The organism is Paenibacillus alginolyticus DSM 5050 = NBRC 15375, assembly GCF_000422905.1.
Lineage (GTDB): Bacteria > Bacillota > Bacilli > Paenibacillales > NBRC-103111 > Paenibacillus_E > Paenibacillus_E alginolyticus.
In genome coordinates, this window is record NZ_AUGY01000045.1 from 1 (window position 1) to 57,671 (window position 57,671).

General features: G+C 45.1%; 52 protein-coding genes, 2 pseudogenes and 1 riboswitch (1 of these 55 running past the window's edge). Of the genes and pseudogenes, 1 reads left to right on the top strand and 53 read right to left on the bottom strand.

Annotated elements, in window-relative coordinates:
* Positions 1 to 256 precede the first annotated feature (256 nt).
* From G519_RS0120095 to G519_RS0120285, 37 genes and pseudogenes are all read right to left on the bottom strand, one after another.
* A complete protein-coding gene (locus G519_RS0120095) occupies positions 257 to 1,477 on the bottom strand; it encodes an MFS transporter (RefSeq protein WP_029196234.1) in 1,221 nt (406 codons plus the stop codon).
* A gap of 68 nt (positions 1,478 to 1,545) precedes the next feature.
* The gene (locus G519_RS0120100; protein WP_029196235.1) at positions 1,546 to 2,121 is read right to left on the bottom strand and encodes a TetR/AcrR family transcriptional regulator; all 576 of its coding nucleotides are present in this window, start codon (positions 2,119 to 2,121) and stop codon (positions 1,546 to 1,548) included.
* 539 nt (positions 2,122 to 2,660) lie between these two features.
* Entirely contained in the window at positions 2,661 to 3,389 is a 729-nt protein-coding gene (locus G519_RS0120110) for an NAD(P)-dependent oxidoreductase (RefSeq protein ID WP_029196237.1), read from the bottom strand.
* Positions 3,390 to 3,527: 138 nt separating this feature from the next.
* Positions 3,528 to 3,992 carry a winged helix-turn-helix transcriptional regulator gene (locus tag G519_RS43750; RefSeq protein ID WP_127527935.1) on the bottom strand — a complete coding sequence of 155 codons (465 nt, stop codon included), beginning with the start codon at positions 3,990 to 3,992 and terminating at the stop codon, positions 3,528 to 3,530.
* 169 nt (positions 3,993 to 4,161) lie between these two features.
* Positions 4,162 to 4,341: a hypothetical protein gene (locus G519_RS0120120; protein WP_029196238.1), complete on the bottom strand. Its 180-nt coding sequence runs from the start codon at positions 4,339 to 4,341 to the stop codon at positions 4,162 to 4,164.
* 251 nt (positions 4,342 to 4,592) lie between these two features.
* A complete protein-coding gene (locus tag G519_RS0120125) occupies positions 4,593 to 4,874 on the bottom strand; it encodes a hypothetical protein (protein ID WP_244280159.1) in 282 nt (93 codons plus the stop codon).
* A 221-nt stretch (positions 4,875 to 5,095) separates the two neighbouring features.
* Complete coding sequence (locus G519_RS0120130; RefSeq protein ID WP_029196240.1) at positions 5,096 to 5,410, bottom strand: DMT family transporter; 315 nt, start codon at positions 5,408 to 5,410, stop codon at positions 5,096 to 5,098.
* Positions 5,410 to 5,751: a DMT family transporter gene (locus G519_RS0120135; RefSeq protein WP_029196241.1), complete on the bottom strand. Its 342-nt coding sequence runs from the start codon at positions 5,749 to 5,751 to the stop codon at positions 5,410 to 5,412. Before G519_RS0120135 ends, G519_RS0120130 begins: the two co-directional genes overlap by 1 nt.
* A 21-nt stretch (positions 5,752 to 5,772) precedes the next feature.
* Positions 5,773 to 6,351, bottom strand: coding sequence for a TetR/AcrR family transcriptional regulator (locus G519_RS0120140; RefSeq protein WP_029196242.1), 579 nt, complete (start codon positions 6,349 to 6,351; stop codon positions 5,773 to 5,775).
* A 158-nt stretch (positions 6,352 to 6,509) separates the two neighbouring features.
* A complete protein-coding gene (locus tag G519_RS43755; protein ID WP_051253531.1) occupies positions 6,510 to 7,760 on the bottom strand; it encodes a S1C family serine protease in 1,251 nt (416 codons plus the stop codon).
* 226 nt (positions 7,761 to 7,986) lie between these two features.
* Positions 7,987 to 9,363 (bottom strand): DJ-1/PfpI family protein, encoded by a 1,377-nt coding sequence (locus tag G519_RS0120150; protein WP_029196243.1) that lies wholly within the window; start codon positions 9,361 to 9,363, stop codon positions 7,987 to 7,989.
* A 260-nt stretch (positions 9,364 to 9,623) separates the two neighbouring features.
* Positions 9,624 to 10,271 carry a response regulator transcription factor gene (locus tag G519_RS0120155; protein ID WP_029196244.1) on the bottom strand — a complete coding sequence of 216 codons (648 nt, stop codon included), beginning with the start codon at positions 10,269 to 10,271 and terminating at the stop codon, positions 9,624 to 9,626.
* Between the two features lie 5 nt (positions 10,272 to 10,276).
* The gene (locus G519_RS52235; protein ID WP_244280160.1) at positions 10,277 to 11,035 is read right to left on the bottom strand and encodes a sensor histidine kinase; all 759 of its coding nucleotides are present in this window, start codon (positions 11,033 to 11,035) and stop codon (positions 10,277 to 10,279) included.
* Positions 10,998 to 12,671 carry a PAS domain S-box protein gene (locus G519_RS43760; protein WP_244280161.1) on the bottom strand — a complete coding sequence of 558 codons (1,674 nt, stop codon included), beginning with the start codon at positions 12,669 to 12,671 and terminating at the stop codon, positions 10,998 to 11,000. The genes G519_RS52235 and G519_RS43760 overlap by 38 nt, the downstream gene beginning before the upstream one ends.
* 601 nt (positions 12,672 to 13,272) lie before the next feature.
* Positions 13,273 to 13,761, bottom strand: coding sequence for an SRPBCC family protein (locus G519_RS0120165; protein ID WP_029196245.1), 489 nt, complete (start codon positions 13,759 to 13,761; stop codon positions 13,273 to 13,275).
* 253 nt (positions 13,762 to 14,014) lie between these two features.
* Positions 14,015 to 14,947 (bottom strand): D-2-hydroxyacid dehydrogenase, encoded by a 933-nt coding sequence (locus tag G519_RS0120170; protein WP_029196246.1) that lies wholly within the window; start codon positions 14,945 to 14,947, stop codon positions 14,015 to 14,017.
* A gap of 166 nt (positions 14,948 to 15,113) precedes the next feature.
* Positions 15,114 to 15,539: pseudogene (locus G519_RS43765) on the bottom strand (HAD-IIB family hydrolase); the annotation flags it as partial.
* A gap of 740 nt (positions 15,540 to 16,279) precedes the next feature.
* On the bottom strand, positions 16,280 to 18,055 hold the full coding sequence (locus tag G519_RS0120190; protein ID WP_029196249.1) for a hypothetical protein: 1,776 nt from the start codon (positions 18,053 to 18,055) through the stop codon (positions 16,280 to 16,282).
* Between the two features lie 340 nt (positions 18,056 to 18,395).
* A complete protein-coding gene (locus G519_RS47685) occupies positions 18,396 to 19,220 on the bottom strand; it encodes a polysaccharide deacetylase family protein (protein ID WP_029196250.1) in 825 nt (274 codons plus the stop codon).
* Between the two features lie 84 nt (positions 19,221 to 19,304).
* Positions 19,305 to 20,981, bottom strand: coding sequence for an S-layer homology domain-containing protein (locus G519_RS0120200; RefSeq protein ID WP_029196251.1), 1,677 nt, complete (start codon positions 20,979 to 20,981; stop codon positions 19,305 to 19,307).
* 805 nt (positions 20,982 to 21,786) lie between these two features.
* Positions 21,787 to 22,896, bottom strand: coding sequence for an acyltransferase domain-containing protein (locus G519_RS0120210; protein ID WP_029196252.1), 1,110 nt, complete (start codon positions 22,894 to 22,896; stop codon positions 21,787 to 21,789).
* 105 nt (positions 22,897 to 23,001) lie between these two features.
* Positions 23,002 to 23,124: a DUF2569 family protein gene (locus tag G519_RS53590; protein WP_084160245.1), complete on the bottom strand. Its 123-nt coding sequence runs from the start codon at positions 23,122 to 23,124 to the stop codon at positions 23,002 to 23,004.
* Positions 23,103 to 23,426, bottom strand: a complete 324-nt coding sequence (locus G519_RS0120215; protein ID WP_029196253.1) for a hypothetical protein — start codon at positions 23,424 to 23,426, stop codon at positions 23,103 to 23,105. The genes G519_RS53590 and G519_RS0120215 overlap by 22 nt, the downstream gene beginning before the upstream one ends.
* A 301-nt stretch (positions 23,427 to 23,727) precedes the next feature.
* Positions 23,728 to 23,856 (bottom strand): hypothetical protein, encoded by a 129-nt coding sequence (locus G519_RS53045; protein WP_268633509.1) that lies wholly within the window; start codon positions 23,854 to 23,856, stop codon positions 23,728 to 23,730.
* Positions 23,853 to 24,953 (bottom strand): GerAB/ArcD/ProY family transporter, encoded by a 1,101-nt coding sequence (locus G519_RS0120225; protein WP_029196254.1) that lies wholly within the window; start codon positions 24,951 to 24,953, stop codon positions 23,853 to 23,855. Before G519_RS0120225 ends, G519_RS53045 begins: the two co-directional genes overlap by 4 nt.
* On the bottom strand, positions 24,950 to 26,155 hold the full coding sequence (locus G519_RS0120230; protein WP_029196255.1) for a Ger(x)C family spore germination protein: 1,206 nt from the start codon (positions 26,153 to 26,155) through the stop codon (positions 24,950 to 24,952). Before G519_RS0120230 ends, G519_RS0120225 begins: the two co-directional genes overlap by 4 nt.
* 62 nt (positions 26,156 to 26,217) lie before the next feature.
* Positions 26,218 to 27,678, bottom strand: coding sequence for a spore germination protein (locus G519_RS43780; RefSeq protein WP_051253533.1), 1,461 nt, complete (start codon positions 27,676 to 27,678; stop codon positions 26,218 to 26,220).
* 250 nt (positions 27,679 to 27,928) lie between these two features.
* Positions 27,929 to 28,102 (bottom strand): NAD-dependent epimerase/dehydratase family protein, encoded by a 174-nt coding sequence (locus G519_RS50330; protein WP_174806658.1) that lies wholly within the window; start codon positions 28,100 to 28,102, stop codon positions 27,929 to 27,931.
* Positions 28,093 to 28,658, bottom strand: a pseudogene (locus G519_RS49105) (aldo/keto reductase); the annotation flags it as partial. The gene G519_RS50330 and the pseudogene G519_RS49105, both read right to left, overlap by 10 nt.
* Positions 28,659 to 28,960: 302 nt before the next feature.
* On the bottom strand, positions 28,961 to 29,665 hold the full coding sequence (locus G519_RS43790; protein WP_244280164.1) for a nicotianamine synthase family protein: 705 nt from the start codon (positions 29,663 to 29,665) through the stop codon (positions 28,961 to 28,963).
* A gap of 361 nt (positions 29,666 to 30,026) precedes the next feature.
* Positions 30,027 to 30,227, bottom strand: a complete 201-nt coding sequence (locus G519_RS0120260; RefSeq protein WP_029196258.1) for a hypothetical protein — start codon at positions 30,225 to 30,227, stop codon at positions 30,027 to 30,029.
* Between the two features lie 439 nt (positions 30,228 to 30,666).
* Positions 30,667 to 31,665, bottom strand: coding sequence for a 4-hydroxythreonine-4-phosphate dehydrogenase PdxA (pdxA, locus tag G519_RS0120265; RefSeq protein WP_036633492.1), 999 nt, complete (start codon positions 31,663 to 31,665; stop codon positions 30,667 to 30,669).
* Positions 31,665 to 32,969 carry a four-carbon acid sugar kinase family protein gene (locus tag G519_RS0120270; protein WP_029196260.1) on the bottom strand — a complete coding sequence of 435 codons (1,305 nt, stop codon included), beginning with the start codon at positions 32,967 to 32,969 and terminating at the stop codon, positions 31,665 to 31,667. Before G519_RS0120270 ends, pdxA begins: the two co-directional genes overlap by 1 nt.
* A gap of 33 nt (positions 32,970 to 33,002) precedes the next feature.
* Positions 33,003 to 33,962 (bottom strand): 2-keto-3-deoxygluconate permease, encoded by a 960-nt coding sequence (locus tag G519_RS0120275; RefSeq protein WP_029196261.1) that lies wholly within the window; start codon positions 33,960 to 33,962, stop codon positions 33,003 to 33,005.
* Positions 33,963 to 34,089: 127 nt separating this feature from the next.
* Positions 34,090 to 35,934: a sigma-54-dependent Fis family transcriptional regulator gene (locus tag G519_RS0120280; RefSeq protein ID WP_029196262.1), complete on the bottom strand. Its 1,845-nt coding sequence runs from the start codon at positions 35,932 to 35,934 to the stop codon at positions 34,090 to 34,092.
* A gap of 84 nt (positions 35,935 to 36,018) precedes the next feature.
* A complete protein-coding gene (locus G519_RS53595; RefSeq protein WP_369073724.1) occupies positions 36,019 to 36,186 on the bottom strand; it encodes a hypothetical protein in 168 nt (55 codons plus the stop codon).
* A gap of 32 nt (positions 36,187 to 36,218) precedes the next feature.
* The gene (locus G519_RS0120285) at positions 36,219 to 36,416 is read right to left on the bottom strand and encodes a hypothetical protein (RefSeq protein ID WP_029196263.1); all 198 of its coding nucleotides are present in this window, start codon (positions 36,414 to 36,416) and stop codon (positions 36,219 to 36,221) included.
* Between the two features lie 649 nt (positions 36,417 to 37,065).
* On the opposite strand from G519_RS0120285, the gene G519_RS51325 reads away from it, so the two are divergent.
* Positions 37,066 to 37,272, top strand: a complete 207-nt coding sequence (locus G519_RS51325) for a hypothetical protein (protein ID WP_164826755.1) — start codon at positions 37,066 to 37,068, stop codon at positions 37,270 to 37,272.
* Between the two features lie 203 nt (positions 37,273 to 37,475).
* Here G519_RS51325 and G519_RS0120295 read toward each other — a convergent pair whose 3' ends face one another.
* The 16 genes from G519_RS0120295 to G519_RS0120370 all read right to left on the bottom strand — a co-directional run.
* A complete protein-coding gene (locus G519_RS0120295) occupies positions 37,476 to 38,078 on the bottom strand; it encodes a class I SAM-dependent methyltransferase (RefSeq protein ID WP_029196264.1) in 603 nt (200 codons plus the stop codon).
* 127 nt (positions 38,079 to 38,205) lie between these two features.
* On the bottom strand, positions 38,206 to 38,601 hold the full coding sequence (locus G519_RS0120300; protein ID WP_029196265.1) for a hypothetical protein: 396 nt from the start codon (positions 38,599 to 38,601) through the stop codon (positions 38,206 to 38,208).
* Between the two features lie 86 nt (positions 38,602 to 38,687).
* Positions 38,688 to 38,824, bottom strand: a riboswitch (cyclic di-AMP (ydaO/yuaA leader).
* Between the two features lie 417 nt (positions 38,825 to 39,241).
* A complete protein-coding gene (locus tag G519_RS0120305) occupies positions 39,242 to 40,231 on the bottom strand; it encodes a Gfo/Idh/MocA family protein (RefSeq protein WP_029196266.1) in 990 nt (329 codons plus the stop codon).
* Between the two features lie 49 nt (positions 40,232 to 40,280).
* Entirely contained in the window at positions 40,281 to 41,051 is a 771-nt protein-coding gene (locus tag G519_RS0120310; protein WP_029196267.1) for an SDR family NAD(P)-dependent oxidoreductase, read from the bottom strand.
* 19 nt (positions 41,052 to 41,070) lie between these two features.
* The gene (locus G519_RS43795; RefSeq protein WP_051253535.1) at positions 41,071 to 41,916 is read right to left on the bottom strand and encodes a sugar phosphate isomerase/epimerase family protein; all 846 of its coding nucleotides are present in this window, start codon (positions 41,914 to 41,916) and stop codon (positions 41,071 to 41,073) included.
* A gap of 33 nt (positions 41,917 to 41,949) precedes the next feature.
* Complete coding sequence (locus tag G519_RS0120320; RefSeq protein WP_029196268.1) at positions 41,950 to 43,002, bottom strand: oxidoreductase; 1,053 nt, start codon at positions 43,000 to 43,002, stop codon at positions 41,950 to 41,952.
* 135 nt (positions 43,003 to 43,137) lie between these two features.
* A complete protein-coding gene (locus G519_RS0120325) occupies positions 43,138 to 43,992 on the bottom strand; it encodes a carbohydrate ABC transporter permease (protein ID WP_161632940.1) in 855 nt (284 codons plus the stop codon).
* Positions 43,993 to 44,130: 138 nt separating this feature from the next.
* Entirely contained in the window at positions 44,131 to 44,994 is an 864-nt protein-coding gene (locus G519_RS0120330) for a carbohydrate ABC transporter permease (protein WP_029196270.1), read from the bottom strand.
* A gap of 2 nt (positions 44,995 to 44,996) precedes the next feature.
* Complete coding sequence (locus G519_RS0120335; RefSeq protein WP_029196271.1) at positions 44,997 to 47,222, bottom strand: DUF5696 domain-containing protein; 2,226 nt, start codon at positions 47,220 to 47,222, stop codon at positions 44,997 to 44,999.
* A gap of 19 nt (positions 47,223 to 47,241) precedes the next feature.
* Positions 47,242 to 47,871, bottom strand: coding sequence for a Yip1 family protein (locus tag G519_RS0120340; protein ID WP_161632941.1), 630 nt, complete (start codon positions 47,869 to 47,871; stop codon positions 47,242 to 47,244).
* A 14-nt stretch (positions 47,872 to 47,885) separates the two neighbouring features.
* Entirely contained in the window at positions 47,886 to 49,313 is a 1,428-nt protein-coding gene (locus G519_RS50350; protein ID WP_029196273.1) for a tetratricopeptide repeat protein, read from the bottom strand.
* Between the two features lie 11 nt (positions 49,314 to 49,324).
* Positions 49,325 to 50,209 (bottom strand): carbohydrate ABC transporter permease, encoded by an 885-nt coding sequence (locus tag G519_RS0120350; protein ID WP_244280162.1) that lies wholly within the window; start codon positions 50,207 to 50,209, stop codon positions 49,325 to 49,327.
* Positions 50,206 to 51,162, bottom strand: coding sequence for a carbohydrate ABC transporter permease (locus G519_RS43800; protein WP_036633495.1), 957 nt, complete (start codon positions 51,160 to 51,162; stop codon positions 50,206 to 50,208). The genes G519_RS0120350 and G519_RS43800 overlap by 4 nt, the downstream gene beginning before the upstream one ends.
* 27 nt (positions 51,163 to 51,189) lie before the next feature.
* On the bottom strand, positions 51,190 to 54,165 hold the full coding sequence (locus G519_RS43805; protein ID WP_051253536.1) for an extracellular solute-binding protein: 2,976 nt from the start codon (positions 54,163 to 54,165) through the stop codon (positions 51,190 to 51,192).
* A gap of 137 nt (positions 54,166 to 54,302) precedes the next feature.
* On the bottom strand, positions 54,303 to 55,085 hold the full coding sequence (locus G519_RS0120365) for an SDR family NAD(P)-dependent oxidoreductase (protein WP_029196275.1): 783 nt from the start codon (positions 55,083 to 55,085) through the stop codon (positions 54,303 to 54,305).
* 157 nt (positions 55,086 to 55,242) lie between these two features.
* Positions 55,243 to 57,671 carry the 3' portion of an alpha-mannosidase gene (locus G519_RS0120370; protein WP_029196276.1) on the bottom strand. Its footprint extends 58 nt past the window's final position, so the window shows 2,429 of its 2,487 coding nt (coding positions 59-2,487); its start codon lies beyond the right edge, outside the window; it ends in the stop codon at positions 55,243 to 55,245.

A 57,671-nucleotide genomic window follows, 5' to 3' on the forward strand; every position in this document is an offset into this window, starting at 1 on the left:
CATCATGAAGATCGCCTATCATCTCTTAACTCGCAACGAAGATTACCGAGATTTAGGTGCTGATTATTTTGAAAAACGTCAGCAAGATTTCATCGTTAAACAATCCGTTCGTAGGCTAGAGAATCTTGGCTTTACAGTAACAATCGCTGCTCCCAACGCCTCATAATACCTCACTCATATTAAAACATGAGACGCAGCCTTTTGAAAAAAACGTCATAGCTGCGCCTAATTTCGTATTGCCATTTTTAGCTCTCAGCTATGTGAGATTTTCAGGGTAGTTCAATTGCTTTTTCTCTGTCGCATAATAAATCATCGCAATAGTCGGTAAAGCTATTCCAATCAACAATGCTGCTTTCCAGCCGCCGCTGGCGTATGCCCATCCTCCTGTCGCTGAGCCTATAGCACCGCCAGCAAAAAAAATTGCCATGTATAAACCATTAAGCCGGCTTCGAAACTCTGCTCCCAGTGAGAAAATAGCACGCTGCCCAAGGACCAAATTTGCCGAAACTCCCATGTCTAAAAGAATGGCCGCAACTACCAGAGATACCAATGCGAATGTCGAACCGGTTTGGATCATTAGAGGAAGAAATACAGAAACGATAACTAAAGCCAGGGCTAACCCTGTGGCAGGACGAATCATGCCTCTATCCGCAAGACGGCCTGCCACAGGCGCAGCTGCCGCTCCGGTTACCCCAACCAATGCAAACAGTGCAACTCCTTTTTGGGAAAAATGAAAAGTCGGACTGGTCAATAACAAAGGAACAGTTGTCCAGAACAAACTAAAAGTACCGAACACACAGGCATGATAGATCGCTCTACGCCGCAAGATTGGGGTCGTTCTGAGTAGATGCAACATGGAACGCAGAAGTTTTGGATATTGTACGGTTGTCAACGGCTGCCTTGCAGGCAGCGCCTTTGCTAATACAAGAGCCAGCACAAAGATCGTTATACCGGATAGGACAAATACGGCGCGCCACCCCATAAACTCTGCCACAATACTTAATATGGGGCGTGCAAGCATGATACCCAGTAACAAACCGCTCATGACATTACCCACATTGCGGCCACGTGTGGCATCTGGCGAAAGATGAGCTGCGTACGGTACTAGTACCTGTGCTGCGACTGATCCTAGCCCGATAAACAGTGAAGCTGTAAGAAACAGGGGAGCGCTTTTGACAAATGCAGCAATCGTCAAAACTATTGCAGTGAAGAGCAATGATGCAACAACAAGTTTTCGGTTTTCAAGTATATCTCCCAAGGGTACGATAAATAACAAGCCGATTCCGTAACCAATTTGAGTCAGTGTGACGATCAGGCCAGCTGCCCCAGAAGATAATCCAAGCGCTGAACTAATTGGTCCCACTAAAGGCTGCGCATAATAGAGATTAGCGGCGATTATTCCGCAAGCGGCAGCTAAAATAAGTATGATCCACGCCGAAATAGGTTTTTCAATCCTTTGATTTTCGATTGAACTCATAGTAAGCGCTCCTTTACATATCGAGAAATTTCCGGAACGTTCGTTCCGGTAATACTAAAAAAATATATTTATAGCATCTCAATTACTGTGTTCATCATGTTATAAATAATTATTTTGTCGCTTGTCACCTTGGATACTACATTAATACTATGATTAAGGTTAAGCAATAGGTGTGCTAGAACCTTTATATCTTTCTTGGGGGCGATTTCTCCCGTCTGCTGTCCCTTACTTAAAAGTTCAAAAAAAGACTGTTCCAGTTCCTCAAAACCGTCCCGTATCAATTTATGAATTTGTTCATCAGGCGAATCCAAACCAATGGTTGCATCAGTAATCAGGCATCCTTTTGGCAAATCTTCATCAAATGCGGAAGTAATATGCTGATCAAAATACTGCCGGATTCCAACTTTCGCAGACGGCGCATTTATCAAGAGATTTCGTTTATTTTGCCTGATTTTTTTGTAATGGTGTATTGCCTCAACATAAAGCGTCTGTTTGTCCACAAATGTTTCGTACAAACTTGATCTGCTTAATCCCATAGCTTCCAACAACTCCGGTATGCTTGTCGCTTCGTAACCTTTTTCCCAAAAAACTAACATTGCCTTATGAAGTACGTGCTCCTTGTCAAACTCTTTAGAACGCCCCATGTTAATCCCTCCTTCTCAGTAGGAACAGTATAATATTTCAAGAACGAATAGTCCAGTATTTTTATTGTGCTCTCAAGCCAGTTCAATTAAACTCCCTCAGCGTAATGCTTTTCCTTAAGAAGTTAAGACTCCTTTGACAATTTTTTTCGCAACATCCTCTGCAGACTTTAAAGAACCTGTTTCTTTAACTTCACTAAAGAAAGGTGATATTGGCAGCATTACGCTTAATAAGTTGTTTACAGATTTCGAAGCATAATCCCACGTGTCGTACCTGTTACAATAAATGCTTTCATAATACATCAATTTCATCTAGCTATCCTAAGGATTCCTAAGCAATTAAAGTATTCAATGGTCCACGGCATCCTTTATGCACAGAACTCTGCCTATATACGGAACAAAAGGCTGCCACGCGGCAGCCCTTTCGTTATAGATTCTTCCCTTCCTGGACTACTACCCGCGGGACCGATTACCGCGATAGAAGCCAATATATGAAAACCGAGGAGCCATCCAAACAAACTAATCATCTCCCTTCTTGCTCCTTAGCTCACCGGAATATCACTTTGATAGGCGAGACCGACCCTTTTTCTCTTAAAAGGCCCTCCGAGCTCGATATGGTCCAGCATGCATTTCACGACATCATCATAAGCAACATCCAGCTCTTGAAGCCGGCTGAACAAGTAACCGGCTATATCGGCCTCGGAAAATTCCTTGATCGTCTTCGGAATTGATATGGGCAAGGTTTCCGTTGTCACATGCAGATGAACCGACGCCGGAGGCTCTATCGAATCAATCATAGTTCCCGGACACATAATTGACCAATCGAGCTCAGACTGTAGGAGTCGTTCAAAATTCCGGTTGTGATTTTTATACGCGGGCGGGAAGCCGGGCAGATTGTTGCCAATGAGGTCAGTATATGGAATATCCAGCAGACCGGCACCTCCCATTACCCATACCCTCCCGGAAAAACTAGGGTGAATTTCACATTGGCTTATAATGTTATCAACGAGACGAACGAACTCATCTCCTTGACCTGCATGACCGGCAGCAATAATAGCGGCCTCTTGATGCGAGAGCGCCTCGCCGACGCTTACTGGGTTTATAATATCGTCCACGAACACTTTCACATGTTTTGCTGAACGCTCTCCTTGCTGTTCATAAAACTTCTCGGAGTTTCGCACGAATGCTGTCATTTCATGTCCCATTTTACCCCCTTGCTCCAGCGCTCTTCTTCCCGTATTTCCTGTTGCTCCGAAAACAATAATTTTCATCATTTTTTCCTCCTTTTATAAATGACTCCCGATAGTTCATCTCTGGATTGACTCAAGCTTAGCATCATTTAAAAATCTTGATAAGAACCCACTTTAATGTAGGGTCCTTACTTAAAAGTAAGCATTAAGCAGAAAGGGTTATCCAAGTTGGTCCACGGCAAAAATCGTAAAGGAATATTGACTGTAAATAGCAAAAGCTGCCAGGCAAATCCCGTGGCAGCTTTTGTTATGAGTCCTTGAATTAGTGTGCAAATGAATTGAACAAGCTTTAAGAAGCAGATTCTTCATATTTCCGCTTATTATGGTGTTTTCTCCCCAAGCACACATGACTTCTGCTACAGGAATCAATGTTTTGCCATATTCACTAAGGGAATATTCTACTTTTGGAGGGACGGTGGGGTAGACCGTTCTATCGATTATGCCCTCTCGTTCCAAGTCCCGTAGATGTTGTGAAAGCATTTTTTGAGATACATCAGGTATAAGCTTTTCCAGATCGTTGAATCGCTTATTGGATTGTATCAAATGCCATAAAATCATTGGTTTCCATTTGCCGCCTAGAACATGAATGATTGTCTCCACTGGACATTCAAGCTGATGAATCATTGATAAATCATCCCCTTACCTTTAAGTAAGTTCATTACCTTAAAGTATACACTTAACAAAATTTTACAGGTTAGTTGCAATCCGGTCAACAAAAAAAACCAATTTCTTAGATGGTGCCAGGGATTGGAACTGTAAGTAGCAAGAAATAGAAATATATTCCGCCATTGGATTAGTATTTATTGTTATGATAAATATTAGTTAGTGTCGCACCAACAACTAACGTTGAAATAACTAAAATACAAAAGAATATTGCACTTCCAGAGAATCCAATGGATTGAATCTTTTCATACAAGAAAATTAATTCGATAAGTAAAAGAGCAATCCAAATACCGGCATGCCTTCTCAACATATTAATCCTCCTCCGTGTCTTCTTATTGCAGTTGTCTGTTGCAATATTATATTGCGCTCTAGTTAACGTTAGCGGACTCAATTAACATTACCATAATAAGGAAGGTGTTGTCTTGATTTTGGCGTTGAAATACCTCTATTTATCAAGCATTACTGCCCTTTAATTAAACACCCTACTTAACCGAACAAAAAAACAAAGACCCGCATTATGCGGGTTTTTAGCGGAATATTCTATTGTTATGCTACTGTGCGCTATTCCTCTTCATTTTTTTTCCGTTCCCAATAACTTCCCTCACCAAAGTAATCCTGACAAACGTTATCAAGGGTCTGCAACGTATCAATAAATCCTTTTAAATCACACGTATGAAAAGTATCTTTAAGTTCACGATTTTCTTCAGTAACTGAATATACGTGAATTTCTGTACAACCATCCCATCTAACATTAACATCAAGACACTTATCATCGGTTTCTAATTCTAGAGCTACAGTTCCACCATCTTCATCTCTTTTATGTTCTGTTTTTATAATCCACAATATAAAACACCCCTTTTGGTATATGATTACCAAAAGGGGAACCTTTTAAAAGCAATTATATACTGCGGCGGCGTTTGTCCGATTACATTTACTCAACTCTTAATTCCCAATCATTGTCAACAGTGTTTCACTATAGTTCTCCCGGTTCTCTTTTAGTCTGTTACTTGGATTACCACAACATTCACAAGCAACGATTATTTCGGCTCTTGTCAGAGTTGTGGTTAAGAAATTAATTTCAAACCAACCGCAGCGCTTAACACCATCGCGATGAACACAATCCGCTTCCAATCACTGGATTCACCATAGAAGAGCATCCCGACAACTGCGCCGCCAACCGTACCGATCCCTGTCCAGACCGCATATGACGTTCCCATCGGCAGACTTTTCATCGCTTGGCTCAGAAGTGCGAAACTCATGACTATGCCTACGATGAAAATACTAAAGGAGCGGATGGTTTTCGCTTTATTTATTTGGTTCATGCCCACGACGCCTACGACCTCGAACATCCCGGCAAACATGAGAAAAATCCAACCCATTAGACTGCAGCTCCTTTCTTATCTTGCTCTTTTGTCACAAATTTGAGTCCAAATACGCCGGATAAAAGCAGCAAAATAAGGAATACTTTAAGAAACCTGAACGGCTCTCCGAACACCAACATTTCCACCAATACGGTGCCGGCTGTCCCCATTCCGGTGAAGACAGCATACACAGTCCCCACTGGAAGCTTGGTAGATGCGCTAATAACTAGATGAAAAGAGATATACATTGCAATGATTGTGCCTATCCACATCATCGTCGTATCCGCATGTTTTAAACCCGTAACCCATATCACTTCAAAAAAAGCGCCGATAAATATATAAATCCAATAACGATTCATGTGTATGATCCTCCTGCTGTTTTACGATTTGATGCCACGCCAGTATACGAACCAGGAAGCTTCAATCCTTTTAAGCGACTTTTCAGCTCCACCAAATAACAACTCTACAAACATGCCATCCAGTACAGCCAGAAAAGCAACTGCCGCCATCTCACTGCTGACATCTGCATGAATGCTACCTGCTGCTATCGCTTGATCGAACAAAGGGATTAACATCGTTTCAAGTTTATCTAAATAGTTATAGCCTTTTTTGACAATCTCATCGTAGAGATGGGAAGGCGGGAAAAAGGCAACCCGCAAGAAAAATTTGGTGTTATCATCCTGTTCGTAGCAATCTTTATATTGGATAAGAAAGCCATAAAGAAGCTGATCAATCGAAAGATGCTTATGGCGATCGAGATACTCGACAACAAAATTCAATTCCTTCGCTAGCACATCGTCAAACAGATCAAGAAAAAGTTCATCTTTCCCCTTGAAATGTGTATAAATGGATTGTTTTTTGATTCCTACCTCCGTAGCAATATCTGCAAGTGACGCACCTTCATATCCGTTTTTGGCAAACTGTGTGAGGGCTACTTCTTTGATTCGAGTTCCAGTCATTTGTCTCTCCCATCCTTCCGAACGTTCGTCAGGATGATTTTAACACGTTCTCCGTCTTGGGGCAACCTATGAAAAAGATTGCCAACCACCTAGCCAGAATGGCAGGATAGTAGGCAATCTTATATGGTTTAGATGCAATATTGGTTCTCAATTTAATATTAACTTTGATAGCCGGTCTCTGCGTTTCTATTCCCAACTTTAACAATAACATCCTTCGTTTGACCATCTCGAGAGATTGTTATTTTCAGTTCGTCTCCCACGGCCGCGGCTTGCACAGCTTTTGTAATGTCATCAGTGCTTGAGATTGCTGTGCCATTCACATCCAAAATAACGTCGTACTGACGAATGCCTGCTTGAAAAGCTGGCGTACCTTGCTGCACCTGAGTAACTACGGCACCTTTTGTGCTATTGATTTTTAAGTCACCTAGCATATTATCCGAAATATTTTGTAAAGCTACACCGATGTATGGTGCTGGTTCTTTTGGAATCGTTTCGTTATTCTTCAGTTTATCTACAACAGAACTAATCGTGCTCGCGGGAATTGCAAAGCCCATTCCTTGCGCTTCAGCGTTTACAGCTGTATTGATACCGATAACTTCACCATTCATATTCAAAAGCGGACCGCCGGAGTTTCCTGGATTAATCGCTGTATCCGTTTGTAGCAAATGTTTGTAATTTCGAGTACCCTGCTCATCATCGATGCTGATCGTGCGCTCTTTGGCGCTTAAAACACCCGTAGTTACGGAGTAATCGAAGTCATACGGGTTACCGATCGCAACAAGCCAATCCCCTACCTGCGTATTGTCGGAGTTACCAATATTCAGAGCAGGAAAAGCTTTATCTCCTTCAATTTTGAGCACAGCCAAGTCTAGATCATAGCTACTTCCAAGTAGTTTAGCCGTAAAAGGTGTGTCGTAGCCCTGTACATAGACATCGATTTCATCTGCGCCATTAATTACATGCTCATTCGTTAAAATATAACCACTCGAGTCGAAAACGAAGCCAGATCCAATTCCATTTTCAATGGTATCTCCGCTTTCAGTACCTTGCCCTAGTAGGTTTCTTCTATTCTGTCCAATATTCGTCTGTTTTACTTTGGTCTCGATTTTAACAATGGCTGGACTTGCAGCTTTTGCAATGGATGAGATACTGTTCGTACCTGATGGGGTTAACGATGCAGTTTGGACACCAGATGCTGTCGAGTTTGTTGCAGCAGCAGTGACGCCTGATTGAACAGGCCCGGCAGCATACCCAAACAGATTCATCTTATCCGATGTGAACATCAACCCGCCTACAACGACCGCACCGGCCATAAAAGCCGCAAACATAGGTCTCCATTTGGTGTTCCGCGTCTTGTTTTCAACCTTTATATCATTTAAATTAATCATATTTTTCATATCTTCATTCATGCGATTACCGCCTCTCGTGTGCCTATTGATTTGATTTGTGTTGATAGATTGAAGTATAGGACACTAACCTGAAGTGTTACTTAAGTTGGGCTGAGAGGCATATGAAAGTTAGCTGAAAGTACGCTGAAGGTGTCGAAACGATAATTTTCTACTTGATGGGAAACCCTAACAACAATGCCTAACAAAGAGTCTATTTTCATGGAAGTGAACAAGCGAAGATTTCGACTTATGAATGTGTTAAAGATTGACGCCCTGTCTTCACTTTTCGAATGAATCGTCTATCAATATAGAAAGCAGTAAGCAATGCAGCTAAACTAATCAAAACTGGTATACCGAAAGCTTCATAGGAAAAAGGGTTGCCTTCGAATTTTAGATTGGTCTCACGGTAATCCAATCGCTTGGCACCATATTTAGCAGTCAGGACGTCCTCTTGCTTGGCTAAATCTTCAAGCGGAGCATCAAAGATAAATCTGTCAAAGGAGCCACTGTGAATGAACTCAGGTACCACGTTACTTCCCTTTTCGTTCCACTGTTTGACATCTGCCGCAGTTAAAGACTTCGCCTCCACTCCCGGAACGAACATTCGATCTACTTTCGGCGCATTCGACATTTGATATCGGGTAACTAGGTTAAGGTGAAACTTTGTAACGATAGGCTGCTTGGCGTCTGAGATGGTGTGCACCTTTGTTGTTCCAGAAGCGGCATAAGTATCAAAAATCGTCGAAAGTGCTCCGTCATCCATCCCGTTATACAACAATACCCCTGCGCTTTTTTTGTTCCATTGGAATGCTTTGTTGAGCGAAAAAATCATTTCGGTTCGATCAATATAATATGGGTCTACCTTAGGTTTTTTTACGAAATAATAAGAAGGGTAATTCATCTCTTTCGCTATTTTCTCCGCCATATGCTCGCCTAATTGCTGTGAGATCACATAGAGGACTGCATCGACTCCTGAAGTGAGAGCTGCTGAAGCGACGATGTTCCCGTCTGCGACATAACGTACATCCCTTCTCCATTTTGTTTCAGGATATTTATTGACTTCATGAAAATCAAAACTTTTCCAGTCGGTAGTTGCTTCTTTCCCTTTTAATAAACCTGTATCAGCCAGATTCAACGCTCCAGCGCATATGCTTAACAACTTCGTTTCAGAATGTTTTTGTATCCATTCCCGGACAGGTTTATACTTTGCTTCGTCAACCATAGGCATGGCCGGGATCACAATAAGGTCGGGACTTTTTCCTAATAATCGATCCAGTTCATCAAAAGAATAGTGCGGCATTAGATCCAAACCGCCAGAGAGTGTTTTCATGTTTTTGTCCGGGGCAACTGCATATACGTTATAAGACTCAGTCATTGCAAACATTTCATACGGAACCATAAAATCAAACACTTCTGTAGTCGGATTGGATAAAATGACAGCTACTGTAGGTTTTTTCGGATTATGTTCAGGCACGCTTACGCCTTGTAATGCAGGCATTGGTGTTTGCCGAGTGGGAAACCAGTATTCCTGATTTGATCGAATATACCCAAACGCACCGATCCCTCCGAAAAGTAAAACGAACGTCATTACATAGACAACGACACGTAAAATGTACTTCTTCATCTTTGATTCTCCTCTGATCAAAATTTTTTATGTTTGCTTCTTCAAGTAAAACTATAATTAATCTCTGTGAACTCCATATTTATGTGTGACTTCCTCCTTCCTCATTACCTGGTTGGCATGAAATCATCATAAAGGAGAACCGTTCGCTAGAACGCGCAAACAAAGAACGCTATTCCCGCAAATTTTTGCGGAGTCCGCGCAATTTGTCTATCACTTATTGCAAACAAAAAAGGCCGGTATTTACCTGCCCATCTCATGGATTAAAATAAATCTTCAGTTGGTAATATCCCCAAACTCTTTGCTTTTTTGATTACTTCGACCCTCGAACTGACATGTAGTTTTTGAAATAATTCGGTCAGACTATATTCGAGCGACCGCTGGCTAATCATCAGTGTTTTTGATATGTCCTTGTTGCTTTTACCTTTTGCCAATTCCCGTAACAGTTTTTCTTCTTCAGGTGTTATCGTTGTCTTCTCATTTTCCGTGTCTCCGGCCACCACAATCTCCTGACGTCTTAACTGCTTTAGCATTTGCATCGGAACAATGGCTTCTTTCCTTGCTGCACATCGTATTGCCTGGATGAGTTGTTCGCGTGTGGAGGTCTTGGCAATGAATCCGGAAACTCCTGACTCCATAAGCAAGTTGAAATGAGGGGCGATATCAAAACCCGAATAAATGAGAATCACGGCATCCGGGACGTATTCCAGCACTTTGCGTGTCAAATCTGCGCCGTTTGTATTCGGCATGTATAAATCAAAAAGCATCACGTCAAATTTCTTTAATCGCACCACATCAGGCACATAATAAACATCTGTCTCGATCGCAACTTTCATATCCGGCTCGGATTCGATCAACATCTTGGTTCCCTCGACGACTGATCTATGATCGTCAACCAATAAGATTTCCATATCGTTCACCTTTGACTTTTATAGTAAATTGGAAGTGAAATTCTGACATGAAACCCTTGCCCCGGAGCAGATTTCAATTCCACATCCCCTTCTAAACTGAGAACCCTTTTTTCGATGCCTGCAATGCCCATGCTTTGGAAGGATCCTTCGAGCGCAGATACATCCATGCCGATTCCATCGTCCAAATAGGAAAAATGAATCTGTCCGTCCTCAGTCGTCAATGCCATCGTCACCTTATCTGCTCGGGAGTGCTTGGTTGCATTGTTTAGCAATTCCTGAACAATCCGGTAAAAGCCGAGAATTTGTTCCTCCGTTAACGCATATCCCATTTGTTCTGCGGAGAATTCGATCTCATAATTTGAAAACATACGTGTATAAGAGAAGAGACTTTTTAGCGATTCGACTAATCCCATTTTAAGAAGAAATGGAGGTCGAAGCTCATTGCAAGTGATGCGGATCTGATGAATGGCATCCAGAAGCCCTTCCTCAATCTGCTTGAGCTCGAACTGTGTTACCTCGGCAAAAGCGGCAGTGGAACGCAGCGATTCAAGCTTACGATACCAGATAATTAAATCTTGCAACACCGAATCATGTAAATCGCTGGACAGTGAGGATCTTTCCTTTTCAGATAAATTAAACAGCAATCGTAACATCCATTTTGGCGTTTCATTTTTCGCAACCATTTCCTCAAGCCGTCTCATCAAATCTTCAATCAAATGAAGGTTATCATACAGAATGGTTACGTAATGAACATGCTGTTTCAAGCCATTCTTCTTCAATCTTAAGCATTGATTTATCCATGCAGATCCGCAGATAAACCGGCTGCTGCTTTTCGCCGATCTTGATCCAGATGCTACCCATGCTCATTATGGACTGTTCCTTTCCCCGAGGCACTTCTTCAATAGATACGTCGTCGATATTCAATACCGATTTCACCTCATCTATGAGCCTGCTCTCGAGTACCGAGACTTTCATCACATTTGCGAGGTCATTAGAAAAGCGATTTATGCTCTGTTGGAGGACTTTGTACCTTTCTTCGCTCTGGATCAATTCTCTTTCTTCTCGTTTACGCTGCGTAATGTCCTTAACTATTCCATGGACACCATTTAATTGATCGGAAAGAAAAATAGGGACAAATGTAATGCTTACAATTTTCTCACCATACACCGACTTGCTGATCCGGCATTCAATATCCCTAGACTCTTGTTGTTGGATGACATGGAATAGAGCTTCATACACCGAGGCGTGATCTTCGTCCATAATTAATCCCATAAAGCAACGATCGTTCAGTTTGTCGATCTGAGTGCCGGTTATTCTTTCGAAGGATCGATTGGCGTTTACAAAATAAAATCCGTTCAAATCAATCGAAAAGACCCCATCCAGATTGTTTTCAAACAAAGACTTATACCTCTGCTCGCTTTCTTCGAGGGCTAACTCGGAAAGTTTCTTCTCTGTAACATCCATCAAAATGCCGTCAAACCGCTCGATTGCACCAATGTAGTCCAAATATGGATGAATCGTCATTTTGATCCATTTCGTTTCTTCGCCATGGAGTAATCGAAAGGTTTTCACAACGGGTATGCCCAAATCAAGCTGATGCTTCACTTCATGCATGAGAGCGGCATCATCTTCCGGGTGCATATGTGTATGCAGAAGAATGGGGCTTGCCGTAATTTCTTGTATGGAAAAGCCAAACATCTTCCCAATGCTGTCAGAACAAAACGTCATGCGGGAAAAATCCTTGTCGGTCGACATGACGCCCGCGTTAACATTATCCAAAATATTTTCCAGCAAGTGCTCCTTCTGTTTCCGTTCAGTCACGTCTCTGGCAACTGCGACAGCATATTTTACTTGACCTTTGTCGTCCAACACGGGCTTTACCCGGGCCTCAATGTGAACCGTATGACCCTGTGAATGTATAAGACGATACTCCATATTCACCGGCTGTCTCGAACGGAAAACTTCAGAATGCAATACACGCACACGATCCTGATCATCCGGATGAATGATATGGAACGCATCCATTCTTTCGTACTCTTCAACGTCGTACCCAACTAGCGACTTTATTGACGGAGAGACATACTGTACAATGGCATCACTATCCATTAAAACAATGGTATCCAACGTATTTTCCGCTATGATTCTATACTTCTCAACGGACTGAACGGAAGTATTTTCTTTCAACTGCACGCTAAATGCAATTGTTTCATCACTGGCGTTGTTGATGGGTACCTTCTTTTCCATAAATCCAGCGAACTTAGAGTTCCTATTTCCAAATAAAAAATGAAATGCATCATTCACCCATATGATTTCGTCATCTAGATTGACGATATATATCGGATCCGGCATATTTTTGAGAAGCTGCTTGGCGCCTTTAATAACATCTTGAAAATGATCCATTTGATTTGATTTCTCCTTATAGTAAGGATGTCTGAAACAACAGGAATTCATTTATGATTATTATACTTAATTATACAAGTATAAGCGCGCAAAAAAATAGCATTCCCCCGCAATTTCCGATCTTGTATTCACGAACCTTCACTGGCTTAATAGATTATTGCCGGTTACGCCGATTCGACGATAACATAAAAATAAAAAAAGCCTGATTTCTCAAGCTCTTGCTGATCCCCTATACTGTTGTGGACTGGGGTGGCGTTTGTGACCGAGGTTAAACCATCCGTTTAAAGGTTAGGTTTTTCAACCGAACCTTTGCGGAATATTCCTCTTTATCATGGACTATCATAGGGTTCAAAGTCAGAAAAGATTCAATTTCGGAGTACCTACAATATAGAACACTGGTACTCAACGTCTCGGCACTATCAGTGTAATAAGTCCATCAGGGTCTTGAATTATTGGTTGTCTTTTAAAATTTCAATCTCGAAATATGTTGCGTAGTACTCAATTGGACCTAAGGCTCCTGCTTTATTGTAATTCGTTAGAGCGTAATGATGTATCCGACTTAGGCAAACCTAGTCCCTTCGTAGATTGAAACTATAAATTTCTAGACAGATCTTTCGGTGTAGTCAGCGAGATTCTCCAGAGCGGATCTCAAACCAACGTCGTGATCTTCCTTCCGTATTCCTTCGGGTACGTTATCACAAACGATGGTAACCGTGGTGCCTTCCGGAACGGCTGCTAAGGTCCATATCATGATCATCTCTCCCGCGAAAACGGGGTCCTCGGACTCGAATTCTACTAACTGCAAAATTCGCTCGTTTGGTGCGAACTCCAAGAATCTCCCTTTGACGACGTCAGAATGCTCAGAGGTCTTGCCTTGCGTTGAATGGTCCGTTCCGACATAAGTTAGGGACATTCGATAGGCTCCACCGGCCCGAGCGTCGAACTCGTAGATATGGCCTTTCATACCCTTTGGTGGAAGCCACGAAACCAGAGCCGTCGGGTCCACGAATGCCTTATAGATAGTTTGCGGTGATGCCTTGATGACTCTCGAAGCTGAGTCAGTTCTCTTCTTGCTCGATGCATTTGTCATGATTTCAAACCTCCTTTTTGGGTTTTTGTTCCGTCTCTGGATTTCTTCCTGAATAGTCCCCATCATTTTCTCAAGCTTTCACAAAAATCCAACGCTTATATCCACATAATACCATATGCCAATATGCAAACTTACAAAACTCCCGTTAGCCGTCCATGCAACGCAAGACCAGCGCTGTACCACAGAGGATGAAAATGGATAAAATCCGCCAATACTTCTACTACGGCTGGTTGAGGAAGGTCGATCATCTGATCTAATATCCTCGACTTACGTCCACCGAATGGCTAATTCGTTCTTGTCCGCTATCAATTTCTCCAAGCACGGCGAGCAAGCTGTCCATCGCTTCATCCAGTCCGGTAACCGCAGAAATATGCGGGGTAATGACCACGTTCGGATGAGCCCACATCGGTGATTGTGCGGGCAGAGGTTCCTCTCTAAACACGTCAAGAACAGCTCTGCGCACCTGCCCTCGTTCAATCGCCTCGAGCAGTGCGTTTTCATCCACCGAAGCTCCCCGGCCCACATTTATAAAGCCTGCACCGTGCAAGTAGGAAAACAAATGCATTCCGAATAATTTTTCGGTAATTGGTGTTAAGGGAAGCGTGTTAATGACCCAGTCGGCCTGTGCTAACAACGAATGCACTTCGGTAATCGGAATTACCCTATTAAAATGACAGTTTGATGCGCCGCTGCGAGATATTCCATATACGGTTACCCCGAATGATCTAAGCATCCTCGCTACTTCCTTTCCGATTGTTCCTGTACCGAAAATGACGATGTTCAGTTGCTGCAGAAGCTTCTGCTGTGAAGGCAGCCATTGTCTTTGTGTCTGATACTGCTGGAATTTATCATGACGCTGTACATCGGCAAGAATATAACTTAAACAATATTCCCCTATTTTCCGCCCAAAACTGCCGACCGTACGTGTTAATAAAACATCCTTTTTCCATTCACGATTATATAAAAATGAATCAACGCCAGCTCCAAGCGCATGAACCCACCGTAACCTAGCGAAATGAAACGACTCCGTCGGTTTAAATGCCACATAACCATCAGCCCAGTCGAAGTGACTCGGGCTTACCTCCGCCTCTGGAATAAACGTATACTCCCTCTTATTATCCAGCAAGGCTATCTGCTCTAGATCTTTGTACATCCGTCCTGTCACTATAATTTTTTTGATATCCATTAGCCACGCCCCCTCAAAAACTATAAAATCTATTCTTTCTTCGCGACTCTTGCCTTGAGAATTTTTTCATTTCTTTTGTAAATTGTTTTTGTATTTTATTACTCATACTTGTCCCACCTTGACTTGTCTAAGTAACGAACTTACACAATATATAGTTTATTCAGAATCAGATAACACCAAATTTAGTTAGAGCATAGTATATGCCATCATCACTTGCTTTTTTGGTAACGAAATCTGCCTTTTGTTTAAGACGTTCTTCACCATTGCCCATGGCAATACCGAGTCCAACTAATTCTAACATATCTAAATCATTCCCCCCGTCACCGAAAGCGATAGAATTGCTAGCGTCAATGTTGTAATAATCCAGTACTTTTTTGATTGCTTCCGATTTAGAGACCACTTGTTTTTCAAGAATGTTTATTACATAACTATGGAAACGTACAAACCGTAGTTGAGGGAAGTTATCAATAAATTTTTGAGCTTCATTCTCATCAGCGTACAAACACATACAGTAAATCTCTTCTGAGAGTGCGCTTAAATTCTTGGGATAACGGCTAAGACCTAGGGTCTCTAATAGTGCACTTCTAACACGTTTTTCTTCTACTCCTGTTAAATATTCGTTAGAAACCCGATCAATCATTTTAGTGGGAGAATGAAAGGATGGCAAGACATTGGAACTTGTGTCGTTAAGTAGTCAAGAACCATTATTCTTTATCGAATCTCAGAAATCTATTGGCTATGTCCTATTTGTCATATACGATTTCGGTCGGCTTTACTCGATCCGTACTTTTTAGAATCATTGACCGTTTCTTAGAATCATAATGGAAATGATACACATGAATAAAGTCCTGTCCCGCCCCATAACCACCAGTCAGAATAAGTTCCCCGTTGCTCACTTGAAAAGGACGGTGCGGTAGCTGGCTTATATACGTCAAGATCTGTTCCGGTTTCATCTCAATCGATATCGGGAAAGCCGTGCCTTCACCCTACTCTAACTCCGAAAAAGTAAGTCTCGAGAGCATGACAATCTGAATAACGCGGAACATACGCGAATATTTCCTCTTCTCCAAGAGTAAACTCATTCATCTTGACTATCGCATCGTCTTGCTGAACTATTTCAAATTCTATCGGAAATGTCATCACTATACTCGAAATCCCATTAGAGGTAGACTCCCATACCACTTCGTATTCTCCTGACGGTTTCTTTTACTGAACATTGATTTATATGCCTCCTATTACGCTTATTGATCCGCCCATAATGATGACGCCTAGCATTGTAGAATACACCCGTTTAAACAGTGATGCCCCCCTCGTTCATTGTCTTACAATTGGCTATTCCATTCTGACCCGGTACAATCCATCTTTCCCCCGAACAGGCTCAGCATCCTTCTCTCCATTTGGTGCCTGCCATAACACCCACTTATTACGTGAAAGATCATATTTATAATACTTATCGTCTTGCCTTGAAAATAAATCCGTACCACTAGCATAGGTATAGCTGCCCTGTGGTGGGTTAGCAATCACTTTGGCCGACTGGCTTGGCTGCCATATTTTCCATTCGGAGAATTGTAGCTGATTGTCTCCTTTTAGATACAGTTGCAGATAGGCTCCCTGCTCTGCAACAAGACGAGTGATGCCTGCTGTGGTCATCTTTTCCCCTGAATCACTCACAAAATCCGTGTATGGAACTCCGTCTTGTAGACGTGTCCAATACGTTCCTTTTACCGTTGGAATAATGGACATATCCAAATCGGAGTATTTGGCTACCAAAGTGGTTGACGTGTAAGCTTTCGTTCTTTGGGGTGATGCTTCCCCTGACTTGTACGAGATTCGTTCCAATTGACTCGTTTCATGCCGATTTTCGTAGGCCAAAATGTGAAGCAGCTCTCTCGTCGTATCATACGAAGCATAATTGACGTTATTCTCCTCGCTTGTACGAGCATTATAGAGAATACGTTTCTCACGTTTCTCAATATCATAGGCGTAAACGCCATAGTAGGACGAATAAATGAGGGTTTTCGCATCCATCCATTGGATGGGCTGTTGCTCAGGCTCTATCGTGGAATAAAAAACATCCTCGATGACAACAGGCCCCTTCCCTTTTTGCTCCAAAATAAAAGCGTAGCTTGTTCCGTCTCCATCCCCCATGGACCCGCCAAGGCGAACAATTCCGACGTAGCTTTGTTTATTCTCAGATAGAACCACTTGATCGTAGAACTGATCTCTTGGTCCGCCTCCAACCAACTCGCCTGAATGGACGTAGTACCACGCATATTTCGGCACTTGCTGAACCAACAGACTTCTGCTCCCCGATCCCAAGTGATTACCGCTCAGGTCTACCAAGGTATCCATTTGCATATACAGTTCTTTCGTTCTATGATCTCCTGCGCGCATAGCGTCAAGCTGGATCAACAGATGTTTGGTGTCCACCCATTTAGCCGCTAAAGGTACACCCTCCATTGTCGTGGGGAGATCATTGTGCATCTCTTCTGAAAAGACTAACTCCACCGAGCTTTCTCCCTCTGGGATGAGCAATCGAGGCGCATATTCCTGAGCCCATAATAAAAGATACGGGACATCACGACCTGAACTCGAGCCGAATGTAAAGCTCACAGGTTCCTTCCGAATGAATGTCATAGCGGGTAGATCACCTATGTGCAGAACAAATGAGGTACTCGCATTATGAAATTGAATCCTCACATTACTCGTGGAATTGGGACTTTCGTCGATCTTCCATTCCACATTGCCATCAATACGAATATGATCAGTTAACCGCTGTCGTTCTGCTTGGCTCAACTCGGCGAAAGTCGCGTTCATACTGACATCTTCTAGATGATACACAACTTGAAAAGGTTCATTTGGCACATCCGTTGCTTTCCAAGATTTGAAAATATGTCCTCCAGAGCTGTTCTGTTCACCGAAATTAAGGCTTTGAAGTTTGCTGCGGATCGAAGTTTCAACAGAGGCGACGGGGGCAGTAGTTATCAGCGCCGATACTTCTGAGGAGCTTGCACTTGATGTTATGGAAGGACACTGGGCGTTATCTTCGCACGCGTTCAACAACAACATGACGGATAAAAGGAAGCCACTGCCTAAAATTCTGACCATCGTATTCACCAATCCTTACTGGTTTATAGGAATATTTTCCATATAAATTAGACGTATGGAACTGACGGAAAGTTGCAATGGAATTGTATGATTAGAAGGGCGATTCATTGGAATTATGCACCACGTTTGTGTCGTGGCGCCGCGACACAAACATACGTGCTTTAAAACGAACCCCCCCATTTTACGGGGATCTCAAAGTACCTATGTTTTTGTCGTCAGACAGATTCAGTCATACTCAATATGTCGTCAAATCCCGACAACGGTATAAGCACGAGAAATGCAAAAAAGACACTTGCATAAAAATGCAAGTGTCTAATCAAACAAAGCCCCAGATTCCCTATCAATGAGGCACCGTTACTAATGTATACCCCTTCTTTCTTATGCCTTTAATAATATCCGGCAAAGCCGCTATGGTAGAAGGATGATCATGCATAACGATAATGCTACCAGATTGAACTTGGGCTAACACACTTTTAACGCCTTTGGAAGGGTCCGTTGTTGCCCAATCTTTGGGATCTTCATTCCACAGCACCATTTGCATGTGGTGTTCTTCCGTTACGAGCTTGGTATCGTTGTTATAGGCACCGTAGGGTGGACGAAATAATGTGACCGGGTGCTTATCGAACTTTATAAGTTTATTTAGACCGCTATTAAACTCATTTTCCTGTGCGTCATAGGTCATTTGAGACATGTGAGGATGCGTGTCCGAATGATAACCAACTTCATGACCCTCATACACAGCCTCGGTCACAGACTGCGGAAAAGCAGCCGCATTTTGTCCGATGAAGAAAAAAGTGACGTGTATGTTTTGTTCCTTTAGAACTTTGAGCAGTTCCTCCGTATATTTCGTCGGACCGTCATCAATGGTTATGGCTACTTGACCTTTTCCAACCGAATAAATGGGCTTTAAGGCTGATTTCTTCGTCTGCTTCTTCTCAACTGATACCACGGGTTCTTCCTTTGGGGAACCTATCTCAAATCCAACAGGCTCCTTAATCGGGGTAGAAGCTGATGTATTGTTCGTAGGAAGCACGCCAGTATCAGATACAGGTTTAGGTGCAACAGTGGGATCGGGCGAAGCCGAGGGACTTAATGAAGCAATGGCACTAGGAACGACTGGAGTAGCAGCTTGCTCACACCCTGTTAACAAAAGAATAGTAAGCATAGTAATTATTGAGCACCGAGAAAATTTCATATTCAACCTACCCATGTAATATTAGCTGAAAATTATATTTGAGAAAAGACTACTCTATGATCCATAAGCGATATTTACTGTTAGTGATGTATAGCCTGTTAACCTTGTGTCAGTACCAAATTCGTAGGTCACTCTTCCAACGTTGTTATTCATAACTATATCATTGGTTAGCGCAGCTTTCATAACAGACTGCGCACTCCCTAAAGAGCTTTTATAACGAAAAGTGATCTGGCTTTGCCGGGCTGAAATCCCTCCTTGAAGTAAGGCCTGGACCGCGGATATGGAATCGGCCGTGTTCTCAGCCGTCTCTCCGGAGAGTCCTGTAGAACTCAGCAATGCTTGAGAAGCGGCTGCATCCATAGCGCCCGACTGTACTTCTTGTCCCAGCGCTTGAATAAAATCTTGAGACGCAGTCGGGTAAGTCCCCGTCCATGTATGATCGCGCTTCATTTGAGCATCTGTCAAATTAAAATAATGATACATCAATCTACCCTTCACATCAGGAACAGGATCATCCCATGTCGTATCCAGATGGTACCAATTACCGTCAAGCTTGACCAAATTCCATGTATGCAGTTGGCCTCCGGCATGGCCTTCCACAATTTTATTCGAGATGCCAGCCTCGGTAAGCAACCGATAAGTGAGCAATGCATACCCTTGACAAACGGTTGTGCCTTTCGTCAATCCGCCGTATGCTGTATGTTCGACTAAAGATTTATCATAAGCCAGATGGGAGATCACGTAATCATGTACGGCCTTCTCCTTCTCGAAATCGTTCATTCCGGCATGGGTGATTGAAGCTACTATAGTCGTAGCCTGTTCGGAAACATAATCGGTTTGCGATTTAGACTCCAAGTAGGAGACTTTAAACGTAACCGTCGCTACACCGTCATATTCATAACTCATGCCATGATAAATATAATGCAAATAATCGTTATCCGCCAGCAATGCATTGACATAACTTTTAATCTGTTGGAATTCGTTCGGATCGTCTAATGTAATTTGAAAATCAGTTTCTTGATTAAGCAAATGATCCTTGAGCGATTGCTGCCATGATGGCAATGCAGAATCCTGTGTTGTCCCCATATCTGAAGCAGTTGATGTCCAAGTGCTACCCGGCACATCCTTCATAGAGTGGGCTAGCAAAGCAGCCATTTCCTGTCTTGTCATATTGTCGCGCGGACGGTAAGACCAACTTTCCCCTGATTTTCGGGCATCAATAGCATACCAGCCTTTAGACAGCACACCGCTTACCGCAGGGACCGCCCAAGCATCGGGCGAGTCTTGAAATTTGAGAGCAGCGGGTGCGGCGATGCCTTTACTTTGAGCTAACCGCCATATCATTGTGGCAGCTTCTTCTCGTTTCACCGGCAGTTCGGGTGTGAAGGTGCTAGCGCTCGTACCCTCAATGATCCCTGCTTGATAAGCCGCGCGTACATACGGAGCAGCCCAATGACTTTGAATATCTTGAAAAGGTACGGACGAACCGTCATCCTTCAATTGAAAAGCAACTGCCACAAACTTAGCGAACTGTGCGCGGGTCAGCGTTTTAGACGGGCCGAACTGCCCCGGCGCAACACCGTCCGTGACGCCTAGCCGCCCAAGATCATTGATATAGGATATATAGGGACTTGAACTAGAGACATCGCCAAAACCACTAGCCGTAGCCCCCGTTACGTTACAAAGAGAGAACAGGCTGACCATAGATGCGATTAGACCTAGTTTCTTCATGTTGAAGCCCTCCTCATTTTCTTATATTAGCGCATAGATGAGCCCACTCCTAACCCTTAACATAACATAGTTAAATTAAATTCGGATTAAAGCTAAATTAATATTTAATTCTAATAATGGAAATTAATTCCAATTTACAAGAAAAAAAGCTGCCGCCTCAAAGGAGAATGAGCTGCACTTTTATAAGTTTGTACCTGTTCGTTTATTTTATTGGTGAGTCTCTTGGTGCTCACGAGATATCAACAAAATAAAAGCTTAAGCCGCATATATATTCGTTCGAGTCCAACCAATTCAATTCAATTCAAAGAAATAAAAAACGATATTTGTTTACCCCGTTGCCCATAACAGCTACACCAGGTGGAATCATGCGTATAAAACTACATTTCTCTTCTCGTTGATTATCCGTTCCTATTACGTGTAGATCCACGGTAGCCCCTCGCACTCTCTTGTTGCACTTCCATTACTATCTGCGGTTAATACATAAATCTTAATCATTCTGGCTAATTCTATTAGCCTCTCCTTAACACTTGGTAAAGCAACCCATCCAATGCAATAGTCCCATTAAAATCTAAAACGAGATGATTTATGTGAATATCCTCTTGGCCAGGAATACGTAGTAGCATACATGTTGCTCCTCTTTTTTATTATAATAGCTCTTCTTCAATTCCTTATTTTAACACATGTATCTAGGAATGCTGAATCCACTCCACCACGCTCATCGTTAGCTCTATAAAAACAAGGAGCAGCTGCGGAAGCACATCTACTCCTTGTTTTGTTCAAATAATGTTCGTTACTCACCTTAGACCTAAGGGCACTGCTCTTGATTATTAATCAAAATAAACCCATTTGTTACACATAAATCTTTGTTATTCTTCAGGTGATTGTAAACTGCTTCTTGCAGGCTGCTTTTTCTTGGCAGTTTCTCTAAATCAGGGTTAGAAGTGCTGAATACAAAGAACAAGAATGAAGAATTCCTCACAACGCTGCTTACGTGCGTAAACATGGAGCTGAATTTGAGTATGTTGCTGTCTGCGCCTAATATTTCTTTAAATTGCGGCGTGAGAAGCCACGAGTCGCAGATGAATGCCTTGAAGTTATAATCGTTAAAATAGGTTTTATAAAACTCCAATGCCTGTTCGAAGGATTGCTTGCATTTTTCTATGTTTAACGATTCGTAAGCAGGTATATGTACATCAAGAACATCATCGTTTTCATCCAAAACGAGGTCATAATCCGCCTTTGCAAGGGTCACGTCTTTTTTAATCATGACCCCATTGTCAAGAATGCAATTGGATATAATAGCCGTATCCGTTTCCAGCACTTTAGATGAAAAGTAATTTTTGTTCAAATCTATGCTAGGGATGGTGATCGGAATCGTAAAACCTCCAACATCAAACTTCACCTGATCATGAGGGATAATGACTATTTCATTGGTCTTTTTATTTCTATAGACTCTAGCCTTTAAATAATTTTTCTTATATATAAATTGCAAACGTCCCAATCTGAAAATCTTATTCTTAAAATGGTTTTGCAACCATCGAAGTTCTTCAAATCCGTCTTTCTGATTTCTATCTTTATAACCTCGGATCCATAAATTCACGTCACTGAAGGTGTGAAGCAAGATCTCCTTGGGCAATTTATGCTTCTCATAATACGTTAGAACGTCATCGAATTTATCCAACAGCACGATGAGCGAAAAAAAGTTCGCTCCTTGCAAGTGATTTGCCACATTTGCTTTGACGTCTTCGGATAAATCAAATTGGTTCTCTACAAAAATTTGATTCCGTGCAATCTCTAATTGCTCTTTCAGAAATTCCGAGTGCTGAATCTCATCGAAGCACTGGAGAATCAAATCCAAGTTATAATCATCAATATGCAAATATTCATTGATTTTTACGATATAGTCTCGATCCATCGTGATTCCTCCTGATTTATCAACTGGTTGTACAAGTTCTTATTTCCCTCGCCTTGATTGTTGTACGTACAGAGTACCCCAATTCAATTTAATATCAAATTTTGATTAATTAATATATGTATTCTTCACTCTTTTTGAATTTATAAAGTAGGGTATCCATATTAAACAAGTTACCAACGATTTAACAATATTCCTACCCTGTTCACTCATAAACTCGTGAGTTGCCATTTCCTCAATGGAGTTTGTAATATATTGATAACAGTTTCATATATTATCACTAAAGAATATTTCCAGTTTTCTTCATGCAATTCGGATAAAAGTCCATTTTGGTAAATTGGCAGTATAGTATCTATCAAATAGATTAAAGAGCTCCCGAAAGTTAATAAGAAGCCTAAAGCTACAAGATAAAGCCAGCCACCAAAACCATAAAGTTTAGCTTTTTCCTCTATAGGTTGCAAAATAGGTTGCAAAATTTCTGTTGCTCCAGTATCCTCCGGTTTTATTGCTAGGTCATTTTCTACATTTGACATTGAATCACCAATTTATTTTTCTCCATCGGCTGGAGGATTTGCTGAAAAGAATATTGTGCGGAAGCATTAAACAATATTCGTCACTCATGTAAATATTCCTCCAACAGTTCTGCTGACTGCTTCTTTATTAGTCTAATGTTAAAACCACTTCTTAATTGAAGTGGCTTTAATCAAATTTTCCCATTATTGAAGTTTATACTTAACAAAATCCACACCCAACTTTTCATTCTGTATTGTTCGTCGTTCTATTTTCAACAACAGCTATGATGGAACTTGATGGAGAATCTATTTATTCTTGATTTCACTTCTTGTTTCTTGACCGAAACCACGTGATCAAAGAAAGAAGCAAGGCCACCAGAACCATCGCCGACGGCAGCAACCAAGGAAACTGAATCATCGCTGCGGAATCCCAAGGAAATCGAAGCTTCATCGCGCAGCCCTCTTATCTTTCGCTTTCTCGAACAATGAAAGCGACAGAACAATCCCGGGCAAAACCAAACAAATTGGCACCAATATCGTTTTAGGAGTGATTTCAATCCCAGCTTTTAAATGTTCGGAAAAATTGCTGGCCATCGTCAATCCGATAACATACGTGAAACACGCCGTTATCCAGATGGCGGCGTTGTTTTTGGACGCGTAGGTCAGTTCGCGCATGCATAGAGCCGCGGCAAGCGTGTGAACCGTTATTTTGACGAATATTGTGCATATGAAATACAACGAGCCAACCGCTTCCAAATTCTCCAAAAAATCGGCAACGCTCACTAGCCTCATTACGATAAACGCTGGAATGATTCTGCCTTGGAAAATATGCTCGCCTAATGTCGTTATCGACAACACATCGAAAAGAACAATAAAAAATCCGGCGAACAAGGTGGCTCCGACGCTGATTCTGCCCAAAATCCCCCGCTTGTTCAACACAAACCAAAACACAGTCATTTCAATGCTTTCTCCGTATGATTGCATGATGCCGGTCGGCCATATGCTTTTTGCGACTCTTTGATAGCCCTCGCTGAAAAACGGCGTCAAATACTCGAAACGCAAGCTTCCCGAAACGACAAGGAGCAATGTTTCAAGAATAATGAAAGCGATAAGCACCGGCAAGAGCACGCCCGCAATACGGCACAAAACTTCAAGCCCGGCGCGCGCGGTGTAAACGACCAGCATCAAAAACGCGGCCGTAAAAAACCAAGCCGGCGTTTCAGGCAGAATCGTAAGCGGTACCAAGAATTTGAGATCGCTGACACCGCGGGCAGCTTCATAGATAAAAACCAGAACGTACAACCAAGCCAGAGGCGTCCCAGCCCATTTCCCCAACCGTTTTCGCAGACACCCCACCAACGAAACGTATCCGTTTAATTTGGTAATTGCCGCGTAGCCGGCGACAAGCGCCGAGCCAATCAAAGACGACGCCGACGCGGATATCCACGCATCGCGCCCCGCTCCGGAAGCAAAACCGAAAATGATTGTTGTTCCAATTTGAAACAAAACCATGAGCGAAAACAACTGGTAAGGCGAGATGGCGATCATTTCTTATCCTCCCATTTAATATCTTTTCCAATCAATCCAGTGTTCACAATTTGAACCGACGTCTCAGTATCGACCTTGACGTCAGGAAATAAAGTTCTCCACTTTTTGGCGTACCGCACTTTCCACGCGGAGTGATTGTGCCGATAAACGGATTGTCCGAAGCCCAGAATGTCCGATTGAAATGTTTTTTGCGCTTTCTCGCAGACCAATCGGATTCTTTCCTTTATCTCGTCAGCAAAAAGTGTTCTGAGAATCTCCGCGTTTTTGGTTTCGCTTAAATCAAGATTCGATGTGTTTTCATACACGTTCAGCGAGGCTGAAAGTTTGATTTTCATTCGAATGTCGCCTTCGCTCTCAATGGGCGAGAGTTTGCTGCGAACGTTGCTGAATTCGGCGCTCACGCGCCCGCCGCCGCGTTCCTTCGGGATATTTACGGTGATGACCCCTTTTTTCATCTCGTTTCGAACCCACATCAACCCGCGGGTTTCTTCGTTGTCCAGCCACCCAACCAGCCTGTCTCCGAGAAAAGCCGCCGTTCCTTCGGTGGCGTTTAAATTTTTCGTGTCCTTTAAACCAAAACCGCCACTTTCCGAAGGAACAACGGAAATCCGCGGCGCGTACGGTTCTTCCCCTTCGTCCATAACCATGGTTAAAAATCGTCCGATTCTAACCGAAGGCCCTATGTTGGTTTTCATCTCTTCTTTTATAATTTCCGAAGCCAGCTTCTCAAATTTCGGTTTAAAATTAAGTACTTCCGCCGCTTCCGTCTTCGTGACCAATACATAACTATTGAGTTGCGACTGCCTAGTCCGTTCGAAAAAATCCAATACCGGCATAACGCCTTTTTTTGCAAGATTCTCTCCCATGACGATAACCCGATTATGGGAGAAGAATATTTTGCGGGGGAGTGTCCCTTGAATCTTTCGATACGCATCCATAACCGTTTCCCCCTTTTCAGAGACAATCCAGCCAGCGCTTGTCTCCAATTTGGACTCTCCCCCTCCGCCGCCGGCGGAAGTTGTGCCAAAAAGCCGCGGAACAGCTAGAAGCAGCGTTACGCGAATGAGCCCATTATCCGACAAATCGATGCCGGTCGCGGTTACAATCGCTATATCGTTCACTTCTTTTCTTCCCCAACAACCCGAAAGCAACGAAGCGATGAGCACAATAGGCAATATACGCTTGAAGAGGGAACGCGGCATCGAAAATACTCCTTTCGTAAAAATTTCCAACTATTCGCGCATAAGATGCAACTCCTTTTTCTCTATTCCGTTGGGGTTTGGCGCGTTTTAGCCCTTTTCCACCAAGGGACACGGAGGAGGGCGTCCTTTAAGCCTCTAAGATTTATCGGAGACGCGGGCGTGAAATAGGGTTCGCCAAAAGTTCTTAATTTTGACAAGTGAACAAGCACTGCGAGCAAAGCGATCAAAATGCCGTAAAGCCCTAGCGTGCCCGCTATGATCATTAAGGGAAAGCGCAGATATCTGATAGACAACCCAAGGCTGTATGACGGAAAAATAAATGACGCGATCCCCGTGAAAGAGACGACAATGACAAGAGAGGCGGAAACGAGACCCGCCTGCACGGCAGCTTGTCCAATGACAAGCGCCCCGACAATGCTGACCGCCTGTCCAACTGGCCGCGGCAATCGAATGCCCGCCTCTCTCAAGCCTTCGAAAGCTAGTTCCATGAGGAAAGCTTCCACGATGGCCGGAAAAGGCACAGCCTCTCTGGAAGACGCGATGCTGAGCAGAAGGCTTTCCGGTAACATTTCTTGATGCATGGTCGTTATAGCGATATACAAGGAAGGAAAGACAAGGGCGCTGAATGACAACCATAAACGGAGCCAGCGGGTCGCTGACGCCACAATATAATGTTGGTTGTAATCTTCAGCGGATTGCAGCATCTCAAAAAAAGTGGCGGGCGCGATGAGCGAGAATGGCGTGTTATCGACGATAATCGCCACTCGGCCTTCCGCAAGCGAAGCCGTGACTCTATCCGGCCGTTCCGTCGTCAACAATTGCGGGAAAATAGAGAAACGATTATCCATAATCAATTCTTCGATATATCCGCTTTCAAGCACCATATCCAATCGAATTTTCTGGATTCTGGCCATCACTTCATCAATGATTTTTTGTTGGGCAATGCCTTCCACGTACATGACAACTATTTTTGTTCGCGAAAGGGCGCCGACCTGTAATGATTCGCTTTTCAGCTTTGGCGTTCTCAGCCTTCGCCGAATCAGAGTTACGTTTATCTGCAAGCTTTCAGTAAAACCGTCTCTCGGGCCTCTGATAACCGGTTCCGTCGCAGGTTCTTCGACAGACCTTGTTTTAAGAGAAGTCATTCCAATCGAGAGAGCGCCCGGCGCTCCATCTACAAGAATCAATACATCCCCGTCTAATACGGCTTCCGCGGCCTGATCCTCATGCGTTTGAATTTCAATTTTTTCAGAAGGTAACACCTTGTAATTCAGATAAGACAACGCATCGTCTATCCACTCTTCTTCTGGTTGACTGCAAGACATGAGCGGCTGAAGCAATTCAGTATCGATTCGTTTTTCATCCGCCATGCCGTCCATAAAGACAAGAAGTCCTTCATTATTGCCAAATATAAGGAAGCTTCGAAACACAATGTCATCGCAACGATCGAAAATTGCCCGAAAACGGGTTTCATCTTGGTGCAAGTTTCCCGAAATCATTGTTTCATCGTTTTGCTTCTGCATCCGTTTTCACCTTCACACCAATTATTTCTAATATGAGGTGTATTATCTTCAAAAAACTACCATTTATTCTTAGAGGAGAAATAAACGGGATATGCCAGAGTCGTACAATAGGGTCATAGGATTTATCCACGAAACGCCGAATGGGCTGGTACCCACGGGCTTGCAGGTACTTTTTTTCCGAAGACAAGTTTGGAGTATGATGGGGGATCGAACTGGCAAACGACAAAGCACAGGGCATGTTTCTCTGGTATTACATAACTTCATGGGGGGAACCAGATGACATTATATCCCCTTGAATAAACGGATAAGAAGTTTCAATTGTACGGTAATCCATCATGATCGGTTCGTGCCCTCTTTCCACCAAAGCGGGAGCAAGAACCCGACCCAAATTTCCACCTGCACCAGTTATAAGTACTTTGGCCAATTTTTTCGGATATCCCCTTCTGGGAACATTGTTTCCAGGTTGAACTTTCCGGTTAATAATCCCATTCGCAGTGGTCCTCTAACAACTACAGCCATTCCGTTCTCTTGCAAATAAGGAAGAACCTCCTTCTCTGTAGAACGATTGAGAATACTGTAGTCTAATTGGACGGCATCGAACCCTCCTTAATGGTTGAAATGCTTGAAATATTCGAAGTTTTCAGTGGACACTCCGACTGCTCTTACTTTACCGTCTTGCTTTAATTTTTCGAAAGCTCGGATGATGCTTCCGTTTCCTCATATTTATCCCACCAGAGGTGGCAAAAGTACACATCGATGTAATCGGTTTCAAGTCTCCGTAAGCTTGCTTCGCAAGCCTCGATGATCTTTTCAGGCCGATCATTGACCGGTTCTCCTTTTGGGTCTCGATGGTGCCCCAGCAATCCGCCCTTCGTCGACACAATAACCTGATCTCTTCTTCCTTTTATTACTTTGGCTACAGCACCGAATCCTACTTCCGATACATCAAAGTCTAACTTTCCGAATTTCCTAAAGTTCATCACATTTGTACCTCCAATTCTTTCTTTTATCTAAATAGTTCTTAGTATACCGATTAGAAACGTTAAAGTACGCACTTCTTGTTAACTTGGTTACCTAGAGGTTACATATGAACTTCTTTTTCTACTCTTATGAAAAACACCGAAAAGAAAAAGCGATGTATTCTCGCAAATTCTTCTCGGTGTACCGTAATTCAATCAGTTTTTTCATAATTTTTTCAATAATAAGTTATTACCTTCTTTTCTTTTTGTAACGTAGACATCTCTAATATGATCTTGTCGAAAATAGGGCTCCGCTCGATCAGTTATTTCTGATTCCAGTCCTCTGACAAATCGTAATTGAATGGATAATTAAAGATGGATTTCACACCATTTCCATACCGCAACATAATATGGACATTTTCATCGATCAATTCTTTTAATTGATTAAGCACCTCGATTTTGTTTTTGACTAGTGAAGCGATAATGATATGAGTTGTTTCCTTCAGAAAGGCAAGACTGCTCAGTTTCTCATCGGAGAAACTAACCAAAGTCTCTATATCGAAAGCTTTCGCTACTTGACAGGCTATTTGGACTGCTTCAGAATCGATATCAAGTCCCATCACTTTCGCACCGAATTCTTTAGCTATTGTTAGAACCGAAATTGGAAATGCACCTGATCCGATAAAAAGAACTTTTGATTGTTGATTAATGTCAAAACTTTTTAAATCATCTTTCACCGATTGGATAAGTGTTGTGAGATATTTATTTCCATCCATTTCAATAAGGGAAATGCTTTTTGATTGATGCTTTTCTACATCACATAAGGCTTCGGCGGCAGTTTCTCTTAATCGATCTACTTGTCTCTGAACCTCTTCATCGCGCCTCCAAACCATCCATTGACGGATAGTTTCCTCCCTTACCATAATTTCGCAAAGTTCATCCAATTTAATATTAAGAAGTTCGTAACAGTTGCAGTACGCTCGAGAATAAATCGTTAACTCTTTAATTTCACATTCAAGCAGCCTCACAGACAACAAGAATTCGAACTTCTCCCTCATATTCCCCTCCGTCACATTCATTAACTAATGTGCTATTAGGTAATATTTATTAACATTGCTCATCTTTAAGAAGCATTTTAAATTTTGAATTTAATAATTGCTATTGGGAAGAATTTAATGGCTCAAATGGTGATTTTCGTAATAGAATAACAAAATCCCTTGACCAATTGATCAAGGGATTTAATCATTTTTACGTTCTCACATTGACTCGGTAAATACATGTGCAGATTGAAGTTTCCGATATCCTTATTCCAGGAAAACGTGATTACTTTTCGTCAAGGGCATGGAAAACGGAAAATATCAATGATGATGCCAATTGGAATTCGAATCGTTATAAATAATCTATCAATCCCGCTAAAAATCTCAAACGGATAGTGTTTCGCCCAACACTTAATAAACATCCTGTGAAAGTATTAAAGAGAGTTCGAACAACAACAACACTACCAATCAAACCCGGAGAAATATTCTTAATTCTTTTCTGTGTTTTCAAAGGCACTTTTCGAGCTGTGGTCAAATGAAATTCTTTAGACATTTATCTCTCTCCTTTGTTGATTTGCCTTTTTATTTCTTTTAACACTAAAGAAGCGAGATATAAATCCCAACAAGATTTAGCAGATTAGAGCCTTGCTTCAAGTGAAACCTTTTACTCAACAAATATCATTTAGTATGAGGGGGCTCCACACCACACCACCACAACAGTCTATGGTGAAGCACATTACTTGCACACGGCATTTACCTAGGTTCAAGCCGTGTTATCTCAATTAAATGTAGAATTAATAAGGGTCTTTAATGAAACGGTTCAAACTATAAAATAGAGTAAAGAAGTATGCCTTTAGTTCCACTTTGTCCTACTGCCCTTAATCATGCTAATTGTACATACATTAAAAAACAAAAAACCCATACTGACGAATCAGTATGAGTATTTTTATTCATGTTATTTTCCGTGTCGTTTTGCCAGTTTGCACAAAATCCTATTGCTCACGTTTAGGAGCCAATTCAATCGCTTGTTTTAGAGCTTCTTTCAGGCTTTGCTCGTCGGCAATTCCTTTACCGGCAATATCAAATGCCGTACCATGATCTACGCTAGTTCTAATAATCGGAAGCCCTACAGTAATATTTACACCGGCTTCTAGTCCTAATACTTTGATTGGACCATGACCTTGATCATGATACATAGCAACTACGATATCGAAGTCTCCACGTGTAGCGCGGAAGAATAGTGTATCTGCAGGTAAAGGTCCTACAACTTGAATGCCCTCTTCTTGAGCTTTCCTTACACCGGGTACGACTTTTTCATCTTCTTCCCCATAACCAAACAATCCGTTCTCTCCCGCATGGGGGTTGATTCCGCAGACAGCAATTTTAGGCGTCGCATAACCAGCCTTCTGTAACGTTTCATGTGCCATACGGATCACTTTATAAACGCGGTCTGGATTGATCATACGGACGGCATCCAGAATGCCAACATGTGTCGTTACATGAATAACCTTCAGCTTAGGAGCGGAAAGCATCATGGAAAAGTCTTCTGTGCCTGTCAGATCTGCTAAAATTTCGGTATGTCCCGGATAAATGTGTCCGCCTTTATGAAGAGCTTCTTTGTTTAATGGCGCTGTACAAATCGCATCAATAGCTCCCGCGTTAGCAAGTTCAATCGCCTGTTTCAAATACATGAAAGCAGCATGGCCAGCTTCTTTGGACACTTGACCAATTGGAAGATCGGCTGCCAATAAATTTAAATCAAAGCAATCCACTGTGCCGTGTTCGAACTGAGCTTCCGTAACGGAAGCAATCTTACGGACACGAAGTCCCGTATGAACGAAGTGATCCGCTCTTTCCAATATTTTGGCGTCTCCAATGACAAAAGGGCGACAAGTCTCGTAAATCTGGGCATCTTTCAAAGATTTCATGATGATTTCAGGACCTACACCAGCTCCATCACCCATTGTTATGCCTATGATTGGTCTATTCATTAAAATGATTCCCCCTTTAATGCTTTTTTAGCAATTGATAAGCTATGTTCATTTCCAAAAGCACCGGCTTTCGTTACAGCCCAAACGGGCGTTTCACGTTCAAGCAGGCCAAGCGGGATACCAGGTTCAATTTCTTTCACCAATTGAATGCTCGATACGCCTAAATGCTTACATACCGCCTTTGCAGTATCTCCCCCTGTTAAAATAACCCCTTGCAGTTCCGCTGTTTTCATTATTTCCGAGGCAATCGCTCCCAAAATAGCTGAAATCTTATTGGCTACTTCGGTAGAATCTAAGCCTCTTCGTGAGCCTGCTTCCTTCGTCAATAAAACCTGCTCAGGAGAAGTGCTTGCGTAGAGAGAAACATCGGAGCCGCTCCTTAATGCAGCCTGGAGCTCCCTCCTGCAACGATCAATCTCTACCTGTACTCCCTTTTCCGAAGCTATCGCTTGTACAGTATCTAATTCTATAGGAATGACTTGCGATTCCGTGTTATAAGCAGCCACTTGTCGACGAGTTACCTGTGAAATACTCCCTGCGACTAACAGAACAGGCTTCGTACCTGATGGCAGTTGAGCTGGCACGCTTGTATGAACAGGAAGAGATAACGCCTTTGGCAGAAAGTCGGCTAAGCCCGCAGACCCTGCCCATAGCGTTTTATAGCTGCTATCGGCTATCCAATCAGCAATATGCTGCACATCTTCTTCCGTTAAAGCATCGAATACGATGAGTTCAGTATTTGTTTCCAGTAGCGATTGTATTTTAAGATACACCTGTTCTTTTCCTGCACGTAAAAAATCTAATGAAATAAGTCCAACTTTGCGCTTGGATTGTGAAGAAAACAGCTTCACTAGATCTGATTCCTTCACAGGACACTTCGGGTCATTAGCAATCTCGGTTTGACTGACAGGTATCCCGTTTAGATAATGGATTCCCTTCGAAGTGGTTCGGCCAATCTTAGGGAAAGCCGGGGCTACCACCGCAAAATCAAAGGGAATGACATCCATCACTGCGTCGATTTCAACCCCCAGATTCCCGCGAAGCGTAGAATCCATTTTCTTATAAACATGTGTAAAGCCAGCATGTTTAATTTGAAGCGCTGCTTCCTTTACGTTTGCATATGCGATTTCTGGAGCAACTGAACGGCTGTCTGTATCGATGACGACAGCCTCCATCGTCTGTTTTTGTTTAGAAACTTGCTCGATATCAAAAATGACTTGCGTTTGCAGACCATTTCTTACAAATTGAACACCTGAATCGGACGCTCCGGTCAAATCATCTGCAATGATGGCAATATGTTTCATGGTGTTGTTCCTCCCATGCAAATCTCTATCTGTCTAGTTGATTTGACTTTTAACTCCAATTTTTTTGGCGTACCAAGCCGTTACGATCGGAACAAGGATTGCAGTAACGATAACACAAGAGGCAACCAATGCTGTTGCGGAAGGCACAAGCGGAGCATAGGCTACATTCGCGGCAGCAACTGCTGCGGGTACACCCGCTGCATTTCCAGCCGTTGAAGCTGCTGACAAACCAGCAATGCCGTTACCGCCGATTAAGCGGTCCGTAATTGTCAAAGTAAGACCGGTTACGGCGACAACGCCTATACCCAACAATACGCCAAGGAAACCAGCTTTCCAAACCGACTGAAGATTCAGACCGGCACCTAAAGCGAAAGCAAAGAACGGTACTAAAACAGGTACGGCTTTAGATAAGAATTCACGCATGTCTTTATCTAAATTACCTAGGATCATACCAACGATTAATGGCAAAATCGCACCTACAAAAGTCTGCCAAGGGAAAGCGGCTAAACCTGCTACACCTAATGAAATCATAGTAAAGAACGGCCCTGATTCCAAGCTCATAACCGAGTAAGCGCCAACATCTTCCTTCTTACCGAATTGCCCCATTAATGCCATGTACAGTCCGCCATTGGTATCATTCATAGCTGCAACGATAGCCAATACCGAAATGCCGGCAAAGAATCCTTCGGTTATCATCCCATTGCCCAGAAATTTAGCAGCCACAAACCCTACAATGATCGCTGTTATAATTTTAGTGCCTAAGAGCGTTCCGCCCTTTTTCAAAATGTATGGAGTAGCTTTGAAATTGATAGTAGATCCCATACAAACATAGAATACTGCTAAAATCGGTAGAGACCCTGTCATTAATGCTCCGGTGAAGGAGCCAAATGTTTTACCCATAGTAGGGAATAATGTTGTTAAAATAGCCCCTAAAATAAGCGGAACAATCATCATGCCACCAGGAATCCGATCAATAGTTGCCTTAATTCTCATGGTATTCTTCCTCCTAAGAAGTGTAATTGAGCAATTAATTAAGTTGCAATTTGCAACATCATTTTTCTAATTCGCCCATGAGATGATTATATGATAGGATAACTCTCATAACAACGGGGATAATCGTTTAAATTTGCAACACATCTTTCAGTTTTCGCCAAAGCGTAGATCGATTTATCCCTAACCGTTTCGCTGCTTTCGATTGATTCATTCCTTCTTTTTCCAATATCTCCAATAGTATTCTCTGTTCAATTTCATCCCATGTTCCTGACAAATTGACAGTTGCCATTTGACTGGATGCTTCCGTTTGCAACGATTCCCTCACTTTTTGCCAACCATCTTTCGCTTCTTTGGAACCAATATAGTGACTGTTCGTGCAAGCAAGCATGCTCTCTATTACAACCCTCAGTTGGTGAATATTACCAGGCCATAGCTTGTTCATCAGATCGTCTTCCAAAACCTCTTGCCGAATGCCAACGATTTGCTTACCATGACGTGAGTTATAATTGGCAATTAGAACGCGGGCGATCTCTTCAATATCCTCCAGCCGTTCCCGAAGCGGCGGCAAACTCACGTACATATCCATGAAAGCGAGGACAAACGACTGATCCATCTCTTCTTTTTTGAGCATCAGCTTAATCGGGTGAGATGTGGTAACGATTAGACGGACATGCGTACCCGTTGTCATGGCAGAGAGTAACTTGCGCTGCAGCTGCGGACTTACATGTTGGATATTCTCCAGACAAATCGTTCCGACCGATTCTTTGAACAGTAACCCTGGGAAATCATCCGTTCCTAGTAAAACAGATTCTTGTTCCTCTTCCGATAATTGGTCGCACGGAAGTATGTACAACGCATCCCCAGAGCTTTGGCTTGCGGAATGGATCGCTTGACAAAACAACTGCTTGCCGCTTCCCTCTTCACCCGTTATCCAGATCGGATTACGCGTCTGTGCGAGTGCTTTGGCACGTTTGATGGCATGCAAAATGACGGTGCTAGAGCCCATAATTTGCGCAAAAGTAGCAATACGGTCGGTTATTTGAAAATTGTAGGATGCCGGATTATTTATTTTATCTACTGACGGATATAAATAAACAAAGTAACTGTAACTTGGGCTGCTTAATTTGGAAGGCGGGACAACGATTTCAATACTTACCTGCCTTTTTTGGAACCACTTCGTTTGTTTTTTTACGCCGACTGTGTTGCTTTTTCCGGCTTCCTCCAAATAACGGCCCCACATTGGATCTATGCCTGCCAGATTCATCCCACGGATGACCGAGCTGTTGTACCCTAATAATGACGCGGCGGCTTCATTCGCATAAATGATTCCCCCCCGATCGTTTATAGCCATGACCCCAGTTCGGTGATGTTCCAGAATATGCTCAAATAAATGCTCGTTTTCTTGAGCCTTCCAAAGGACATCATAAATCCGCTTCACCTCTTCAAGCGCTTCAAGAACAGACTCTCGTCCACTTGTAATAAGAATGCCGTTATAGCCCATTTCTTCCGCTGTATTCACGGTTACTACGTCGCCAAGAATAATTTGCGCGTCATGCTCAAAAGCTGTTTGCAGTGCTTGTGGAACGTCAGCAGCCCGCTCTACCGAGTACATAGGAATTTCATAATCTAGCAGACTGGACACTTCCGCGACACCGCGGCAAATATTAGGAAAACCAATGATAGCCACTTTGCTGTTGGAGTTTTTAACCAAGGTGAGCACGCGCAAAATATCATAGCCGGAAACCGGTATATCGACAACAGGTGTTGTTACATGGCTTCTAATTAGCGTTGATGTTCCACCGCGGCTCAAAATAACGTCATAGTTTCCTTTAGCAGCGTGTACGATTGGGAGAGCGTTTTGGAGATCCGCAACCTCAACATCGATTCTAAACCGAGCATCTTTTTTAGTTATGTCTGTAAGTAAACCCTTTAACCCTGGATATGGGGCAATTGCCAGTACTTTTATTTGCATAGGTGTCCCCTTTATATAACAATTTGTAAATATAAGTGTTGCACAATCCAACATATACTTGCCATTATAAGCTTTTTTATTTTATTATAGCCAATTTCGCAGCTGAATACTTGATATTGCAACATTTCGGAGTAAGCGCGGTGATCTAAAGCAATCGGTTCCTGCGAAAATACATCCAATCCTGCTGCCCATCAGAGCCAATTCATCCCTACCAATCAAATTGACTGTTTCCGTTGGGTAGGGAACTAACATACATACGAAATCGGATTCCCTTAACAGAGACTTCAAATCTCCATAAGTTGTGCATCAATCGTTTCCGTCAGTAAACAAAACAAACCATCGGCTTCAATGATCTCTCGTTCCGATACCTCCCGAGGTACTGCTGCATCTTCCTCAGACCACATTCGAACATCACATTGAATTTCAATCATGGCTTTAATGTGATCTGGAATACGCCTTGTAATATATACTTTCGGCCTCATTTATTGTCCTTTCTCGTTAATATTTTAACTTGTCACAATGATTATATCGTGAACTTTTTTACCTATTTCGCACCAACTCCTCATCAATTTTGTACAGGGAGCCGAATTGATCATCCCTCCTAATCCTATCCTCCTGGCATTTATCACAATTGACCTCATTTGCTTCAAATAACATACAAAAAGGGGGCCGATGTGGCATCCCTTTTTGAGTGTACTTTATCTTGGGCTGAAAAAATAAAAGCCGTTGAATCTGCCCTCCGCTGAATTGATGGGGCATTTGTGATAATCGCTACTGTTTAAACCAACGGTTTCCAACACTTGAACACCTGTTCTCTTCGTGTTATAGAAGTCATTTTTCGTTCAAAATTTTTTAGTGGTTCACTAATACTGTCCCCTACGCAAATCCTGGGATTAAAGGAACTGTAGCCATTTTGATAGACGAATTGTATATGAAGGCGTACCTCTTTCCAATTAGCCAACGCAGCTGCCTTCGTTGATAGAAAATGATACGTCGTGAAGGATGATATTAGGTGTTTTCCCACTACCAAAGTGACGCCTTCGTTCATACGATTTTCAAATATTTTTCACTTCAAGCAGCTTCACAACACATTCCTTCCAAAAGAGATATAGTATATGGTTGCTGTGGTGAATGGAAGAGTACATCTACGAATGCTTTTTCTATAACTTCACCATCCTGCATGACCATCACTTCATCTACAAGTTCCCTAATCTCGTTCAGTTCATGGGAAACGATCAGAAGAACCAAATCATGCTCTTCCTTTATCTGAAGCAGCAGTTCGAGAATTCATTTTCGGTTGAGATCGTCCAAGGAGGAAGTAGGTTCATCGGCAATTAAAACAGATGCCGAAAGCACCAGACCTAATGCTAGCATAGCGCGCTGCAGCATTCCCCCGCTAAACTGCCGATCGATTTCTCCCCGGCAGCCGAAAGAAATTATTTTACTGAGAAAACGGCAGTCCTTATGCCGGCTGCCGTTACTTCATGTTTATTGAGCTATCGATCGCCGTTAGCTAACGGGATAATTTCCGTCTTAAGCGTTTATTTTTGAGAATCAAGAATAAACATAGATGCATCATGCCCCATGAATATTTTACTTCCATTATAAAAAGTTTTGGATTGAATATCCCTGAACCCTATTTTAGTCATAATGTCAGTTAGCTTTGCTTGATTAAATCCGTTATGAACGATATCTGAAACTATTTTTTCATTTTTATTAAAATCTACAATTAGTAAATGTCCTCCTTCATTTAGAACATCGAATAATCTTGATAAAACGAATTCAACATCATTAATATGGAGGAGAACCTGAGCCATAATAATATAGTCAGCATGTAAATTCGATAGATCTTCCTTTTCAAAATCAAAGCATAATGTATCTACATTCTGAATATTAAAATCAGAAATTTTTTGCTTTATTTGATTAATCATGTTTTGTGAGGTATCCAGAAAAAGCATAGAATTAAACTCGTTTAACAAGTTCATTCCGACAAGACCAGTTCCACACCCAAAATCAATAGCGTTCTTACTTTTAGCGTCAACTAAATATTCACGGATGGCATCTGATGATACCTTTGCAATTTGAATTCTTTCAGAAGTGTCATATATATTAGCTATCATTTCAAACTTATCCGTATTTCCCATTAACACCTCTCCAATCTGCCTTATTAAAATCTATTGGCATCTTTTTTATCGCGGTTCACCGTAATAAAAAAGCTAATTCCATATCTTATTATTTACCTGTAAAGAAATAACCTCATATTTTGAGATATTAAACACCGAAACTAATACTGCTTCTAATGTACTCTCTGAGGCAAGGATACGGACCACCAAAAATATGAGCCATGGTTACGATAAATTTGTGATGTTCCTCCAAAATTTTTAGGGAAATACCGATGCGATTGGCTAGTATTTGTTGAACCGCTAATTCCCTTTCTAAACTTAGTTGGTTTAGTAAGTCATGGTTTTGTCCGACCGTTTTGCTTATTTCCAATAAAGTCTGTGTTTCGACGCCTGATGGTCGATACACCAAATTGGAAAATTGAATGTCGAACTCCTCCAACCTTCGCTTTAAGTGAAGAATCTCTTCTTGACGTTGAACAGAAGTGTTTGATCTTTTAGATTGAAAAAGGTTCTTCACCTCTTTGGTTACTCTCTTAAAAAGCATATCTAATTCCTCCTTTTTTCTCTTGAACGAAAAAAGGAAGCGAGGGAATAGAGCCCTGTTTATAAAGGACCCAATTAATGTTTCTTTCATTTTCTTTCTACGCTGACGAAGTTAGCTGACGGATTCGGGTTGAAAGTTAACCCTAACACTTAAAAAGTGTACTCACCCCAGAAAACTTGGTTCCCCCGCTTCTTTAATCTAAAGAATTGAGCGTAGTATGATTCATTCTTATTTTATCAATTTACCCCAATACATATATAGAAACAATAGTAATATTTACTTATATTTTTTATGTCTATTTTCAACTAATAGTTCAATTTTACTGTGGTTAACGCAGCAAGGCCACCGATCATCGGCAGCCCTCAGGATTTCAAAGAAAGCACGGAGTACCTGATGTACTCAGCTAAAGGGTATTGACCCGTTTCATTAGAAAGACCGACCTCCACCTCTTGGAAAGGTGTGACGAAGCATTCCTGTAGAGGGTTAATTTTCCACTTTTAAAAAAGTGAAGCGCCCCCGTAAGATGGAATTATGTACAGGATCATATCCCTAAAATTCACTGTCTAGGCGGACGCTCTACTATGAAGTTAAATCTCCCTTGTTCTGATCTTAATCCTTTTCGCTCATCGGAGATCAATGATTACAAATGGATAACTTGACCGCCGTTAGCTGCGCTCTTCCAAGCCGCTTCCGTCAAACGCGCAATTCTTAAACCGCAGCTGGACGGCGCAGCGGCTTCATTCACCCTGCCGAGGATGAGATCAACAAAATCGCGATTTGGATCACTAGTAGCCGGAAGCTCTTCCGATACTTCGACAAGTTCTCTTTGTCCTTCCTTGGCGACGAATATTTTATTATTGCGGTACAAAACGGTTCCCAGATCGCCGTGAATAGACACATCCTCATGCCAACTGATGCTAGCGCTGCCGACAACATTGAAAGTCGCAATTGCGCCTTCCCGAAAGCGAACGGTGACAGCCGAGTCGATATCGACTTGCGATCCTCGGTTGTCGATGAAAGCAGACACGTTTGCTGGTTCTAGACCGGTAACCCAAAGTACAACGTCAAGTAGATGGCTTCCGGAATCATTTAGCTGTCCACCGCAGGATAATGCAGGGTTTTGCCTCCAGGAACCTGTTGTACCTTTCAGCCAACTTTGTGCCTGATAAGCGCAAATGTAATTGATTTTTCCCAGTTCTCCGCTTTGGATCAACTCGCGAATATAGATGTACGGGCCCATTAAGTGACGCTGGTAGGCAACTGCGAGATGTTTGTTTACAATTTCCGCATGGGCAATGATGCGTTCCGCGTTCTCGGATCCGTCGACAAACGGCTTCTCCATCAGTACATGTAAACCGCCGTCCAAACATGCCATTCCTTGCTCAAAATGCATGCTGTGCGGCGAGACAATAATGGCTGCATCTGCGTTTGCCTGTGAGATAGCCTCCCGGTAATCCGTATAAACCGCTACATTCTTCAACTCGGGAAAACGCTCAGTCACTTGTTCAATTGCTGCAGCGGATGGATCCGCCAACGCTACAATTTCAGCTTCGGGTACTTGTAGCAATCTTCGAACGTGCTCTCTTCCCATTCCACCAACGCCAATCATTAAGAAACGAACTGTTTCCATGTAATATCCCTCCACAAAAGTATTGTAATGTCTATTGCGTTTGAAATTTTCATAGGCCGAGTCCCCCATTGATATGAAGTTCAGTGCCGGTGACTTGGCTGGCTTCATCGGATAATAAAAAGATCGTTCCGTGCGCCATGTCTTCCGGCGTTTGCATGCGACCGCTAGGTATGTAAGACTCGCCCATTTTCATCAATTCATCCGGGCTTAAGCCCCTGTTCTGGTACAGCTCGATTTCCCCTTCAGAAGCCACCCAACCAACAGTTACCCAATTGGACCTGATATGTTCTCTGGCATAGTGGGCTGCGATGTGACGGTTTAAAGTAAGCAACGCGCCCTTCGAACAAGAATAGGCGGCGAGCTCCTTTCCACCTTTATAGCCGTTTGTGGAGCCCATATGAACAATGGATCCGCCGCCTGTCTTTAACATTGACTGAATCGCGTACATCGAACAGAAGAAAGCGCCTTTCATGTTGACGGCAAAAATCGAATCGAACAGCTCCTCCGATGTATCCACCATCGTTCCCCGGGGGAAGATACCGGCATTATTGACCAGACCGTCGATCTTCCCGAAACGGCCCACCGCTTCATCGATCAACTGCTTGCATGCCTTTTCCCTGCTGATATCCGCTTTTACAAATAATGCTTCGGCACAATAGGTTTCCTGGATAGTTTGGACGACCCTTGCGCCGTCTTGTTCATTTCTGCCGTTGACGACGACAGTTGCGGCCTCGCTCGCGCACATCAAAGCAATGCCTTTCCCGATACCTTTGGTTCCGCCTGTGACGACGACTACTTTTCCGGCAAGCCTGTTCCCCATAGATTTCTTTCCCCCATACTTATATGGTTTCAAACACACCCTTAATTTGGTAAGTATTGGTTATCGATTCCAATCCGAGCTTGGCAACGTCCAAGGCACTCTTCGTACCGAAATCCTCGATAAACAATTCCAACGACAAGTATCCTCTATAGCCGATATCGTACAGCGTGCTTGCGAATTGTTGCGAAGGCGCGCAGCCAGCGCCCGGAAATACGCGGTTCCGGTCGGCTATCACATCACTTGCCGGCGCAGCAGGATAATCGTTCACATGCACGATGCCAATCCGTTCCCCGTTTACATAGGCAAGACTTTCTACCCTGCTGCCGCCCGTATGCATATGGAACGGATCCAGCAAAATTTGGGCATTCGGCACACCGCTTTCCATCGCCACATATATCGCTTCGCTTAAGCGGGATAATTTCTTGGCCCTGCCCCAAAATTCCAGATACGGTTTGATTCCGATTTTGCGGGCCAATTCCGAGAGCATGGCAAAACTTCCCGCCATGCTTTCTAGGGAAACACGTTCCACATTGCCGAAAGGAGGCGCGGCTACCGCAGCGCAGCCGAGTTCCGCAAGCATCACCATTTCCTTCTCCGCCTGCACGAACGCTCGCTCCCGTTCCGCTTCGTTCTCGTCCGACCATGCAAAAAAGGCAATCGCGTTAACAACCTCTATTCCCGTGTCCGAGATGTACCTCTTCAATTGGTTGATAGTGCCTCCGTTGGCCAAATAAGCATCCAGATCTTTGACCCACAGTTCCACCCCTTCGTAGCCGGCTTCAGCGGCAATTCGCACCTGTTCTTTAACTTCCAGGTTGAAAGGAAACAAGGTTGACGCATTAAGCGCCGGTTTAAATGGAAACATCGCGACTTCTCCCTTCTGTCATGAAATCTCTCGTTAAGGAGTAACTTCAACGGTCTTTTTTTCGTTGTTGCTCTTGATCCCCAATTCAATCAGCCGGATAGCCATACGCGCTTGCTCCGGTTTGACCTCAAGCTCCTTTTGGCCGATAATGGCGTTGTAAACATTTTGAAAATACGATGTGTAAGAGCCCGGAATCGTCCGAATGCGGCCGATATAATGAAGGCCTCCGATGGAGGTGTTCAGCGTACCCCACATATCTTCCGGCTCCGCCCCCCAGTTCGGCTTCAAAGGCGTTTCTCCATGGATCAACGCTTGCTCTTGCGGATCAATGCCGTATTTGACATAAGAGCCGTTCGTTCCGTGAAGCGTATAACGCGGACCGCGCTCACGAACTAGCGCTGAGGACTTTAGCCGGACGCTTAGTCCGTCTTCGTAGCCTAATACGACATTAAAGTAATCGTCTGCAATGGCATTTTCACGAATGGTGCGTACATCCGCTTGAATCGTTGCCGGCATACCAAACAGGGACAGCGCTTGATCGAGAAAATGCACCCCGAGATCGTAAAACACACCGGTCCCCGGTGCACCACTGTCCCGCCAGTTTGCTCCCACGCTTGGACGGTACGAATCCCAGCAAAATTCTGCTTCGCTGATCCGCCCCAAAATTCCCTGGCGGACAATTTCCCGAACGGTAAGAAAATCGCCGTCCCAGCGTCGGTTATGGAACACGCTCAGCACTTTTCCCTTTGCCTTCGCAAGGGTGATTAACTTATCAGCTTCATCGGTTGTCACCGTAAACGGCTTCTCTACGATGACATTCTTTCCCGCCTGAAGAGCATCCTTGACGAATTCGTAATGATCGGTACTTGGAGTCGTGACGACAATCAGATCGATGCTGTCATCCCTGTATAAATCCTGGACATGATCCACAACTTCCACCCAGGGATACCGTTCCTTGGCTGATGCGCCTCTCCTCTGCACCACTTTTGCCAGCTTTAAATCGGAAACAGCTGAGATAACCGGCGCATGAAACGTTCTGCCGGCGTATCCGTAGCCGATTAAACCTACGCGAAGCTCGTTGCCCATTCATCCCACTCCCCGATCCGTATACAGCGAATGCCTTATTTCCTTACCGCTGAATAAGATCCAATTTCGTCAAATTACGATAGCTGATCTTCAAGCTCTCAAACGGATCTCTACGGCTCTGATCCTACTCAGCCGCTATTCCACCAGCCCGGTGCGCTCCACACCCTGGATGAAATATTTTTGCAGGAACAAATAGACAAGTAACAGCGGAGCGACGACAAGGAACGTGGCCGCCATTACGGTCGGCAGACCAAACGTTTCCATCCCGTGCGTAGCGGATGTTTCGTTCAGCGATTGGTACAGCCGCGGAAGCATCATCGGCAGCGTGTATTTGTCCTCCGAAGTCAAATAGATGTTAGGTTCGAAGAAGTCGTTCCAGTGCCATACGAGTGACAGCAGCACGGTTACGACGATGGCCGGCGTCGTCAGCGGTAAAATGATTCGCCAGTAGACTCGGAAACTGCCGCAGCCGTCGACGCGAGCCGCATCCTCCAGCTCCCAGGGCAAATTGCGGAACAGCTGACGGAAAATAAAGATAAACAGCGCCCCACGAAGTCCGTTAGCAAAAAATGCAGGTACAACGATGGGCGCGAACGTGTCCATCCAACCCATTGCTTTATACTGGATAAACAACGGAATGATCACCGTTTGCGGTGGAATGATGAGCGTAAACATAGCCAGCATGAAAAGCGCCTCACGCCCTGGAAATTTGATCCGGGCGAAGCCGTACGCAACGAAAGAGCAAGCAAGCACTTGACCGACAACACTGAGCAGGGATGTAGTCGCCGAGTTAAAAAAATGGTCCCAGTACTTGAGGCCGACGATCCCGTATGCGTAGTTTTGCCATGCCATGCTTGTCGGAATCCACTTGATCGTGAAATTCAGCAGGTCAGGAGGCGTTTTTAAGGACGTTGTAATCATATAGATGAACGGATAAAGAAAAACGAACGACAAATCGATCAGCAGGCAGTAAACGAAGATCCGGTACACGACGCCGAACCAGCGGCTTCTGCTCGCCAGCCGGCTCGCAGTGAGCCGCAAGAAACGGGGCATCCTTTCCAGAGCAGCATCAGGGTGCCGTGGCGCTGATATTCCGTCTGCGTTTTTCATAGACTTTGGTCACTCCTTTCATCGTTCTCCGGAATAAAAGATGAAGCGTCTGGACGCGGCGAATATGATCACAATGATCACAAAGACTAGCGCAAAATAGATCCATCCAAGCGCTGCCGCATAGCCGAGCTCAATCTTGACGAATCCGATATCGCGAATATACAGCATTATCCGGTTCGTTACATCGGTAAAGGAATCAACCAGCGTGTAAACCAAATTGAGTAAAATGACGGGCGATACGAGCGGAAGCGTGATTTTCCAGAACATCTCCCATTCGGTTGCCCCGTCACATTTAGAAGATTCGTACAGTGACGGCGAGATACCCTGCAGCCCAGCCAAAAACAGCAAAATCTGCACTCCTGTTTTCCAAAAGATCAGCGTCAGGCGGCTGAGCAGGTCAAACACAAACTGTGAGAACGCCGGCCCCATATAAATGAATGCGGACTCCGGCAAGCCGATCCCGTTTACCAGCGTTTTCTGGCCTACACCTGCATAAAGCAATTGCTGCAGAACCATACCTGAACCAATCAGCACCGGGAGGAAGAATGCGGCACGGAAAAACGCTCGACCTCTGATTCTATGGTTCAGCAAGATGGCGATGAAGAGCGAGAACACAATGATTAAAGGCGTGTTGATGACGGTGTCCTGAATGACAGAGACGAACAGTGGCACAAACTGCGGATCCAATACGAACGCATGTTTGAAATTCAACCAGCCGACGTATTTCAACTGAAAGCTTCCTACACCTTCCACATCATGGAAGCTTAACCACAACGAGTAGACGAGCGGAAAGACCATGAACAGCAGAAATCCGACGAGCCACGGGGAAATGTAGACGTAGCCGGCAAGCATTTTTTTTCGCTCCAAACCGATTCGCTTCACATTTACCCCTCCTTCGGCAAGACGGCGTAATTTTCTCCGGGTACGGAATGGCCGTTAATTTGAGTCGCGTCAGTTCCATAGTTGACGATAACGCGCGTTCCGTCCTCGTAGGTCGTTTGAAACACACGGTCCTTCAGCTTACGGTGGTCGACCATCGGCTGCGACCAGGAGATGCGGAGTTTATCGCTCATTTCTTTATACGTCTTGACAACGGTGTTGGACCAACTGCTGTAACGGGAGCTGAACAGGTCGGCAAAGAACGTGTCCTTCAGTTCGTCCGAGTGTTGATAAGTGAGCTGATAAAACGGCATATATCCATATTCCACCATTTTCAAGAATTGCATCTGCGGGTCGTGGAACAAATTCTGAGGTATGCCGGAATAAGGAATCACCCCGTGGATGACCATTTGGTAGAAGGGCACCGTTTCGTCCGTGAAGAAAAATCCGCTGTCCTGCATCCCCAAGCTGAAGATCCGGTCCGCGTAAGGAAGAACGTATGAATTCCCGCCTGTAACTGCCGCTCCGCCGAACTGAGAACGCGATTTGCCCATCATCTCCATCCATTCGGCGGCGGTTCCTTCACGAGTCAGCGGAAAAGTATCATTGTAATCAAAATAATTCATCGTTCCGAACGCATCGAATTGAATTCCTGAGATCGGCAGCGACTTTAAATTTTTGAGATAGGTGTTCTGGAAAAACAAGTTCCGCTTGCGGGCGTTCAACAAGAACGATACATTATACGGATCCGTGACCGGAAAATGATTCGCCCCCTTGATGACGTCATCGCGCTCCGAGAAGCTGCCGTTCGAGCCTCCCTTAAACGCATGTACAAAGTCGTCCGTCAAATACAGTCGCACACCATTCTCTTTGGCCATGCGTGATAATGCTTCCAGGCCGTTCATGCTGCCCAGCTGGGATGAAGCAGGAAGCTCCGAGGGCAGGAAGCCGAACCCTTGCTTGGTCCAGCCAAGCAAATTCGCAGATATCGATTCGATCCCCTTATCGTGAAGATCCTTCAAGATTTGTGCCGCTTGTTCGAATGTGGTTGTCGGCAAAAACCGGTCGGTTAGGATGCGCTGTTGTTTAATCCCCATCAGCAAGTCGACGCCGAGCGGAATAGGATCGCCTTTCTTCATTCGCGGAATCAGGCCCTTTTCTTTAAGTAAATAGCCGCGGTATGAGACGGCCATATGACTGTAATTGGCCTCATCCCCGCCATAGAACAGGTAACGTATCGTATGGTTTTCGCGCAGTACATTTTTCTCCGCCCGAACCGCCAAGTTCCCGTTCTGCTTCACGGCTTCGTAGGACCTGCGGTAAGTTAATTCCGCCGAAGTTCTGTTCAAGTTAATTAAATAGCCGCTGGGGGCATAAACGACGGATGAATCGAATTCTCCCTCCGTAATGATTCCCATAAAGGCGTTGTTCTTCACCTTCATACCGAATACTGGCAAATACGCATTTTCAGGCTGATTGTAGTCGTTAAACGAAATCTGATCGGAGCCGAATACTGCTGAGTGATAGGGCTCCATATATTGAGGATGATTCGGTTTGAAATAAGATATGGCCCCAGGCCCGTCAGGATAAAATCCGTATCCCTCGACTTCATCGCCGGCCGCTCCAAAGAACGGCAGCGGTGACAATCTCATGATCACGTACTCCTCCGATTCTTTGATTGAATCCGCCGGCACGTGAACCTCCAACCCGCCGTTATTCAGTTGAAATTGCATGGTGAAGCTCAGTTTCAGCTGCTGCAAATCGTAATGTACTGATATCCCGTTCTCTATCGGCTTCGACTCCATCTGCGGCTGCAGCAAGACCGAGTTCGACTCCAACACTTCCAATGTAGGCGTGTTCGGGTTCGTGTAGCTTAAATGGAAAATCGATTGGCTGTCCGACTTCCACAAATCGTTCCCGTCTACGTTGGCATCCTTAAGCGGATAGGCCGAACGCCAAACGTGTCCATCCCGTTTATCCTTAACCTGAAGGGCCGAATCCTGGGAACGGAAATACAGCTCCAACTGGTCGGTCTCTGCAGCCTTGGTGAATCCTTCATCCGACGGCAAACCGATAACTCCAGCGGCAGCAGCATCAGCTTGTTTGGCTTCCTGAGCCTCTGTTCCCCCGACGGACTGAGCGGGAAGGTGCTGACGAATTTTCATGGCAACGATGATGATAATCGCCAGCACGGCGATCCATAGGATCCGTTTGATCCAATTTTTCTTCATTTGTGAGGATGTCCTCCCCTCATTTGAACTGTAAATACAGCACTTCGTTATAAACATCCTTCACGAATATAACGACGTGGTTGGTCAGCGCAAAGATCAAGCCGATCGTCGCCCAACAGATGATGAGCGTAAACAGGCTCAACAGCGTGACCCCGATCGTTTTCTTAAGGGAATAGTCGTTCATTACGCCAAGATTGATGATCAATAACCCCCCGACCCACAGCCAGACGATCCATTTCAGCACAATGTACAAATACAGTTCGTCGCGTGTCAGCAGAAGTGTCACCGCTGCAATAGGGAGAGTAAATACGATGTAAGGGATCATGGAATAAGCTACTGCGAGCAGGACGTTGCCGAAGAAGGTTTCACCGTCCATAATCGATGTGATCAAATAACAACTGACCGCCCAAGACAGAAGCGGCAGGATGATACGTACGATTTCCAACACCATATTTGCATCTTCGGGCTGCAAGCTGCTGACGTGGAAGGATGTCATCAAGATGGATGCAACCCGCACGGCGAACGTTAGCAGCAGCAGGATGCATGCGGCAGTAAAGCTTCGATAGCCGCGCAGCTCGCGAAATCCGTCGGCCGGGTGGAACAAGACGGCTAAGCCGATCTCAAGCGGCCGCCGGACGCGTACCAGCACAGTAATATTCCCGCTCAATAGCCTAACCTCCTTACGATCATTTGGGCTAACCCACGGAGCCTCTTGAAGATAAAATAAAGAACATACAGCAGCAAGGCGAGAATCAGCAAAATCCAACCGAAGTGGTTCTTCATATATTGTCTGCGGTACTGCCCAAAGGCGTCGGAGTAGCCCTCCTGGTCCCCGGCCAGCTTAAATTCAGCCATCGATTCCTGCCACCGCTCCTGCTTATAGAGCGCCTTCGCCACCCCGCGATGCGCGAGTGGATAATTCTCATCGATCTGCAGCACCTCATGCCACGGCTTCAACGCTTCTTCATAACGTCCGTTGAAGTATAGCGCGCTCGCCTGATGAATCAATTCCGAGAAGCGCGTCGGTTCGAATACCTGAATGTTATTGCGGTCCCGGTCCAAAACGAAGATTCGCCCTTGCTGGTCGACCCCGATGCTCGAAGGATATTCAAACGTTCCCTTCACACTCCCGTGTCCGCCAAATACGGCGAGCAGATTGCCTTCCTGATTGTACTGGTAAATCTTCCGCGATGTGGCGTCCAATGCATTAATGATGCCATATTGGTCCACCGCGATGTCGACGAAATAAGGCATTGCCAACGAGCCGGATTCAATCGACTTCTCCCCGTAAAAGGTGTCTTTCTTAAAAATATTGGTCCCCAGCGCGTTTAATTTTTTAATTTGATCCTTATCGATGAGTACCGTCGGAGAATAGATGTATCCTTCCTCATCCATCGTCAAATTCGCATGCTGGGGCGGAACCGCTTTGCTCAGCTGCTCTTTCTGTTCCGGTGTCGCCAAAAGCCGGATGAGAAGCTGCTGCCAGCTGAAAGGAACGTGATTGGCCGCGAGGTAGCCGCGGAACTGATTGTTGGCGTCGATCATAATGAAACCGTTCGGGTCATTGCGATCCAGTACGTTCAAATATCCTCGCTTATCGATCAACACTTTGTTCGGTGAAAAGTTGGCGTTCCCTTTCATGAGGGACGTCTTCGGCCGAACGAACTCCTCAATTTTAGCGCCCTTCGGATCAAGGTGGATGATTTTTCCGTTTCCCGTATCGGCAACGAACATATCGTCCAATTCGTCGACGAAGATGCCTTCAGGTCCGTTAAGTTTCACCCCTTGTTCTTCCCCGAATATTCCGAGCACGCGGCCTTTCGGATCAAGTTTCACGATCCGGTTGTTGCCCGTATCGACCACGTACAAAAGTCCTTTCGAATCAATAAACAAGTCGCTCGCTTTGTTAAACGGTTTCTGGCCGATATTCATAATAACCTCTCCGACCGTATATGCTAGCGGGATCGGCACCCGGTAATCATGAAGCGGATCGCGTGTATAGGATATTTGCGGCATAGCGCGAACAGGTTCACTTACTAGCATCAGCAGAAAGACGAGGCAAAAGAAACATGCCGAGGCGCGTCGTAACATCGTCTCACCTCCTACGATTTAATGCCGGAGTACGCCATCGTATTGATCACCATTTTCTGAAATGCGAGGAAAATCAAGATCGGCGGCAAGGTCACGAGCAGCGTACCCGCGGCCACCGCTCCGGACCGGGCCACGGTGCCGGGTCCTCCGGCCAGCGTCTGCAAGGCAAGCGGAAGCGTCTTCATCGATTCGCTTGTCGTAAACACAAGCGGGGTGAAATAATCATTCCAGTTGGCGATGAATGCAAAAATGATCAGTGTGGCCCAAGCAGGACGGCATACGGGCATGACCACCCTCCAAAAGATACGCCATTCTGAGGCCCCGTCGATATGCGCGGCTTCAAGAAGAGCATCCGGGATTTGATCGATGAACTGCTTCATCAAAAAAATGTTATAAGCCACCGCCAGCTTAGGCAGTACGAGCGACCAATACGTATCCAGCATCCCGAGGTTGGAAATGACCATATAGGTCGGAATTTGCGTCACCTGGGGCGTGAACATGAGCGCTGAAATTATGACGGCGAATAAAGCGTTTGCTCCTGGCAGACGGTATTTGGACAATACGTAGGCGCCCAAGCAGCAGATCACGAGCGTCCCTACGACGATGGCAACGGAAACGAACACGCTGTTGAAGATGTACCTTGTGAAAGGTACGATCGAGGTATCCGTCGCCGTCAGCAGGTCGAAGAAGTTGCGCAGCGTCGGCTTGTGCACAAAGAACCGCGGCGGGTACAGAAACAGCTCGTCTAGCGGCTTGAATGCCGTGGAAACCATGTATACAATCGGCAGCGCGGTGAATGAGACAAGCGCCAGTATGAACAAATACAATAGAGCCCATTTCAACGATGTGCTCAGCTTTTCGGCGCGAATGATCGGCATACGCCCACTCCCCCTCACTCGTCTTTGGACGAAAACAGTCTCATAGCGATCCTTCCGAGGCCGAAGGTCACGATAAACAGCACGGCGGCGATGGAGGACGCGTAGCCAAGCTCAAAGCGGATAAATGCATAATCGTAGAGATGGCTGATAATCGTGTGGCCGGCATAATTCGGGCTCGGCATGCCAGCCATCGCCACGGCGATATCGAAAACACCGAACGAGGCCACGATCGCGTTGACCGCCCCGAACAGCATTTGCGGCTTCATGAACGGAACAGTGATATACCAAAGCTCCTGAAACTTATTGCGGATTCCGTCGATTGATCCCGCCTCGTACAGCTCTTTTGGGACGTTCTGCAAACCCGCCAGAAAGACGAGAAATCCGGTTCCCATACTCATCCAGAGAGATACAATGATAACGACCGGAAGGATCGTCTTCGGATTATCTACCCATAGCACCGGCTCGCTGATGATGCCCCAATTGAGCAACCAGTGGTTCAACATTCCGTAGCGGTCACCCGAGAAAATATACAGCCATACGACCGAAAGCGCGATGGAACTCGTAATGGAAGGCACATAAAAGGCAAACGCGAATATCGATCGGCCGCGCAGGTTATTGATCACCCAAGCGAGCATGAAGGATAACAAATAGCTGACTGGTCCGGTAACGACGGAAAAGATGAACGTATTTTGAATCGCCTTGATAAAGATGTCGTCATCCAGGAACAAGATCTTATAGTTGGTCAGTCCGATCCAGCGTGCTGGTTGAAGCATATTATAGTAAGTAAAGCTCAACCGAATGGAATCAAGAACCGGAATGACCGTAAATAGGATGAAAAGAACCAGGAACGGGCTAAGGAACAAGTAACCGGTTAGCACCTTCTTCCAACGCGGCGACAATCTCAGAATGCTTCGTTCCCGGCGCTGCAGCGCAGGTCGTTCCGTCTGTGCAGTAGGAATACCGCTTTGCATACCGTTTCCCTCCTCTCGTGCGGTATATTAGGGAGAAACTCCGAATTCTTTTTGCTTCGCTTCAAGTTCTTTGTTGATGTCTTTGACTGCTTGCTCCAGCGACTCCCTCACGTTCTCACCGCTTAACACAACCCTGTTCCACGCGTTGGCAATATGCCTTGTCGTGAAATAACCGCCAGGGACGAACGGCTGCTCCTTGAAATATTTCCACCCTTCGCTTAGTGCCTTCAGATCTTCCTCCGGCCACGGAAGTTGCGAGAACGCCTCCATATTGGCTGTGTTCCAGCGCGCCTCTACGCCGAGCAGCGCTTCCAACTCCCTGCCGAACTGGGCCTGCACATCCTTGTTGGTCCACCACTTCAAAAACTCCCAAGCTTGCTGCTGCTTCTTCGACTGCTTAAATATAACGACGGATTGAATCTGGCCTCCCGCAGTATGGTCGATTTCTCCGTTCGCCTGAGCGTGTCCGGGCGTGGCGGCAATCCCCCAGCGTCCCGCCAATTCAGGCGCCGCTGTCGACAGCAGAACGTAGGTCCAATAGCCCGATATGCCGATAGGCATTTCCCCCGTCCTGAACCGGTTAAACAGATCGGCATAGACGGGAAACTTATAGTTGGTATAGAGCTCCGTCCATTCTTTAAAGGCTTTGTAGGCTTCAGGAGTACTCAGTCCGGAACTTTTACCGTCCGCCGTATAAAATTCACCTTTGTTTTGATACAAAAAAGTTGCAAAGCCGAGCGGCGAACGGTCCTGCGGATTGGTCGGCGGGTAATAAAACTGCATGCCGTTCTGCTGCAGCACGGGTATCATTTGACCCACTTGATCCCACGTCTGCGGGACGGACAGCCCGAGCTCCTTCAAGATATCTTTTCGATAGATCAAAATGTTGAAGTCCTGCGTCTCCGGCAGGGCGTACACGCCTTTGTTGTATCGGAAAGGCACCATGGCTCCGGGGAGGAACTGTTTCTCTACGCTGTCATAGCCCGGCAGCTTCGACAGATCCACGGCCGCGTCCCGAATCGCAAACTCAAGCGGCAGCTGTTCGCCTACGCCGGTGGCGACATCCGGCGCTTTGCCTGAGCTGGCGGCCAGAAGAAGCGTGTTGACCGAGCCGGAGTTCAATTGGCCGGCGGGAAGCGTGTTAATGTTCACCCGAATTCCCGTCTTTTTCGTGAAATCCGATTCAGTCATTTCTTTCATGATTTCGGCCCATTCCCGGCCGCGACCAACCCAAACGTCAAGGATGTCATCGTCTCCGTTTCCACTGGCCCCGCCCTTATACACGCTGCCGATACCGGTGTAATCTTTGCGGAACGATGTAAAAAAGTTCTTTAACGTGCTGCCCATTTTTTTCCACATGCTGGATTTGACGCCAGGCCATTTCACGTCGGGAGCGCTGATCATGAAATAATCCATGACAAGCGGCTGATTTTGCAGATCGATCAACCATGTACCCAAATTTGTTAAGCTGTTATTCAAATCGTCCAACTGACGTGGAATCGAGTCCGGTTTGGCGACCATGTGATCAAACAAGTTTTTCATCATCAGCAAGCTGTTCGCCATACTCGTATCTTCCTGAGAAATCGCGCGTAATGCGTCGATTTGCAGACCGAGATTGCCGGCTAACGCCTGAATTTCTTCTAGCAGTCCTGGGATGCGCTTGTCCAGCTCGTATTCGTAATTCGGATCGGGCGTAGGTCCGGTTACCATAATAATCCGTCGGATGATGTCAGAAAGCTTCTTCGATTCCGTAGCCAGCGATTCGACGATCGGCTGGAAAGGTCCGATTTGTGCTACCATCGTTAGCTTGTGCTCACCTTTTGTTAAATGCACAAGATACGGCTCGTTCGCGCTTTTGCCGAGCGTTTCGATACGCCAATCACGGGAATATGTAAAAGGATAAAGCTCCAGCTCCTTAAAAGGCGATTTGCCGTCAATCTGGATTTGCCGATAGGAAGGAAGCCCGTTTCCCCACCACTCGCCTACTTTCAAGCCGATTTTGTAAAGGCCGTCCTCCGGAACCGTGAAGCTCCAGGTCGCGGATTGTCCGCCTTTACGCCAGCGCCAATCGCCGAACACGTTCAGCCGGAATTTCAGCTCGCTCGCAGGCTCGACCAACGGATCGCCATTCGATTCCCTGCGGATGGTGGGATCGGATTTGACCGGATTGTTTTCTGCCTGAACCTTGATGTCCACCTTGCTGACCGGCTTGAGCCCGGAAGCGTCGTAAGAACTTTTGACCTTGACGTAATCCGGTGTTTCCGACGCCGGAGCAAGCCGGATCTGACCGAATGAAACCGGCTCCTGGATAAAGCCCATGCGAATGACATGCTTGCCTGCGCTTAACGAGAACTGAAAAGGCTCCGCATACAATCCGTTGCCGTCCGTCAGCGGAGCGCTGACCCAAGCAGCCTTCTCGACTTGGCTCGGCCGTACGTCATCACCTTGGTTATTCTGTGTTGGTTCCCCTTGATCCGCCCAAATTCGGTAAAAGTATAATCGTTGAGTTTCGCGAAAAGGGGCTTCGCCGTCAATGAAAAGCGACCGTTCGATGGGCAGCCGTTTACCGGGCATTGGATAATAATCGAAGGTCAGGTTATAAAGGCCGCTTGCAGGAACATCGACGGTCCATTCGATCCAATCCGTGCCTTTCTCCCAAACGAGTGTCGGCTTGGATCCGTCTCCTACCACTTGGGAAGCAGGAGCCGTACCTCCGAAGGCCGAATAGGAATTGGCAGGATGTATGATCTCCTTTACGGAGTCCAGGCTGTTACCCGTTTGCTTGTAATGCTCGGCAACCTGCCTATAAGTCGGTTTTGAAATGGAATCCACATCAATTTGATCTGATGCGGCCTTGCTTTGGTTGCTATAGCGGTCTCGAAGCCGCTCCGAAGCTTCCATAGGCTGGATTGCGCTTCCGATCGTCACGCTAAGCATCATGAGTGTCAGCGCGATGCCCGTTATTTTCTTCCAAATCGAGCCTCTGGGGAAAATGTGAATCAATCATGTTCACCCCGTCTCTTTCATGATTTCATGCGATGCCCTATACACCAAGGGCGATACCCCTTCCGATAGGATAAAGAATGACATCTGCGTATTCACGTTCATATCGGTTTGAATCGTAATGCTCTGGAAGGCGGCTATTTCCAGCAAACGATCGTTTCGCCGCTTAATGCATCGGATTGCGGTCCGCACAGAAATAAGACGATGTTCGACATATCTTCCGGCTGCGCGATGCGCTGCAGACGAGAGAGATGTTCTTCACTTTCCACGCTCCGCGTAGCGAGGAAACGGGCCGTATAGGTCGCCGTCGGCGAGATGCAGTTGACATTGACGTCATACGGACGCAGTTGTTCGGCTAAGCTGCGCGTGTATTGAGAAATCCCCATTTTCGCCGCAGCGTAGATAATGCCCTCCCGGACGGGGACATGTGCGGCAAGCGAACCCACGTTCACGATTTTTCCGGAGCGCCGCTCCCGCATATGAAGTCCGGCAAATTTACAGGCGTACAGGGTTGACAGCAAATTGCGTTCTACGACCGCTCGAATGTCTTCCACGGAAATATCCAGGCAGTCGTTCGGATTCGGGCGAGGCGTTCTAAACCCTATATCTCCTCCGGCGTTGTTGACCAAAATATCAAGCGACCCGAACGCCCGAATGGACTGCTCGATGAGATCTTTCACTTGCGCCGGGTCGGATACGTCTCCGGGAATAAATGTAGCCTTAACGCCAAGCTGAGCAATTTCTTTAGCCACGTCGCTGCCCGACGGCGCTTCATTGAATTGTGCCGCCGCCTCGTTATTGACATCGTGTATGATGACATTGGCTCCCGAACGTGCCAAATCCAAAGCGTACTGCTTGCCGAGGCCTCTGCTGGAACCCGTTACAAGAGCGTTTTTGCCTATCAAATTTATCGTTGACATTGTAGTCACCTCACCCTAAGATTATTCACTGTTTATTCGCAGCCTCGCCAGGACGGCCTTGATACAGCTTGGTCTTGGGGCCGCTTTCTTGATCCCGTTGCTGAAGTAGCCATAACAAATTGCATACTAGGTCTTATCGAATTGACTACAGTCAAGATTAGAGTTCGATAAAATTATTTTCTTGAACCTCTTGCTCGGCTGAGAGCGGAATACGGAATGTCTTGATCTCGCATTTCCCGAATCGTGCGCTCCATTTCCGTTCAAGCATGGGAATTTCTATCGTTGCTGATGCTTCTTTGCCCGAGGTTTCGTAGCAGCGTAGGATATAGCCCTGTCCGTCCTCCGCTTTTTTGAATGCCGTGACGACAATTTGCTCCGAGGAGACCCGAATCCCTGCGAAACTTTGCGGCAGCACACCGCGATGATAAGTCTCCACGATAGAGACTGGCGGGACATTTAATTCGTAGGCTTTTTTTACAACCTGGGCATCCTGCCAACTGCCGGCGTGGGGAACCAATCCATAATTGAATTCCTGGACGCCTTGATCCATAAATTCGCACCATTCATCCCTGACGCCAAAGTGATCCGCAAAGATGGGACTGCGCACGACCGTCATCCTTACATCATTCTCGAATACATCGAAGCTGTATTTGCTGTCGTTCACTAAAGCCAATCCGTAAGTTTGATCCGCTGTCCCTTCCGTTAGGCCTGTGACGTCAATCCACTGCTGCCCCGGTTCTTCTTCCCCATTCGCGGGCCGCTCGATATGTCCGTACGGAATTTCATACGTGGCTTTCATTTGCTCTACGTTTACTGGAAATGAAAGCTTGAGCATTTTGTGCTCTTCGCGCCAATCTAATTTTACTTTAACCTCAATTTCGGGGCGGTCATGATATAGAATAAAATCTTGCCGCAGCACCGAGCGGTTGTAACGGTTCGTCACTCGAATTCTGGCGCGCAGAGGTCCTTTTTCCAGCAGGCGAATCTCAGCATCCGCAAATTTGCCGATTTCGTTCCGGAACTTACAAATGCCATGGCTCCATGTGTCACTGTCGTGCTCGTCGATGACGACCGGTACGGCGCCTCTGCCTTTGAGCACGTCTTGCCCCTGCCTCTTATCGATCAACCGTTTGATATACCCGGTATGTGGCTCAAGCTCCAGTCGGACGTAATCGTTTTCCAGCACGTTCTCTTCTGTTTGCAGCGCTAAATGAGATGCCTCCGCTTCCTGCGGCTTGTCTCTATACATCCAGTAGACACGGTACCCGAAAGCGGGAATTTCGCCCATAAACAAGGTGTCCCACTTATCGGCGGAACCGTTCGTTCTGGAGCCCCTCACCGTTTGCACGCATACCGGAGTTCCCTGATCGTCCGTGATGCCTCGTACGTTCTTGTTGACTTGAATTGGCGCCTTGATGTCCCAGGAGAGCGGGTTGAAAACGACGAGCGGAATTCCCTTGTCCTCCTGCTCCCAAAGCACCCAATCCTTGTCCTTGCTTAACGAGGTGACGCCTTCCCGCATCGTATTGATGGACCACGATATTTTTTGCACTGCTGCGTTCAGTGCGACCGAAGCGATATGAAGGGATTCGCCATATGCCTCGCGGGCGTCCTGATAAGCCTCCTTAATGCTGCAACCTCCCATAATATCGTGGAAATGGTTGAACATGACATTTTCCCAGCCGTGCTGCAGCTTCTCACCCGGGTATGGCAGCGCAAGCAGGTGATGGGCCATGGTTACGAATTTCTCCGCAGTAAGCAAGCGGTGTTCGGCACGGCGGTTGTTCGCTTTCGTTTCGGCATGGGTAGAATAACACCCGCTCGCATGGTGCTGAAGATCGTCCCTGTGAATCGGTATGGAAGCGCTTTGCAAAGCACTTATTTCCGAAAAATAGCGGTTGGGCGAGCTTAAGACGATTTTACCCGCGCCAAGCTCTTCCTGAAGACGATGAATCGTCTGAAGATTCGCGATCGTAGGTCCGCCCCCGTGGTTGCCGACACCATAAAAATTCATATAGCTGCATTCATGCTGCTCAGCTAAAGCTGCCACGGCGCGCGTCTTTTGTTCAACAGGATCGCCGTCCTTCCACCAGTTGCCGTAGCTGAAAGGGATTCGGAAGGTCATCACACGGCTCCCGTCGCCGCTTTCCCACCAGAACAAGTCGCTGTCCATCTGCTTTTCATGCTCTCCTGGCCGCATAAATACATAGAAATCCATACCGCTCTTCTTTAACAATTGCGGTATCATACCATGGTGCCCGAACGAATCGACGTTATAGCCGACTTTGGCCGTGACGCCGAATTTCTCCAAGTAGTACCTTTGGGAGTAAAGGCTATGGCGCGCGAACGACTCCCCCGAGGGGATGTTGCAGTCGGGCTGGATCCACCAGCCCCCGACTACAACCCATCTTCCTTCCTCAACCCTTTGTTGGATCTCCACGAACATTTCTGGAGCGTTCTCTTCCACCCATTTATAATAAGCAGCGCCGGCGCACGTAAAGATAAAATCGGGAAATTCCTTCATCCGGTCCAGCGCAGAGCGGAACGTCGCCTTGATTTCCGCATAACCCTCCTGCCACTGCCATA

Bases quoted from the DNA above. Each gene is read 5' to 3' on its own strand.
- G519_RS0120155 (WP_029196244.1), bottom strand. From the start codon at position 10,271: ATGGAAATCTTATTGGTTGACGATCATAGATCAGTCGTCGAGGGAACC.
- G519_RS0120150 (WP_029196243.1), bottom strand. From the start codon at position 9,363: ATGAAGAAGTACATTTTACGTGTCGTTGTCTATGTAATGACGTTCGTT.
- G519_RS0120335 (WP_029196271.1), bottom strand. From the start codon at position 47,222: ATGAAGAAAAATTGGATCAAACGGATCCTATGGATCGCCGTGCTGGCG.
- G519_RS51325 (WP_164826755.1), top strand. From the start codon at position 37,066: ATGGAAGAGTACATCTACGAATGCTTTTTCTATAACTTCACCATCCTG.
- G519_RS0120095 (WP_029196234.1), bottom strand. From the start codon at position 1,477: ATGAGTTCAATCGAAAATCAAAGGATTGAAAAACCTATTTCGGCGTGG.
- G519_RS53045 (WP_268633509.1), bottom strand. From the start codon at position 23,856: ATGAAGCTTCGATTTCCTTGGGATTCCGCAGCGATGATTCAGTTTCCT.
- G519_RS50350 (WP_029196273.1), bottom strand. From the start codon at position 49,313: ATGTTACGACGCGCCTCGGCATGTTTCTTTTGCCTCGTCTTTCTGCTG.
- G519_RS43780 (WP_051253533.1), bottom strand. From the start codon at position 27,678: ATGCAGAAGCAAAACGATGAAACAATGATTTCGGGAAACTTGCACCAA.
- G519_RS0120305 (WP_029196266.1), bottom strand. From the start codon at position 40,231: ATGGAAACAGTTCGTTTCTTAATGATTGGCGTTGGTGGAATGGGAAGA.
- G519_RS0120280 (WP_029196262.1), bottom strand. From the start codon at position 35,934: ATGCAAATAAAAGTACTGGCAATTGCCCCATATCCAGGGTTAAAGGGT.
- G519_RS43755 (WP_051253531.1), bottom strand. From the start codon at position 7,760: ATGAATGAAGATATGAAAAATATGATTAATTTAAATGATATAAAGGTT.
- G519_RS0120310 (WP_029196267.1), bottom strand. From the start codon at position 41,051: ATGGGGAACAGGCTTGCCGGAAAAGTAGTCGTCGTCACAGGCGGAACC.
- G519_RS0120260 (WP_029196258.1), bottom strand. From the start codon at position 30,227: ATGTCTAAAGAATTTCATTTGACCACAGCTCGAAAAGTGCCTTTGAAA.
- G519_RS0120300 (WP_029196265.1), bottom strand. From the start codon at position 38,601: ATGCTTTTTAAGAGAGTAACCAAAGAGGTGAAGAACCTTTTTCAATCT.
- G519_RS43760 (WP_244280161.1), bottom strand. From the start codon at position 12,671: ATGGATCATTTTCAAGATGTTATTAAAGGCGCCAAGCAGCTTCTCAAA.
- G519_RS43795 (WP_051253535.1), bottom strand. From the start codon at position 41,916: ATGTTTCCATTTAAACCGGCGCTTAATGCGTCAACCTTGTTTCCTTTC.
- G519_RS0120190 (WP_029196249.1), bottom strand. From the start codon at position 18,055: ATGGTCAGAATTTTAGGCAGTGGCTTCCTTTTATCCGTCATGTTGTTG.
- G519_RS0120225 (WP_029196254.1), bottom strand. From the start codon at position 24,953: ATGATCGCCATCTCGCCTTACCAGTTGTTTTCGCTCATGGTTTTGTTT.
- G519_RS53595 (WP_369073724.1), bottom strand. From the start codon at position 36,186: ATGTTAGTTCCCTACCCAACGGAAACAGTCAATTTGATTGGTAGGGAT.
- G519_RS0120110 (WP_029196237.1), bottom strand. From the start codon at position 3,389: ATGAAAATTATTGTTTTCGGAGCAACAGGAAATACGGGAAGAAGAGCG.
- G519_RS0120320 (WP_029196268.1), bottom strand. From the start codon at position 43,002: ATGGGCAACGAGCTTCGCGTAGGTTTAATCGGCTACGGATACGCCGGC.
- G519_RS0120140 (WP_029196242.1), bottom strand. From the start codon at position 6,351: ATGACTGGAACTCGAATCAAAGAAGTAGCCCTCACACAGTTTGCCAAA.
- G519_RS47685 (WP_029196250.1), bottom strand. From the start codon at position 19,220: ATGCTTACTATTCTTTTGTTAACAGGGTGTGAGCAAGCTGCTACTCCA.
- pdxA (WP_036633492.1), bottom strand. From the start codon at position 31,665: ATGAATAGACCAATCATAGGCATAACAATGGGTGATGGAGCTGGTGTA.
- G519_RS0120200 (WP_029196251.1), bottom strand. From the start codon at position 20,981: ATGAAGAAACTAGGTCTAATCGCATCTATGGTCAGCCTGTTCTCTCTT.
- G519_RS0120100 (WP_029196235.1), bottom strand. From the start codon at position 2,121: ATGGGGCGTTCTAAAGAGTTTGACAAGGAGCACGTACTTCATAAGGCA.
- G519_RS53590 (WP_084160245.1), bottom strand. From the start codon at position 23,124: ATGGCAACTCACGAGTTTATGAGTGAACAGGGTAGGAATATTGTTAAA.
- G519_RS0120120 (WP_029196238.1), bottom strand. From the start codon at position 4,341: ATGTTGAGAAGGCATGCCGGTATTTGGATTGCTCTTTTACTTATCGAA.
- G519_RS0120270 (WP_029196260.1), bottom strand. From the start codon at position 32,969: ATGAAACATATTGCCATCATTGCAGATGATTTGACCGGAGCGTCCGAT.
- G519_RS0120170 (WP_029196246.1), bottom strand. From the start codon at position 14,947: ATGGATATCAAAAAAATTATAGTGACAGGACGGATGTACAAAGATCTA.
- G519_RS0120295 (WP_029196264.1), bottom strand. From the start codon at position 38,078: ATGGGAAATACGGATAAGTTTGAAATGATAGCTAATATATATGACACT.
- G519_RS0120285 (WP_029196263.1), bottom strand. From the start codon at position 36,416: ATGAGGCCGAAAGTATATATTACAAGGCGTATTCCAGATCACATTAAA.
- G519_RS0120215 (WP_029196253.1), bottom strand. From the start codon at position 23,426: ATGTCAAATGTAGAAAATGACCTAGCAATAAAACCGGAGGATACTGGA.
- G519_RS0120135 (WP_029196241.1), bottom strand. From the start codon at position 5,751: ATGAATCGTTATTGGATTTATATATTTATCGGCGCTTTTTTTGAAGTG.
- G519_RS0120275 (WP_029196261.1), bottom strand. From the start codon at position 33,962: ATGAGAATTAAGGCAACTATTGATCGGATTCCTGGTGGCATGATGATT.
- G519_RS43800 (WP_036633495.1), bottom strand. From the start codon at position 51,162: ATGCAAAGCGGTATTCCTACTGCACAGACGGAACGACCTGCGCTGCAG.
- G519_RS0120365 (WP_029196275.1), bottom strand. From the start codon at position 55,085: ATGTCAACGATAAATTTGATAGGCAAAAACGCTCTTGTAACGGGTTCC.
- G519_RS43750 (WP_127527935.1), bottom strand. From the start codon at position 3,992: ATGATTCATCAGCTTGAATGTCCAGTGGAGACAATCATTCATGTTCTA.
- G519_RS0120130 (WP_029196240.1), bottom strand. From the start codon at position 5,410: ATGGGTTGGATTTTTCTCATGTTTGCCGGGATGTTCGAGGTCGTAGGC.
- G519_RS0120165 (WP_029196245.1), bottom strand. From the start codon at position 13,761: ATGACAAATGCATCGAGCAAGAAGAGAACTGACTCAGCTTCGAGAGTC.
- G519_RS0120210 (WP_029196252.1), bottom strand. From the start codon at position 22,896: ATGGATCGAGACTATATCGTAAAAATCAATGAATATTTGCATATTGAT.
- G519_RS0120230 (WP_029196255.1), bottom strand. From the start codon at position 26,155: ATGCCGCGTTCCCTCTTCAAGCGTATATTGCCTATTGTGCTCATCGCT.